The organism is Roseovarius sp. PS-C2 (genome assembly GCF_018862045.1).
Lineage (GTDB): Bacteria > Pseudomonadota > Alphaproteobacteria > Rhodobacterales > Rhodobacteraceae > Roseovarius.
In genome coordinates, this window is record NZ_JAHKSQ010000005.1 from 170,632 (window position 1) to 226,729 (window position 56,098).

A 56,098-nucleotide genomic window follows, 5' to 3' on the forward strand; every position below is an offset into this window, starting at 1 on the left:
TCATCCGTGGTGCTGTCGGGGTGGGCCTCGGCGATCACCTCGACAATGCCGACCACGGCCTTTTCCTTCTGGCTGTGATAGAAAAAGCCACGGTCGCCCACCTTCATCTCACGCATGAAATTGCGGGCCTGATAGTTGCGCACGCCGTCCCATTCCTCGCCCGTATCGCCCTTGGCGATCTGGTCGTCCCAGCCCCAGGTCGATGGTTCGGATTTGAACAGCCAGTATCGCATGTCTCAGATCACCTTTTTCCATTCGATCAGTTCGACAGCCCCGAACAGGCCCGCCTTGGCATATGGGTCATGGTCGGCCCAGTCCTGCGCCTGCTGCATCGTTTCGACATCGAGGATCACCAGCGATCCCGCCATGTTGCCGCTGTCGTCCAGCAAGGGACCTGCCTGCGCGACGACGCCGGTTTCCTTGATATAGGCAAGATGCGCATCGCGGTTGTCCAGACGGGTTTGCAGGGCGCCGGGTTTGTCGCGGGCGATAAGGGCTATCAGCATCGTTCTTCCTTCAGTGGTCGTGACAAAAGCATATCCATAGCCTGATCAACCTGCAATTCGCCACTGATCAGGGCGGTGATGGCGCGGCTGATGGGCATGTCGATCCCCATCTCTGCCGCTCGGTCACACACGGCGCGCGCGGTGGCCGCGCCTTCCACCGTAACCGAGCTGTCGAATACTTCATTTCGGCCCAAACTCAGCCCGAAACGGTAATTTCGGGACTGATCCGAGGTGCAGGTCAGCACCAGATCGCCAAAGCCCGACAGCCCCGACAGGGTTTCGGGCCGCGCGCCAAGTGCCGTTGCCATGCGCGCCATTTCCGCAAAGCCTCGCGTCATGAGGGCGGCGCGCGCGCTGTCGCCCAACCCGGCACCGATAACCGCGCCGCACCCGATCGCCATGACGTTTTTCAGCGCCCCGCCCAGTTCCGCCCCCGTCACATCCGTGGTGCGGTATATTCTCAGGTTCGGCGTGTTCAGCGCCTGTTGAAGTGCCTCGCCCGCAGTTTCGTCCGCGCAGGCCAGTGTCAGCGCGGTCGGCAATCCGCGCGCGATATCGGCGGCAAAGGACGGGCCGGTCAGGATGGCCGGGGTCGCTTTGGGCAGTTCGGCCCCGATGATCTGCGTCGGCCCCATTCCGGTGCTGAGCTCCATACCCTTGCAGCAGGCCACCAGCATCCCGTTGGACAGCGCGTCGGTGTAATCGTTCAGGACCGAGCGCAGGCGCTGCATCGGAACGGCCAGCAATGTCGGGTTCTGACCGGAAACAGGCTCTAAATCGGTTGAAATCGTGATGTTTTTGGGCAGATCGACACCCGGCAACCGCCGCTCGTTCCGGCGGGTTTTCTGCATTTCCGTGGCATGATCGGCATCCCGCGCCCACAGGCGCACCGGCCCCTTATGCGCCAGAGAGATCGCCAGTGCCGTCCCGAAGGCGCCCGCGCCCAGAATCGTGATCATGCCTTGGCCCCCTTCTTGCCACTGCCCAGCATGGCCGGACTTCTGCGATCCAACGGCCAGCGCGGCCGCGCGGCCAGGTCCAGCCCGTCGCGATGCCCGGCGCGGTACAGTTCGATTCCGGCATAGGCGATCATTGCCGCGTTGTCGGTGCACAGCGATAGCGGCGGCGCGACGAAACCAACACCGGTTTCGTACGAAACGGCCTCCAGTTTCGTACGAATCGTACGATTTGCCGCAACGCCCCCGGCCACGGCCAATGTCGGCGTTTCGGGGGCTTCGGCCATGTAGATGTCCAGCGCCCGGCGTGTTTTCTCCGCCAGCACGTCCGAGACGGCCTCTTGAAAGCCCGCGCATAAATCGGCTCTGTCCTGCCTTGAAAGGCCGCTTTTTTCCGAGATCAACGCATCGCGCGCCCGCAGCACGGCGGTTTTGAGCCCCGAAAACGACATGTCGCACCCCGGCCGGTCCAGCAACGGCCGCGGAAACCGAAACCGCGCCGCGTCCCCCTTTTCCGCCTCCCGCTCCACCCCCGGCCCCCCCGGTTGCGGTAAACCCAACAGGCGCGCGGTTTTATCAAACGCTTCGCCCGGCGCATCATCGATCGTGCCGCCAAGGCGGCTGAAATCATGGCAACCGCGCACGATCAGAAACTGGCAATGCCCCCCGGAAACCAGCAACATCAGGTAAGGATAGGCAATGTTATCGGTCAGTCGCGGCGTCAGCGCATGCCCTGCCAGATGATTCACGCCAATCAGCGGCAGCCCCGTCGCGGCGGCAATTCCCTTGGCACACATGACGCCCGACAGCACGCCGCCGATCAGGCCGGGGCCAGCCGTGACTGCGATGGCGTCGATATCGTTCAATGTCAGGTTCGCGATGGTCAGAGCCTGTTTCACGCAGGTATCCAGCTTTTCGGCGTGGGCCCGTGCGGCGATTTCCGGCACGACACCGCCAAAGGCGGCATGCAGGTCGGATTGACCGTAAACGACCGACGCCAGGATATCCGACGCCTCGTCGGTGGAGCGGACCACTGCCGCCGCCGTATCGTCACAGCTGCTTTCCAGCCCGAGGATGGTAAGAGAGGAGCGCATGGGGTCTGCCGTTGCGTGTTGCTTTACAGGCAGGTAACACCGGAAGGGCATGCAAACAACTCTGGACAGAGAATGGTGCCCACGATCCTGATTACGCGGCCAGATCCATCGGGTGCCGCCTTTGCCGATCAGGTGCGACGCCGGTTCGGGGACACGGTGCAGATCGTTCTGTCGCCCGTTCTGAAGATCGAACGATGCGGTTCGCTGCCTGATTTATCGCGCTTCCGAACACTGATTTTCACGTCACGTCATGGAGTCGAGGCTTTTGCCGCGTTGTCGGATCGCCGTGATCTTCCGGCATATGCAGTGGGCGATGCGACGGCCCGCAGTGCCCGCGAGGCCGGCATGAGCGTTGTTGCCTGTGGCGGGGATGCGCCGAGCCTTGTGGCGCGCATTCTGGCCGACGAGGTGCAGGGCCCGTATTTGCATATTCATGGTGAACATGCCGCCGGGAATATTTCCGGGGATCTGACTTTGGCAGGAATAGAGACACATGAAGCCATATTGTATCGTCAGGTTGCGGTTGATCTGAACGATATGGCCAAGGCGGCCCTGCAACGGGGAACGCCGGTGATCGTTCCCCTGTTTTCGCCGCGTTCGGCACGCGTATTCTGTCAGGGCCTTAAGGCGAGGGCACCTTTGTGGGCTGTCGCGATCAGCGAAAATGCGCGCGCCGAAATACCTGCGGGACTCGTCAGGGACGTGGTGATCGCACGGCACCCGTCCGCGCCCGCGATGCTGGATGCAATGCAGGGGCCAATAGACGCGGCCAAGCGGCTTGAGGGTGGAAACGCAGCAAAGTAAGGTCGTTTGGCGTGCGCCGGATTGGCTGGATTCGAAAGGGTGGTTCAAAGTGGCTGACAAGAAGACATCTGACAAAGGCGTTGGCGAAGAAACCCAAGCGCCAGCCGAGGATGTAAGAACCAGCCCGGACGAGGCTGACACTCCTGAAATCGATCAAGACAAGAAGGATGAGAAAGCCGAGACTGGCGAAGTCGACATGACGGATGACGCGCCAGAAGGCAGTAACGACGAGACAGCCGAGGATGAGACCGCTGCCGAAGACCCCGTTCAGGAAGATGACGATACCGGGGACCAGCCAGACGAGATAAGTGCGCCCCCTGCGCCCGTCACGACAGAACAGGTTGTGATCCGCAAGGGCGGGTTTTTTCCCTTGGTGTTGGGCGGTGTCGCTGCCGCGCTTGTCGGGTTTGGTGTGGCGCGCTATGTCTCGCCGGATTGGCCGTTTGCCAGCGATGACCGGGCCGGATTTCAACAGGATGTGGAACAACGTCTGCAAGATCAGTCGGCGGCCATTGACGGGATCGAAAGCAAGCTGAACGCGATGCCGGAAACGCTGGACGCCGCGGGAATCGAGACTGCGCAGGCTGAAATCATGTCCCGGTTGGACGGGGTGTCGGATCAGGTGTCGCAGGTAACGGCGCGACTGGACGACATTGATGCCCGGTTGACCGAAGTGGAAAAACGCCCGGTAGGCGAGGCCGCATCGGACGCCGCGGTGACCGCGTATGAGCGGGAACTCAAGGCATTGCAGGATTCGATGGCACAACAGCGTGCCGAGATCGAGGCGATGGCCCAAGACGCCCGCGCCATGGAGGAAAGCGCCGAGGAAACGGCCCAGGCCACCATGCGGCGTGCCGCCCTGACACGAATCCAGACAGCGTTGGATACGGGAACCGGGTTTGCCTCGGCAGTGGCCGATCTGGAGGCTGCAGGGGCATCGGTGCCCGATGCGCTGGCCGATGCGGCCAACAGTGGCGTTCCGACATTGAGCGAGTTGCAAAACAGCTTCCCCGATGCTGCGCGCCGCGCGCTGGCCGTGTCCCGCCAGTCGACCGGGGAGGGCGCTGGGGTTGGCGGGTTCCTGCGCGATCAGTTGGGCATACGGTCTTTGACGCCACGCGAAGGCGATGACCCCGATGCGGTTCTGTCGCGTGCCGAGGCGGCCACCCGCGATGGACGATTGCAGGATGCACTGGCCGAAATCGAAGCACTGCCCGAAGCCGGGCGTGCCGAATTGTCAGACTGGGCAGGACAGGTTGCGCTGCGGTTGCAGGCCGTGAGCGCGGCAGAAAACCTGGCCCAGGACATGAACTGAGAGCGAGGGGCACATTATGCTTTGGTCGATTATAAAGATTGTTGTTTTCATCGCTCTTGTTGCTGCTGCGGCGTTCGGCGCGGGACATTTGCTGGAGCTCGAAGGCGGCGTGCGCATCGTTTTCGCCGGGTTCGAGATCAACCTGACGCCGTTGAAGGCCGTAATCGCGTTGATCCTGCTGGTTCTCGCGATCTGGATTTTCCTCAAGCTGTTCACGTTGCTGGTCGCGATCCTGAAATTCATCAACGGGGATGAAACCGCGATTTCGCGCTATTTCGATCGCAGCCGGCAGGAAAAGGGATATCGGGCGCTGTCCGAGGGAATGATGGCATTGGCCTCGGGTGAGGGCGATCTGGCGATGTCCAAGGCCAACAAGGCCGAAAAGTATCTGCGCAAGCCGGAACTGACCAACCTGATTACGGCGCAGGCGGCAGAAATGTCGGGCGATCGCGATAAGGCCGAAAAGGTTTACAAGCGTCTTTTGAAGAATGACAAAACCCGATTTGTGGGCGTTCGTGGCCTGATGAAGCAGAAGCTGTTGGATGGGGATACGGAAACCGCACTGAAGCTGGCCGAAACCGCGTTCGCGCTGAAGCCCCGGCACGATGAAGTGCAGAATACGCTTTTGCAGCTTCAGGCGCAGTCATCGGATTGGAAGGGTGCGCGCAAGACACTGAACGCCAAGCTGAAATATGGCACTTTGCCCCGCGATGTGCACAAGCGGCGGGATGCCGTTCTGGCCCTGTCCGAGGCCCGCGATATTCTGGATGAGGGCAAGGATATCGAGGCGCGCGAGGCGGCGATTGAAGCCAATCGCTTGTCCCCGGATCTGATTCCCGCAGCCGTTCTCGCGGCGCGCAGCTATATCGAACAGGGGTCGAAAAGACACGCGGCCCGCGTCGTGCGCAAGGCGTGGGATGTGAAACCGCATCCCGACCTGGCCGCGGCCTTTGCCGAGATCGAGCCGGATGAAACGCCCGAGGAGCGACTCAAGCGGTTTGCGAAACTTCTGAAGGTGCATCCGGACCACCGTGAAACCCGGCTGCTGGATGCCGAACTGCATCTTGCAACCGAGGACTTTCCGGGTGCCCGCCGCGCGCTTGGCGACATGGTCGAGTCCGATCCGGACGCTCGCGCGCTGACCATCATGGCCGCGGTCGAACGCGGCGAGGGGGCATCGGATGCCGTCGTGAAGGGGTGGCTTGCGCGCGCATTGTCAGCGCCGCGCGGGCCTGCGTGGGTCTGTGACAACTGCCACCATATTCACGCTCAATGGGCGCCTGCCTGCGAAAACTGTCATGCCTTCGATACTCTGTCCTGGACGCCGCCGCCGATGGCCGCGATCACAACATCGACGGGCCTTGAGATGCTGCCCCTGATCGTGGGAAGCCTCGAGGACAAAACGGAAGTCGATGAAGACGAGCCGGACGAAGATGTCGTCGATGCGGAACTGGTCGATGAAAATACTGAACCGGAAGAGGCGGAAACAGCCGAAAAATAGGTCTTTCCCCCTTCGATTGGCGGTGCTATTAGCCGCTTCCACGGGGCCGCTGTAGCTCAGCTGGTAGAGCACGTCATTCGTAATGATGGGGTCGGGGGTTCGAGTCCCTTCAGCGGCACCACTTCAATTTGAAAATCAGATAGAGTCAGCGGGTTGTGCGCCGCTGATGGGTTTATCCGCATCCTTGCCTGTCTGGCGAATGTCGCGATCTGTGGCGAGTGTGTTTACCGTCTTTCGGCCTCATAGACGATCCGCCAGGAAGTCGGCGCGCGCCTCGATCAGACTGCTTTTGCCGGAGCCGGCGCGCCCGGATCAAGAGACCGGGCCAAACCACGGATCAGGGCGGGAACAACCGAAACGCTTTTATAAGACAGAGCGTATGGCAGGCCTATTCCATTCCCGTTCACGATAGGATCCGCATTGTTCATTTCGCCGCCTGCCGTCCCGGACGATTCTTTTCTTGGTGGTAAAACACTTGAGTAGTCGTATTGTGATTGTGCGCGAACAGAAGACGAGAAACCCAATGAGATCAGATGTATCTGCTGCGGCAGGGCGTTGTCCCGTTTTGTCTCGTGTTAGCCGGGTAAGGCGCGAAGAACTCGTTTCGCATGCCAGAATCGTTGAGTACGAAAGCGGGAGCTCACTCTATATACATGACGAACCAGCCGACAGGTGCTTTGTTCTGTTGGCGGGTTGGGTCAAGCTTTATCGTGTGCGACGCACGGGAGAAGAAGCCGTGATCCGGGTTCAGACGCAGGGCGAGGCGATGGGAATCAACGACGCCATGAGAAATGGGCGATACAGCCATCATGCGAGCGCCGTTACTCCGAGCCGTGCTATCGTGTTTCCGTCGCAAGTGGTTCGCAAGGCGCTGAGGGTAGACCCGAATTTCGGCAATGTACTGCTGCATCACTTCCTCGAGGTGAATGACCAGTTGCAGGACCATATCGAAACGCTCAAATCCATGAAGGCAATCGAGCGCCTGGCGAGTTTCCTGCAAATCCATGCAGAAGCGCAGCCGAACGAAACGGTCGTCACGCTGCCCTTCGATAAGACCACCCTGGCGCGCTATCTGGGCGTTCAGCCTGAAAGCCTGTCCCGCGCCTTGAAAAAGCTGTCCGAGTATGGTGTCCGGGCTGAGCGCAGCCACATCGAGATCACCGATATCGAAGCGCTCGATGGACTGACACAAAGAGGCAAAGACACGCTGGGGTGATATGCGCCGATCTCAGCCTGCCGCCTGTCGCGCGACCCTGGCAACGTCACGGCTGAGCGAAACCTCGTTTTCGATATCCGTCAGGGAAACCCATTTCGCATCCAAAGCGTCATCGGCGGCCACCGGTTCCCCTTCTTTCCAATGGCACTGAACCGCGATCAGGACGAAATGCCGACACAGTGCGCCGTCATCAGCATGGTCGAAGGCATCGATCGCATTGAATGCAAACTGCGCCTCGGCTTTGACGCCGGTTTCTTCGAACAATTCACGCTCTGCCGCGTGTAGCACATCTTCTCCGAACTCGATTTTTCCGCCGGGAAACCCCCACAGGCCTGCATCGGGTGAGTTGGCGCGCTGAACCAGCAGAACGGAACCGGCGCGGATCACGACGGCGAGGACGGCAACGATCGGTCGGGTTGCAGTGAGAGAAATATCGGCGGACATGGGCAATGCTTAGCCAACGCGGAAGGGTTCGGCGACAGGAAATTCGGGATATGCCGCACGACAGCCGTCCGGTATCGAACGCTGTCATTTTTTCGCGCACCGGGTGTCTGGTTCGCGAAGCCATGAAAAGTCTAAACGTTAAGTCGGTGCTAACGCCTTGTCTGCTAATCCTGAATTCGGGTGAGTTGAAAGGTGGTGAGAATGAGCGCGCCGGGCGGTAACGTCGCGCCAGTCATCATCAAGAAGAAAAAGGTCACGGGCGGTGACGGGCATCATGGCGGTGCCTGGAAGGTCGCTATGGAATGTTCCTTAGCCTGTGGTGCTTTGCACCGATTTCACTTTCCGGCCCCTCCGGGCCGGTCTCGGTGTCGTTCTGACATATGCAGCCTGCGGAGTGGTCCGTGGTTGCGCCATCCGTTTCGGGATGCCCGTTCAGCATCGGGGACAAGTGCTAATGGAATGCTAAGCCCGAAGGTTCGTCTTGCCAGCATTTGAAACAATTGCGTCAGGCTCGTTTCTCGACCTTGTGCAACACTTCGCCGTCTATGACCTGCCGGCGGCCGCTTTGATCGTAGGTTTCAAGGGACCGGCGAATCCGGCGCACCGCCGCCATGCGGGCCGCGACCCTGCGAATCCCCTGAAGTGCACCGTCCAGAAGGGCCTGATTGCGTGTGACCTTTTCATGCAGCTTTTCCAGGGCGCCCCGGTCGTTCGGTTGCATCCTGTTCAGGGCGTCGATCAGGGCCTCCTTCCGCGCCAGAAGCGAGGCGATGGTTTCGAGATTCCCGGCCAGAAGCGCGGTGCGTTCGGTTTCCAGAAGCTCGTCCAGCCGGTCGATCAGGGTTTGGGGCGTATCTTCAGTCATCGCTTGTCTCCATCATGGATTTACAGAACATCTCGGCCAGCCCGATCCCGCCGCTTTCCACCATTCGGTCGGCTATGGCCTGTCGGTGGAACGAGGCGAACTGATCTTCGCCGGCGCTGCCGGAAAAGCTGTTCCTTTGTTCCCCCAGTCCCGTCGATTTCAACATTTCCGCCAGAAAGCTGGCTTCCAGTTTCCTGGCGGTGGCCATCGCCGTGCTATCGCGCAGCTGTGTTGTGGTCTTGGGTCCGGGCGGGGGAATCGGTAAAAAATCAGTCACTGTTTTGCCTCGAATTGAAGGAACTGACCTCTATTTGAGCCTAAACCGGTAAAGAAGCAGTAACCGGAATCGGCCATGCTCAATTTGTTGAGGAAGAAATCCCGGAGCATGCGATGATCCTTTCCCTTGCTATGCCAAGCGATCCGTCAGCGGGGGACCGGGCCGATTCGCCCGCCCCCGGAACAGAGAAACGCCTTCTCACGGACCACCCGGACAGTTTCGGGACCGTGTTCGCAGCCGATGCAGGACAGATCGCGGGCGGCGATACCCCTGATCCGGACCAGTCTTCGCATGCGGGCGATAACGCCGGGGACAAGCCCGCAGAAGTGCAGGATGCGGAGCAGCCTCATGAAAATCCGATGCCGGATGCCCCGTTGGATTTCCTGCTCGTCGTCCCGGTGGGGCCGGGCGAACGGCCAGGTGCGGACCATGCATCGAATCTTGCCAATATCCCGTCGGCGCAGGCAGCGGCGCAAAAGGAACAACTTTCGACTGTGATGAGCCCAAGCGCCAATAAATCTGTCACTGATATGGCCCAAAAAACGGCAGACACGGCTGTGCCGCCGCACAGTATTTCTTCCGCGATGGCCCCGAATATTGAGTTGACCATGCCGGGCAAACGGTCCGTCCCGCTGGGCAAAGACATCCCTGTTCAGCAAGGCCTGCCCGCTTCCGTCCCGACCATTTCTGACAGCGAGAAAGGCGGGCAAACGCCGCCGCCGACAGGGGCGCTCAGCGCCGCGCAGGATGAGTCGCAGGCTCTGTCACGGCTCGCTCTTCAGCCAGAGTCCATGTCGGTGACGGAATTTCGCTCGGTTATGGCCGAAGGCCCCCATGCCCCCAGAACAGCGGCCCCCTCATCCGTCCCGGATCTGCCGCGCCACGTCGCCGCGCAACTGGCCGAGGCCGTTCAGCGCGGCGCAGGGCCGGGGCCGGAGCGTGCGGTGGAACTGATGCTCAACCCCGCCGAACTGGGGCGCGTCCGGATCAGCATGGCCCCCGGCGATGGCATGATTGTCGTGACCGTACTGGCCGAGTGTGGCGAAACGCTCGACCTGATGCGCCGCCACGCGGACATTCTGGCGCAGGAGTTCCATGATTTGGGCTATGGCACCGCTGAATTCACATTCGGCCAGGGCGATGACGGGGCCAGTCAGGGTGGCGAGACCGGGCAATCCACCCCCGACGCCCCCGCTGCGGCGCAGGACCTGCCCAAGCCACCGGACACCCCTAACACACCCCTGCACGTTTCTACCGAACACGTCGATATCAGACTCTGAACAGGCTCAAAATGACATCCATATCCCCAACAACGACACAAACCGCCTCCGCGACCCAGACAGCCACTCAATCCGCTGGCGTGGCCGACAAGCCGGCGCTCAGTTCGGATTTCGAAACCTTCCTCAAGATGCTGACCGCGCAAATGCGCAACCAGGACCCCCTGAACCCCGTCGCGTCAGAGGATTTTGCCGTCCAACTGGCCACCTTTTCCAATGTCGAACAGCAGGTGCGCACCAACCAGTTGCTCGAATCCCTTGGCGACAGGATGGGTGCGATCGGCATGGCGCAACTGTCCGGCTGGGTCGGGATGGAGGCCCGTGCCGAGGTTCCGGTGCAGTTCGATGGCTCTCCGCTCACCCTGACCCTTCAGCCCGACACGCTGGCGGATACCGCGCAGCTTGTCGTGACCGACAGTCGCGGGATCGTGGTGCAGCGCACCGATGTCCCGGCTCAGGCCGGGGCGGTTGACTGGGCCGGTATCGGGGCGGGCGGCATACCCCTCCCGCATGGGCGTTACGCGATCACGCTGGCCTCGTTCGCCAATGGCGAACACCTGTCGGACAGCCCGGTTCAGGTGCATGGCCGCATCGTCGAGGCGCGCAATTCCGACGGACAGATCACCCTTGTCATGGAGGGCGGGCAAGAGGTGGCCTCGGACAAGGTGCTCAGCCTGCGCGCGCCACAGGAGTGATGGCTATTGCCTGGGCCCGTCCCGTGCCTTAGCGTCCGGTGTCCCCGACACCGCGCAGGATACAGTGCCTTCGATGAGTACCCAGCCCGACCAAGCCATGATCGACAGCCTGCGCGCGGCGCTTGCATCGCATGGCAGCGTGGCGGTCGAAGGCCGTTGGCACCCGCTGTCGGGCGGACGTACGAACCGCCTGTGGCAGGTGACGGCGCCGGGCGGCGCCCCGGTGGTCGTCAAGCTCTATACCGGCGATCCCGGAAACCCGCTGTTTCCGAACGATCCGCAGGTCGAGCGCCATGTGCTGCACCACCTTCAGGGGCAGGGGATCGCCCCCCGGCTTCTGGATTTTGCCGAAACGCCCCTCGGCCCCTGCCTGATCTACGGCCATCTCGCGGGAACGAACTGGGCCGGGGGGGCCGCCATCGCGGCGCGGGCACTGCACCGAGTCCATACCGTGGCCCCTCCGGCGAATCTGCGCCGTTCCCCCGATGGCAGTGCCGCGCTTGCCGATCAGACCCGCAGCATCCTGCGGTTGTGTTCATCGCACGCGGCGCGGGCGGCGGCGGCACTGGAACCGTCCTGTCCTTCGGTCGCCCCATCGGGGCAGGCGGCCTTGCTGCACGGCGATCCGGTGCCCGGAAACATGGTCGTCTCGGGCAACTCGGCCTGCCTGATCGACTGGCAATGCCCGTCCATAGGCGACCCGTGCGAGGATCTGGCGGTATTCCTGTCGCCCGCGATGCAGCTTGCCTACCGGGGACACCCCCTGAAACCCGTTGAAAGGGCCGCGTTTCTGGCCAGTTACGCGTGGCCCGGCATGGCGGACCGGTATCGCGCGCTTGCTCCGTGGTATCACTGGCGGATGCTGGCCTATTGCCTCTGGCGTCACGAGCAAGGAGACACTCAGGCGCGTATCGCGGCGCAGGCCGAACAGCAGGCGCTGGCCACGCTGATGCAGGGATAAGCAGGGCTTGTTGCAAATATGCGCAAGGCCTCGCCGGTTACCCGTTTAAGGCGAATAAAGGTTGTTTTCCGGGACATGTATGCCATAGTGATCCCGACCCCCTCGGGGTGAAACTGTCGTCCAAATGGTTTGGAGAGTGTCATGAAAAAGTTTTCGACAATCGCAGCTGCTGCAGCCCTCGCTGTTACGGCCGCTGCTCCGGTTGCCGCTGAAGAAACAAACGCCAACGTGAACGCTGATCCGTTCGTGTCGTCGCAAGGAACCACGGGGTCCCTGGGCTTGGGCGTTGGGGCCGGCACCACGGCCGCCATCGTTGCGGGTGTCATTCTGGTTGGCGTGGTCGCCGCTTCGGGCAGCGATGATGCGCCTGTCGTCACCACCACCGGCGGCCGCTGAGCCGCGACTGCGCAAACTGCCGTTACGAATACAGAAACGGGCCCGCAAGGGCCCGTTTCTTGTTTGCCGCAATGTTCCCGGATCAGCGCAGGCGTTGCACCACACTGTGCCCCATCGTCGGCCCCGCCCAATGGCGCGATTGCACGATTTCACCGGCATCCGTCACCAGATAGCTGTTCGTCACGCGCCGTTCGTCCTGATCGCATTGCGCCATCATGCGCGTGACCCGTACCGTCCGGCCGGTTCCATCCGCGAACGCCTCCGATTCGCCGCGGGACACCGTACAATCCGACCTGATCGTGACAGTCTGGTTTTCACCATCCAGATAGCGCTGTTCGATAGATGCCGCGCCGGCCTGCCGGTGGCTGACCAGAGCCAGCAGAGAGTCGATGTCGGACGACATCAGATCATTGCCCAGCCCTCGCGTGGCCGTCAGAACGCCATTGCGGCTGCTGACGCTGCGGCGTTCGGAACTGCCATAGGATGCCCAAGTCCGATAGGCTCCGTTTCGGGCAATCGGCCTGATTATGGCAACCGCCTTGCGTTCTTCCAGACGATAGATCGCCAGCGGTCCGGTGCTGTGGGTCAGCGCATGCTGCGCCACGCGAGCCACTTCATCGGGATCGGGTTCGGCCGGTTTGTTCGCCGAAAGCTGGCCGATCACCGCCTTGCCGACGGTAAAGACATTCTGCCGGTTCTCCACGCTGGAACAGGCGGCCAGCGTCGCGACACAGCCAAACAGGCCAAGGCGGGTCAGGAAGGTCATGCTCATCTCCAGAACTTGCCCCAGCTGTCGGCAATATCGGTTTGTCGCGAGGGGCGCACCGTGTCGTACAACCGGCCCCTGACATTCAGCCGCTGGCCCCCGTCGCGGGTCAGCGACCGGATAACCGCCGTGGGCGATTGCCGCGTCGGCGTTCCAAGCAGCCACGATACCGGTGCGGTAATCCGAATCCCCTTGTCGAACGACCCTTCGCCGAAATCCTGTGCCGATACGTCGGTTTTCGTGGCAAAGGCCCCGACGCGCCAGCCATTCTCGAATTCACGGTCAAGCGAAATGGTCGCGCCCCAGTCTCCGGCCAGATAGCGGCCCGCATCCACCTGCCCGTGGAACCCGTTGCCGAAATCGTAATAGATCGAGGCATGGCCGTTGAATTCGGGGATGGTGCCGCTGACGGTGCGGCGGCTGCGCAGCCCGAATCCTCCGTCGAAATCGCGCGGCTGCACGTAATTCACCTCGCCGCCGATGGCCAGACGACTGTTCACCGGGCGCCACAATACTTCGGCCGAGGCCCCTGCATACATCTGTTCGAGATAGCCAACCGTGGCGCGGGCAAAGATATCGGGTGCAAGCCGGTGATATTTGCTCAGCGTCAGCCAATCCAGCCGCGGCCCATCCTCGCGCGCGTAAATCGCGGCATCCGACCGGACCCGTGGCAGGCGCGAGTTGCTGACCTGTGTGGTCTTGTCCAGATTCCCGAACAGTTTGACCGATGTGCCGCCATCCGCGACCCATCCCTTGCCGAGTTCGGCTTGCGCTTCGAACCGCAGCGCCACATCGGCACGCACCGGATTGTCGGGATCGAAAAGGCTGATACGGGTGAACGGTGCGATCGCCCAGTTGAACCGCGGGAACCGGTCGGCAACGGGCGCGGGCATCCCCCCATAGCGCAGGCTGTCATCGAAACGCGCCGCCGCCAGCGCCTGATCGGCAGGCGCATGTTCCAGCCGCTCCAGATCGCTGCGCCGCAAGGTGACGGTCGTTCCGGGCATTCCGCCCTTTTCGGAAAAGGTGATGCGGAACGTCTCGACCGAGGCGGGCAGCGCGCGCGTCATGATCCGTGCCGTGCGGCCAAGGGCCTGTGCCGGCTGGTCATACGTGGCATTGTTGATCGCCACATGCGCCGCCGTTCCGCTCAGCTCCAGCCCGACAAGGTCAAGCTGATCCTTGGCCAGCATATCCTGCAACTGTTCGGACAGGGCGTTGCGCGCCGTGGGTTGCGTGGCCCATCCAAGATTCCGTGCGCCCTCCGGGTCGCGCACGGCCACCGGCAGCGGTGCCTGCTCGATCCCGCCGGGAACAGGCATGTTCTTGGGATTCAGGCCAAAGGTCAGGCTCACGCCGACCTTTTCACCATACAGCGAATACACCCGCAGATTGGCGTCAGGCGTCAATTTGTAGGTCAGGCCGAAATTATAGGGAGACCCGCGCCGGAACACGCCCGCAGCCTGTTCGATATCGTACCCGTCCGACGAATACTCGGCCGCAAAGGTCAGCCTGTCCGTGATGTCATAGGTGAACCCGCCGAACACGCCGATATCGCCACGGAACCAGTTGGATGTATCTACATCGCCACCCGTGCCGACCCCGGCGAAACTGAACGGATCGCGCGTGCCGAACCCGTCGAAATTATTGCGCGACCCCAGCCGCCCCCAGCCGAATCCGCCCGACACCTTCAGGCGGTCGCCAAAGGATTTGCTGGCGACAAGGTATTCCGCCCCGAGCAGGCCCGTGCCCAGAAAATCCTGCAGGCCGATGGCCACGGCTGGCGTGTACGCGCCTTCCTTCACAAGGCGCAGTTTCAGGTCGAAACTGCGGTCGTAATAGGTGGAAAACTGCGGCGTTAAATCCCTGGTGCCCGAATAGCGAAAGCTGCCGCTCAGCCAAGGTGTGATCTGAAAGCTCAGCGTGCTGCGTCCGAACCCGTCGAAATAGAACGCTGTCGCCGACAGTTGCCCGTCGGGCGCCATCTCGGCCGTGGGCATATCTATCAGCCCGCCCGGTAACCCATAGCTGTTGGTCACGGTCGTCGTCAGATTGTCGGCACCCGCCGATATCGGGCATAGCGTTGCGGCGGCGGCCAGGGCGATGTTGGAAAAACGGGTCAAGCGACCACTCCACATTTGTCATTGCGGAGGAGTCTAACGGCGGGTTCGGAGGACAACAATTCGCTTTAAAGATGTTTTCCACGACATCTGATCGCCTGTCGCATTTTCGCGACTCCGCAGGCGAAAATCAGCCGATCCAGATTGCCGCCAGCGTCACGGCGGCTCCGGCGCCCGCCCCGCCCAGTGCCCATAAAAACGGCACGAACCGCCCGCCAGAGGGCTGGGTCACCGCGGGCATGGATTGCCGGATCAGCGCGTTTTCCACGATACCGGGCAGCCGCGGCCCATAGCGCGCCAGCACCGCCAGCGTCTTCTGCAGATCGCGCACAGCGGCATGCGGCCCGATATTCTTGCGGATATACGCCTCGACCACCGGCCGCGCGACCTGCCAGATGTTGATCTGCGGGCTCAGCGAGCGCGCCACGCCCTCGACCACCACCATCGTGCGTTGCAGCAGGATCAGTTCGGTGCGGGTTTCCATCCCGAACCGTTCCGTCACCTCGAACAGGTAGCTCAGCAGGTTACCCATCGAGATATGCGAGGCATCCATGCCGAAAATCGGCTCTCCCACGGCGCGCAGCGCACGGGCGAACTCGTCCACGTCACGGTCTGCGGGCACATACCCGGCCTCGAAATGCACCTCGGCCACGCGCTGGTAATCGCGCTTGATGAAGCCATAGAGAATCTCGGCGTAGACCTTGCGGGTGTATTCGTCGATATGCCCCATGATCCCGAAATCATAGGCGATGATCTCGCCCGAGGGCGCGACCTTCAGGTTCCCCTGATGCATGTCGGCATGGAAATACCCGTCGCGCAGCGCATGGCTCAGGAACAGTTGCAAGACCCGCTCGCCCAGCGCCACACGGTCATGCCCGGCAGCATCCAGCGCCGCATTGTCGCCCAGCGGCACGCCATCGGCCCAACCCATCGTCATCACCCGGCGCCCCGACAGCGCCCAGTTGATCTGCGGCAGGGCAAACCCGTCGTCATCGGATGTATTGGCCGCGAATTCGCTGGCCGAAGACGCCTCCAGCCGCAAATCCAGCTCGCCCATGACCACGCCCTCGAAATGCGCAATCACGTCCGTCGGGCGCAACCGGCGCGAGGCGGGCGACAGGAATTCGATCATCTTCGCCGCGAAATAGAACGCATCTATGTCCTTGCGGAACGCCTTTTCGATACCGGGGCGCAGCACCTTGACGGCCACCGCTTCGCCGGTTTCGCGCAGCGTGGCGCGATGCACCTGCGCGATGGAGGCCGCCGCCACCGGTGCGCTGAACTCGTCGAACACCGCTTCCACGGGCTGCCCCAACTGATCCTCGACCGACCGCTTGGCAACCTCCACAGGGAAGGGCGGCAGCTTGTCCTGCAACACGCGCAACTGCGTGGCCAGATCCTCGCCCACCAGATCGGGCCGCGTCGACAGGATCTGCCCGAACTTGATATAGGCCGGGCCCAGCGCCGTCAGCGCACGGGTGGCCGGCGGCATCTTGGGATCGCCGCGATAGCCCAGCCATTGAAACGGCCAGGCCAGGAACCGCATCGTGCCCCGCACCAGCGGCGGCGCGTCCATCGCATCCATCACCACACCCATCGCGCCCGTGCGTTCCAGCGTGGCGCCGGTGCGGATCAGGCGCAGAATGTTGTGAGGCCCGCGCATCCTAGATCTTCCAGCCCGAATGCAGGCAGGCAATGCCCATGCTCAGATTGCGATACTTCGCGTTCTCGAACCCGGCGCTGCGCACCATGCCAAGGAATGTCTCCTGATCGGGAAACTTGCGGATCGATTCGACCAGGTACTGATAACTGTCCCGGTCCCCGGCAATAACCTGCCCCATGCGCGGGATGATGTTGAACGAATACAGGTCATAGGCCCATTGCATCAGGTCGTTCGGAATCTGGCTGAACTCCAGCACCATCAGCCGCCCGCCGGGTTTCAGCACGCGAAACGCCTCGTTCAGCGCCTCTTGCGGGCGGGTAACGTTCCGAATGCCGAAACTGATCGTGTAAACGTCAAAGGTTTTGTCCTCGAACGGCAGCGCCATCGCGTCGCCCACCACCCAATCCAGACTGCCCGCCATCTGCTCGGCCTCGGCGCGCTTGCGCCCCTCGATCAGCATCGGCTCGGTCAGGTCCAGCACCGTGGCATGGCCGCGGCCCGCGCGATTCAGGAACCGGAAACTGATGTCGCCCGTGCCCCCGGCCACGTCCAGCAGCCGCTGGCCGGGTCTCGGCGCCAGCCAGTCCATCATCGCGTCTTTCCAGATGCGGTGAATGCCGAAACTCATGGCATCGTTCATCACGTCGTATTTCGACGCGACCGAGCCGAACACACCGCGCACGCGCCCTGCTTTCTCGCCCTCGGGCACTTCCTGAAATCCGAAATGGGTGGTTTTCTCGGTCATTGTCGCAGCGGGGCCTTGCCGTTCAGTGTCACCGCCCTTCTTATAGGGCGGTTGGGGGCGGTTACAATGCGCCCCATTTGCCACAGGACGCCCGAATGCCCGAATTGCCCGAGGTTGAGACAGTGCGCCGCGGCCTCGTCCCCGCGATGGAGGGTGCGGTGATCGCCAGCGCGCAGGTCAACCGCCCCGATCTGCGCTGGCCCTTCCCCGAAAACATGGCCGCCCGGCTGACCGGGCAGCGGGTAACGGCCCTGCGGCGGCGCTCAAAATACATTCTGGCCGACCTGTCCGGTGGGGAATCGCTTCTGATTCACCTCGGCATGTCGGGCCGCATGACCGTGTCGGGCGATCCGTTGGGGCAATTCCACCACGATCACCCCACACCGCAAAAACACGATCATGTGGTGTTCGACATGGACAATGGCGCGCGCATCACCTTCAACGATCCGCGCCGGTTCGGGGCGATGGACCTGATGGATACCGCCGCCGCCGACACGCACCCCCTTCTGGCCAAACTGGGGCCGGAACCCCTGGGCAATGCCTTTGACGAATCCTATCTGGCCGACGCCCTGAAAACCCGCAACACGCCGATCAAATCCGCCCTCCTGGATCAGCGAATCGTGGCCGGACTCGGCAATATATACGTGTGCGAAACGCTCTATCGCGCCGGAATCTCGCCAAAACGTCGCAGCCGCAACATCTCGCGCGCCCGCGCGGCGGCACTGGTGCCGATCATCCGCGACGTGCTGAACGATGCGATCCGCGCAGGCGGGTCGTCCTTGCGGGATTTTCGGCAGGCAGACGGGGAACTTGGCTATTTTCAACACAGTTTCGACGTCTACGACCGCGAGGGGCAGCCCTGCCGCACACCGGGCTGCACCAACACGATTCACCGCATCGTGCAGTCGGGGCGGTCCAGCTTCTATTGTCCCTCCTGCCAAAGATGAGGTTGATCAATGCGCAGACCGTGGTAAGGAATCCGTCCTGACAGAAACAAGCGAAAGCAGATTTCATGGCCTATGAGACGATCATCGTCGAAATAGAAGACCACGTCGCCCTTATCAAACTCAATCGCCCCGATGCCCTCAATGCCCTGAACGCCCAGCTCATGACCGAGCTGTGCAAGGCGCTGAAAGAGGCACAGGCGAATGACAAGGTGCGCTGTGTCATCCTGACCGGCTCGGAAAAGGCGTTCGCCGCCGGTGCCGACATCAAGATGATGAGCGAAAAGGGCTTCGTCGACGTCTTCTCCGAAGACCTCTTCGGCCCCGAGAGCGATGCCATCATGAGCATCCGCAAACCCATCGTCGCCGCCGTATCCGGCTATGCCTTGGGCGGTGGGTGCGAATTGGCGATGATGTGCGATTTCATCATCGCCTCGGACACCGCCAAATTCGGCCAGCCCGAAATCAATCTCGGCGTCATGGCCGGTTTGGGCGGCAGCCAGCGCCTGACCCGTTTCATCGGCAAGTCCAAGGCGATGGATATGAACCTGACCGGCCGCTTCATGGACGCGGACGAGGCCGAACGCTCCGGTCTGGTCAGCCGCGTGGTCCCCGTCAAGAAACTGATGGAAGAAGCCCGCAGCGTCGCGGAAAAGATTGCCGAGAAATCCATGATCTCCACGATGGCGATCAAGGAATCGGTCAATCGCTCCTATGAAACCACCCTGCGCGAAGGGCTGCTGTTCGAACGCCGCGTCTTCCACTCGCTTTTCGCGACCGAAGACCAGTCCGAAGGCATGTCTGCCTTCGTCGAAAAGCGCGAGCCGCAGTTCCGCGACAAGTAAGATCGCAGGCGTCTGGAACGACGGGGCGCGCCTGATCGGCGCGCCCTTTTCCGTTTCGTACGAAACGGGCATGTGTTTCGTACGTTTCGTACGATCCCGAAGGCCGTGCCGCCGTGGGACAAGGCGGGCAGATTCGGCTTTGCAAACCCGTAAAACTTCTCTATAGGGCGTCGTCATACATGCGCGTGCGGCCCGCTCTGGCCAGAATCAGCTACGGCAATCACGATGCCGGCCTGTGGGTTTGCGACGCGCTATTTAGACAACGCAAACCTGATAGAGGTCTGATTCAAATGGCAAATACGCCCCAGTCCAAGAAACGCGCTCGCCAGAACGAACGCCGTCTTGCCGTCAACAAAGCGCGCCGTTCGCGCATCCGTACCCACCTGCGCAAGGTCGAAGAGGCAATCGCCTCGGGCGACAAGGACGTAGCCCAGGCCGCCCTGCGCGCCGCCCAACCCGAACTGATGCGCGGCGTCACCAAAGGCGTCTTCCACAAGAATACCGCCTCGCGCAAAATGTCGCGCCTCGCGGCCCGTGTAAAAGCGCTCGGCTAAGGCTTCACGCTAAATCATTGATCCCAAAGGCGCCGGTCAAACCGGCGCTTTTTTCTTTTATGGCTCCCGGAAAAGCGCCAGGAGATTCTTTTCACGGAAACGTCATGTCAAGCGCGAAGATCAGTTGCCGCCTAGCATGGCAACTTGCTAGCTTCAGCTTGCGATTCACGCTTGGGGGGACAAGCGGCGGCCATGACCGGTACGGCCACGGACGCCAGTGGGCGCGTAGGCAACACAGTTGTCGTGCGCCCTGTCCACTAGACGTCATGTGACGTGCACAACGATGTCGCAGCCAGTGGGGAAAGGCTGCGGTATGTGCGCTGTCACGTTTATTGGGAATTTGGGCTCGGGACAGGGCTTGGCATCCGTTGCCTTTCGCGACGGCAGGTATCTTTTGTTCCAAATTCACCCTCGTGCAGAAACGCGACAACCCGTGCTCATTATGCGCGGGGCAAATATGAAGTGACAAAGCGCGGGACGGGAACGAATGACGCAGGAACAATGGGGTCAACTCAAGCAGGAACTTCTCAAGACAGTCGGCAAGAACAATTATACAAACTGGATCGAACCGCTCGAGCTGTTCGGAGTATCCGACGGGGTGGCCACTTTCAGCGTACCGACCAGCTTCCTGGGCAACTATGTCTCTCAGAATTTCGGAGATCTGATCCTGTATCAGATGAACACGGTCGCACCGCAAATCAGGCGCGTGAAATTCAGTGCCGCCGCCAATTCCGGTCACAGCCCTACCTCTGCTCCCGTGATCGCAAAGCCCCAGTCCGGTGAAAAGCACCCCAAAACGCCTGCACGGCCGGGGGCCGTCAGTTCGGATGATCGGCTGAACACCGCACCGTTGGATGAACGGTTCACCTTCGATACTTTCGTGGTTGGCAAGCCCAACGAGCTGGCGCATGCCGCTGCCAAACGCGTGGCCGAAGGCGGCCCGGTAACCTTCAATCCGCTCTTTTTGTACGGTGGTGTCGGGCTGGGGAAAACGCACCTCATGCACGCCATCGCGTGGGAGCTGAAATCCCGACGCCCTGACCTGAACATCCTGTATCTGTCAGCGGAACAGTTCATGTATCGTTTCGTTCAGGCGCTACGCGATCGCAAGATGATGGACTTCAAGGAACTGTTCCGATCGGTCGATGTTCTGATGGTGGATGATGTGCAGTTCATCGCCGGCAAGGACAGCACGCAAGAGGAATTTTTCCACACTTTCAACGCCTTGGTCGATCAGAACAAGCAGATCATCATCTCGGGCGACCGCGCGCCGGGTGAAATTGCCAACCTCGAAGAGCGGATCAAGTCACGCCTGCAATGCGGTCTTGTCGTCGATCTGCACCCGACGGATTACGAGCTGCGCCTCGGCATCCTGCAATCGAAGTCCGAACAATTCGCCAAAACCTATCCCGGCCTTGAAATGGCCGATGGTGTGCTGGAATTCCTCGCTCACCGCATCAGCACCAATGTCCGCGTTCTCGAAGGCGCGCTGACCCGACTTTTCGCCTTCGCCTCTCTGGTGGGGCACAAGATCACGCTCGAACTGACGCAGGATTGCCTGGCCGATGTGCTGCGCGCCTCCGAGCGCAAGATCAGCGTCGAGGAAATCCAGCGCCAGGTCGCCGACCATTACAACATCCGCCTGTCCGATATGATCGGTCCCAAACGCCTGCGCGCCTTTGCCCGCCCGCGTCAGGTGGCCATGTACCTGTGCAAGCAGATGACCAGCCGCTCGCTGCCCGAGATCGGCCGCCGCTTCGGGGGCCGGGATCACACCACCGTCATGCACGGGGTCAAGCGCATCGAGGAACTGCAAATCCAGGACGGTCAGATCGCCGAAGATCTGGAAATCCTGCGTCGCACGCTCGAAGGCTGAAGCGCCCAAACCGTGTTCACTGCGACAAGCGGCCTTGCCTCGATGCGGGGCCGCCCTTGACGCTCAGGCATTTAGCACTCAAAACACAATAAAAGGCTTGAGCCGCAAGGGGAAGTTGCTAACGTGCCCCTCCGGCGCGGGGCCGGCACCTATTCAGGTTCAGGGAGCAAGGGCATGAAACTCAGCATCGAACGCGGGACGCTGCTCAAGGCCGTGTCGCAGGCGCAATCTGTCGTCGAGCGGCGCAACACCATTCCGATCCTTGCCAACGTCCTGATCGAGGCCGAAGGCGATGCCGTGCATTTCCGCGCCACCGATCTGGATATCGAAGTGGTCGACAAGGCCCCGGCGCAGGTCGAACGCGCAGGCGCCACCACCGTCAGCGCCGTAACCCTGCATGAAATCGTGCGTAAACTGCCCGACGGCGCGCTCGTCACCCTGACCGACGACAGCGCCGCAGGCCGCCTGACGGTCGAGGCCGGGCGCTCGAACTTCAACCTCGCCACCTTGCCGAAAGAGGACTTTCCGGTAATGGCCTCGTCGGAATACAGCAGCAATTTCAGCGCCCCCGCGCCTGTTCTGCGCCGCCTGTTCGACAAGTCGAAGTTCGCCATTTCCACCGAGGAAACACGCTATTATCTGAACGGAGTCTATATGCACGTCGCCGATGCCGAAGGCGGCAAGGTGCTGCGTTGCGTGGCCACCGATGGCCACCGTCTGGCGCGTGTCGATGCCGACCTGCCCGAAGGGGCTGGCGACATGCCCGGCGTGATCGTGCCCCGTAAAACCGTGGGCGAGTTGCGTAAACTTCTGGACGATGACGATATGCAGATCGCCGTATCGGTCAGCGAAACCAAGGTGCGTTTCGCCACGCCCGACATTACCCTGACCTCCAAGGTGATCGACGGCACCTTCCCCGATTACACCCGCGTCATCCCGCAGGGCAACACCCGCAAGCTCGAGGTGGACGCCGCCGAATTCGCGCAAGCCGTGGATCGTGTGGCGACCGTCAGTTCCGAACGCTCGCGCGCGGTGAAGCTGACATTGGACGAAGACCGCCTGATCCTGTCCGTCAACGCCCCCGATAGCGGCGCCGCCGAAGAGGAACTGGCCGTCGCCTATGGTGACGAGCGGCTGGAAATCGGATTTAACGCCAAATACTTGCAGGAAATCGCCAGCCAGGTAGATCGTGAAAACGCCGTGTTCATGTTCAACTCGTCCGGCGATCCCACCCTGATGCGCGAAGGCAACGACACCAGCGCGGTTTACGTCGTCATGCCGATGCGGGTGTGAGGCTGAGCGGAATTTTCAAAATTCCGTGCCGCTTTCTTGCAGGAAAACGGGGCTAGCTGATGGGCGATCTCCACCTCTCCCACCTCACCCTGTCGCATTTCCGCTCGCACAAGGGCGCGCGGCTGACGTTCGATGCGCGGCCCGTGGCGATATTCGGCCCGAACGGCGCAGGCAAGACCAATATACTCGAAGCCGTGTCCCTGTTTTCGCCCGGACGCGGGCTGCGGCGCGCGGCGGCGCAGGACATGGCCCGCCGCCCCGAGGCCCTGGGGTGGAAGGTTACCGGACTCCTGCAATCCCTGCATCAGGTGCACGAGGTCGAAACGTGGTCCGAGGACGGCGCGGCGCGGCAGGTTCGGATCGACGGCAAGAGCGCTTCGCAAACCGCGCTAGGCCGGATCGCGCGGGTTCTGTGGCTGATCCCCTCGATGGACAGGCTGTGGATCGAAGGCACCGAAGGCCGCCGCCGGTTTCTGGATCGCATGACGCTCAGTTTCCGGCCCGATCACGCCGAGGCCACGCTGACCTATGAAAAGGCCATGCGCGAACGCAACCGGTTGCTCAAGGATCAGGTGCGCGATGCTCATTGGTATATCGCGCTTGAACGGCAGATGGCCGAAAGCGGCGCCGCGATCCACGCCAATCGCCTCTATGCGCTCGATCAGTTGCGTGCAGCGCAGGACAAGGCCGAAACCGCCTTTCCTGCCGCCGACCTCGAACTGACAACAACCGAGGGCGACATTCCCGACACCCCCGCCGATCTGGCCGATGCCCTCGCCGAAAGCCGGTTTCGCGATCTGGCGGCCAGGCGCACTCTGGTCGGGCCGCACCGGGCCGATCTCTATGGTGTCTATGCGGCCAAGGGCGTTCCGGCGCGGGATTGTTCGACGGGCGAGCAGAAGGCGCTTCTGGTGTCCCTGATCCTTGCCAATGCCCGCGCACTGGCCCGCGATTTCGGTGCGCCGCCGCTCTTGTTGCTGGATGAGGTCGCGGCCCATCTGGACGCCAGTCGCCGTGCCGCGTTGTACGACGAAATATGCGCTATTGGCGCGCAGGCATGGATGACGGGCACCGGCCCGGAATTGTTTGCCGAACTGGGTGATCGCGCGCAAAGTGTCGAGGTGACGGAAACCGACGGCATCAGCCAGATCAGCGAAAGGCCCCTGCAATGACACCGCAACGTGTGACCCTCATCACGCTTGGTGTGCGCGATCTGCCTCGTGCACGGGCGTTTTATGCCGCCCTTGGCTGGTCCCCGGCAGAGGAAGCGGATGGCATCAGCTTCTATCAGATGAACGGTTTGGTGCTGGGGCTGTTCGGGCTTCAGGCCCTTGCCGCCGATCAGGGCCGCCCCGATGCCAGCCTCGGCACGGGTGCGATGACACTCGCGCAGAACTTCAGCACCGAGGCCGAGGTGGATACCGCCTTTGAACTTGCGATGTCGGCAGGCGCCACGGCACTCAAGCGCCCGGAAAAGGTGTTCTGGGGCGGATATTCCGGCTATTACGCCGATCCCGATGGTCATGTTTGGGAGGTGGCGATGAACCCCTTCTGGCCTCTGGCCGATGATGGCTCTTTGACCCTGCCGGTGGGCGAATGACTCTCTCTCTTTCCGATCTCGCGCTTTATGCGGGCGCTTTGCTCGTGTTGTTCCTGACACCCGGCCCGGTGTGGCTCGCCATGCTGGCGCGCTCCATGTCGGGCGGGTTTAACGCCGCGTGGCCCTTGGCGCTTGGCGTGGTGGTGGGCGATGTGCTCTGGCCGTTCCTCGCCATTCTCGGCGTCACCTGGATCGTGTCGGTGTTTTCCGGCTTCATGCTGGCGCTGCGGATTGTGGCGGTCCTGATGTTCGTCGGCATGGGTATTTTACTGGTCCGTAATGCCGACCGCTCCATCGCTGCCGACAGCCGCCTGACCCGGCCCGGCACATGGGCGGGGTTCATGGCCGGTCTGGCGGCGATCCTTGGCAACCCCAAGGCGATCCTGTTCTACATGGGCGTCCTGCCGGGGTTCTTCGACCTGTCGCGCATCACGCCCCCGGACATTGCCGCGATCGTGTTCCTGTCGTTCCTGATCCCGCTGATCGGGAACCTTTCATTGGCCCTGTTCGTGGACCGCATTCGGCGGGTCATGAGCTCGCCCAACGCGATCCGGCGCACCAATGTGATCTCGGGCTGGCTGTTGATTGTCGTGGGTGTCGTCATCGCCCTGACCTGACGTTTCGCACCGACAAAATACCGACACGATACCGACGTTTTACCGATGCGGTTTCCGGCCCTTTTGGGCGATCCGCGCGGACCCACCGATCTGGGGGTCCGGCACCACTAAATATTGGGGTAAACGCGTGACATCCCCCCCAGAAAATCGTATAAAATGACAAAAGTGCGAAGGGACAAAAGAATGGCCGAAGCAGCACCGTCGCCCGATGATTATGGCGCGGATTCCATCAAGGTTCTCAAAGGGTTAGAGGCCGTCCGCAAACGTCCGGGCATGTATATCGGCGACACCGACGACGGCTCGGGCCTGCACCACATGGTTTACGAGGTCGTCGACAACGGCATCGACGAGGCTCTGGCCGGTCACGCCGACGCGGTGAACGTCACGATTCATGCCGATTCCAGCATTTCAGTCAGCGACAACGGCCGCGGTATTCCGGTCGAAATCCACGAAGAAGAAGGCGTTTCCGCCGCCGAGGTCATCATGACCCAACTCCACGCCGGCGGGAAGTTCGACCAGAACTCCTACAAGGTCTCGGGCGGGCTGCATGGCGTCGGTGTTTCGGTGGTCAACGCGCTGTCCGATTGGCTGGAACTGCGCATCTGGCGCAACGGCAAGGAACACTACGCCCGGTTCGAACGCGGCGAGACCGCCGAACACCTGCGCGAGGTCGGTCCCGCCGATGGCCGCAAGGGGACCGAGGTGCGTTTCATGGCCTCGACCGATACGTTCTCGAACCTCGACTACAGTTTCGAGACGCTGGAAAAGCGCCTGCGCGAACTGGCCTTTCTGAACTCCGGCGTGCGCATCATCCTGCGCGACGAACGCCCCGAAGAGGTACTTGAGGCCGATTTGCACTATGACGGTGGCGTCAGGGAATTCGTGAAGTATCTCGACCGTCACAAGACGGCGATGATCGAAGATCCGATTTTCATCACCGGCGAGCGGGACGATATCGGTGTCGAAGTGGCGATGTGGTGGAATGACAGCTATCACGAAACCGTTCTGCCCTTTACCAACAACATCCCACAGCGTGACGGCGGTACACATATGGCCGGCTTCCGCGGCGCGTTGACCCGCACCATTCAGAAATACGCACAGGAAAGCGGAATCGCGAAAAAGGAAAAGGTGAACTTTACCGGCGACGACGCGCGCGAGGGTCTGACCTGCGTGTTGTCGGTCAAGGTGCCCGATCCCAAGTTTTCCAGCCAGACCAAGGACAAGCTGGTCAGTTCCGAGGTGCGCCCGGCAGTCGAAGGTCTGGTCAACGAGAAACTGTCAGAGTGGTTCGAGGAAAACCCGAACGAAGCCAAGCAGATCGTCGGCAAGATCATCGAGGCCGCCCTTGCCCGTGAAGCAGCGCGAAAAGCCCGCGAACTGACTCGCCGTAAAACCGCGATGGATGTCAATTATCTGGCTGGCAAGCTCAAGGATTGCTCCGAAAAAGACCCCTCCAAGACGGAACTTTTCCTTGTCGAGGGTGACAGCGCCGGGGGCTCTGCCCAAACGGGCCGGGACCGGGGAACGCAGGCCGTTCTGCCGCTGCGCGGTAAGATCCTGAACGTCGAGCGCGCACGATTTGACCGGATGCTCGGCAGCCAGGAAATCGGCAATCTCGTAATGGCGCTTGGCACCGGGATCGGGCGGGACGAGTTCAATCTGTCGAAACTGCGCTACCACAAGATCGTCATCATGACCGATGCCGACGTGGACGGCGCGCATATTCGGACGCTGTTGTTGACGTTCTTCTATCGTCAGATGCCCGAACTGATCGAAAACGGGTATCTCTACATCGCGCAACCGCCGCTATACAAAGTGTCGCGCGGCAAGTCGGAAGTTTATCTGAAAGATGAACCGGCGCTCGAGGATTACCTGATCCAGCAAGGCACCGATGATGCGGTTTTGCGCCTTGGTTCGGGCGAAGAGATCATCGGGCAGGATCTGGTCCGCGTGGTCGAAGAGGCCCGTCAGACCAAACGTATCCTCGAAGCCTTTCCCACGCATTACCCGCGTCACATTCTGGAACAGGCCGCGATTGCCGAGGCGTTCCTGCCGGGACGTGTCGATTCCGATCTGCAAGGCGTGGCCGATACTGTGGCCGAACGGCTGGACCTGATCGCGCTGGAATACGAACGCGGCTGGCAAGGCCGCCCGACACAGGATCACGGCATCCGCCTGACCCGCATCGTGCGCGGGGTCGAGGAAATGCGCACGTTGGACGGCCCCGTCTTGCGCGGGGGCGAGGCGCGCCGCCTAGGGCAACTGACACAGGGGTTGCGCGATATCTATACGCATCCGGCGACATTGGTGCGCAAAGACAGGGTGCAGAATATCTATGGGCCGCTCGATCTGCTGGATGCCATCCTGAAAGAAGGCGAGAAGGGCCTGCAATTGCAGCGTTACAAGGGCTTGGGCGAAATGAATCCCGGTCAGTTGTGGGAAACCACGCTCGACCCCGAGGCGCGCACGTTGTTGCAGGTCAAGATCGACGATGTGGCCGAGGCCGACGATCTGTTCACCAAACTGATGGGTGACGTGGTCGAGCCGCGCCGCGAATTCATTCAGCAAAATGCCCTGAACGTGGAAAACTTGGACTTCTGAACAAGCTATTCGGATGCGACAGCGGGCAGGGTGATCAGAAAAACACTGCCCGCGCCGGGTTCGGATTGTACGCCAAGTGTGCCGCCGGCGCGGGTTACCAGTTTCTGGCTGATCGACAGGCCCAGCCCGGTGCCTTCGGCCTGTTTCGTTGTGTAGAAGGGATCGAAGATACGTTTCAGGACATCGGCAGGAATGCCGTGGCCTGTGTCCTGCACATCTATCGCCACATTGCCCTGCGCATCGCGGACGCGGATGGTCAGCGTTCCGCCCTGCGGCATCGCCTGAATCCCGTTCAGAATGAGATTGACCAGAACTTGCTGCAATTCTGTCCGCGATATGCGTACCTGTAGATCGCTGTCCAGATGCGTGACGATGGATACCCCTGCCGCCTCGATCTGGTGACGGGTCAGCACCAGACAATCCTTGACCACATCGGCGGGTGAAATGACGTTGGTCGCCCCCGAGAACTCCTCGGGTTTGGCGAATTGCAGAAGCTTCGAAACGATGGCGCTGATCCTGTAGACCTGATCGTCGATCAGCCGGAACTCGGTTGAAACCTTTTCGGCTTCTTCATTCAGCAGGCCTCGGGCAACTTCCAGATTGCCCTGAATCACCGCAATGGGATTGTTGATCTCATGTGCGACGCTGGCCGTGATCTCGCCCACGGCGGCCAGCTTTTCGGACATGATCAGTTGCTCGGTCGTTTCTTCCAGCTTGCGGTTGGCTTCGCTCAGGTCGCGGGTGCGCTCGTCGACCTTTTGTTCAAGGCTTTCCGCCCATTCCCGAAGCTGGCGATCCCGTTCCTGGATTCGGTCCAGAAGCGTGTCGAGATGGCTGGCGACTTGTGCGATCTCGCCGCTGTCTCCGGCGGGCAGGTTTCGCGCGTTCATATCGCCGGCCTCGACCTTGGCAATGGTCTGCGTCATCTTTTCGAGCGGCCGGAAAATATGGCCTGCCCATCGCAGGAAGAGAGGAACCGAAAGGATGGTGATCAGCAGAAACAGCAAGGTGATGGTCAGAACAGAATTGACCTTCGCTGCCCGGAATGGTGCTTCGAGAAACCCGACATAGAGCATTCCCACCCGTGCGCCGTGGCTGTCGACAATCGGCTCATATGCCGAAATGTACCAGTCGTTGACGACGAAAGCTCGGTCCAGCCAAACCTGCCCGTCTCCCAGAACCCGTTTGCGCACCGCGGCAGACACGCGGGTGCCGAGCGCGCGGACGTTTTCGAAAAGCCGCACATTGGTCGAAACCCGCACGTCATCGAGAAACAGCGTTGCCGTCCCCTGGCTGCCGTCCGGCAAGCTTTGTTCACGATAAACCAGGGCATTGATCGTATCGATGAAATCGAGGTTCCGGTTTAGCAAACGCCCGCCGACCAATGCGCCGGTCTGCCCATCAGACAGACGGATCGGCGCGGCGGAGTGGATGATCATGCCGCGATCTTCAACGGTGCGATCCGTTGGTACTGCTGCGCGTGTGTCGACCAATGTGATCGCGGCTTTCTCGGACAGGCCGGGCGCAAGTAACTCCAGTTCGGCAGGACGCAGGATGTCGACCGCACTGCGCCAGCGTCCATCAAGCGCCGTTGCGATCACGGGCCAGTTCGCGGGCGAGAAACCTTTGGGGCTATCCTTGCCGTCTGTAACGTAAAGAAAATCCAGCTCCAGCTTCTCGCGCTGCTCGTCCAACAGGGCCTCTCGGGCGCTGTCGTTCTCCATCGCGTCACGCAACGCCACGGAGTTTGCAAACCCGGCAAGACGCTCGCCCGAGTTTTCAAGCAACCTCTGCAAGTATTGATCGGCAATCGTCAGGTCGCCGTTTACTTTGGTAATCAGTATCTCGTCGATCTTACCGGCCCACCGCAACATCGACCCGCCCAGCAAAAGCGGAAGCAGCACAAGCATGGGCAGGAGGGCAATCACAAGAAGGCGAATGCGCACCGAGGATAACAGGGTTCTGAAAACGGACACCCGTCAGATCCCTGCGGCCAGGATGTTCCGGCCGGATTCGACCTCATGTAATCGCGCATTCGACATCGCTAAGGAATACTGTGCCGACATGCCCGGATGCAAGCCGGCCTGGCGTCGCCAAGACGGAACTGCAGCGTGCAAATTCAGAGAGCGCGCCCTAACCTTGACAAAATACCGCTCTGCCACACAACCAATCGAAACAGCTGTCGCAAGGTAGCAAAGGATCACCTATTCTGGCATTCACTTTGTTTCAGGCGCTTCGCTTTTCTGCAAAGATGCAGCGAGCGATTTTACAGGGTTTCGACCGAGGGCGTCGCGTGAGCACTGGTTGGAGCGGCGGAATAGATCCGGAGGCACATGAAACGACCTCAGTCAGATAGCGACCCCCAGCATGCCGGGCTTGATCTGGATCGTCTGATTGCCTGTCCCGGTTGCGATGCGGTCTATACTGCCCCACGGGTCGAGCCGCACGAGCGGGCGTATTGCGCGCGTTGTCACCATGTCCTGATCGCGCCGCGCCGCAAGGCGGGAAAGCAACTGATCGCCCTCGCGCTGACCGTGCTGATCCTGATCGTCGCGGCCTCGGTCTTTCCGTTTCTGGCAATAGACGCGGGCGGTTTGCATCATGGTGCATCTATCCTGCAAACGGCCTTTGCCTTTACCGGGGCGCTGTCGGTTCTGTCTGTCGCCGTCCTGATGTTCATCGTGATCATTCCGATGCTGCGGCTGGTTCTGTTGATCTATGTTCTGGCGCCAATCATTCGTGACCGGCCACCGGCTCGTTGGGCACGCCCGGCCTTCAGGCTGTCCGAGGCATTGCTGCCGTGGTCGATGGCCGAAATCTTCGCGCTTGGCTGTGCGGTGGCGCTGGTCAAGATCGGGGATATGGCACATGTCGTGTTCGGCCCGGCGGCATGGATGTTCGCGGTTCTCGTCGTCATCGTGGTGGTCACCGACAATCTGATGTGCAGGTATTCGATATGGAAGTCGTTGGAGAATTGAAAACCGCGCGCGAAATGGGCCTCGTGGGCTGTACCCGCTGCTCACGGGTTTCGCCCGTGGGCACGCAATATTGTCCGCGTTGCGGCAGCGCCTTGCAGTCACGCGACAGGCTGTCATTGCAAAAGGTCTGGGCGTGGTGGCTGGTCGGACTGATGTGCTATATCCCGGCCAATCTCTATCCGATGCTGGAAACCCGCACACTGGTGAGCACCCAAAGCAATACGATTGTCGGCGGTGCGGTGGAACTGGCGCTACATGGCAGTTGGGGCGTGGCGCTTATTATCCTGACGGCAAGTGTCCTGATTCCGGTGACAAAGTTCATCCTGATCGCAGGGCTGGCCATTGGCGTTTGGCGTGGTCCTCAGGTTTCCGGCCAGCGGCGGCATTTTCTCTATGAGGTGGTCGAATATATCGGCCGCTGGTCGATGATCGACGTCTTTGTCGTTGCGATTCTGTCAGCGCTGGTTCAACTTCAGGCGCTGGCTTCGATCACTCCCGGACGGGCCAGCCTGTTTTTCGCGCTGTCGGTCATCTTCACGATGCTGTCGGCGCAGAGTTTCGACAGCCGGCTGATATGGGATACACAGCGGCGCAGCGATGCGCCCGACCATAGCTCGGCATCCGGCGATGTCAGAAAGGAAAGTTCCGCGTGACGAGTGTTGATCCAACCCCTCCTGAACCCCCGGTGAAAGAGGCAGGTCAAAGCCTGTTCCAACGGTTCACGTTCGTGTGGATTGTGCCCATCATCGCGTTGCTGACGGTTTTTGGAATTGCAATCCAGAATTATCTGGACCGCGGGCCGTTGATCGAAATCAGTTTCGAAAATGCCTCGGGCGTCAAACCGGGCACGACCGAAGTCCGGTTCCGCGATGTCGTTGTCGGTCTGGTCGAGGATGTCGGCTTTACCGACGGGCTTGGGCGCGTTCTGGTGTCTGCGCGTCTGGACAAGGAAGTTGCGCCCTATGTCGATTCCGGTGCCCAGTTCTGGGTGGTGCGCCCGCAGGTCAGCACGCAGGGCGTTTCAGGCCTGAATACGGTGCTGTCGGGTGTTTATATCGAAGGTGTTTGGGACGATCGCCCAGAAGGCATGCGGCCCCGGTTCGAGGGTTTGCCGGACGCGCCGCTGGAAAGTCTGGGCGAGGATGGGCTGCGGCTGACGCTTCGGGCTGCGGGCAAGACGACGCTGACACCGAACGCACCGATTCTTTATCGGGGCATCACCGTGGGGCGGCTTGGTAGAACCCGAATATCCCCCGACGGTGTCGCCGCCGAGGCCGAGGCTCTGATTTTCAAACCGCATGACCGCCTGGTAAGTTCCGCGACGCGGTTCTGGGATACATCGGGTTTTTCCTTCTCGCTCGGGCCGAACGGCGCGGCGCTGGATTTTTCCTCGCTCGCATCGCTGCTATCGGGCGGGGTGACGTTTGAAACGATGGTCTCGGGCGGCACTCCCGTAGAGCCCGACACCAGTTTTGTCGTCCACCCCGACGAGGGAACCGCGCGCTCCAGTATCTTTGCCGCCGATGACGGCGAGCGTGTTACCCTGTCCGCAGTGTTTGACGAGAATGTTTCCGGCCTGACCGTCGATGCACCGGTCGAACTGAACGGATTGCGGATCGGAAAGGTGACTGCGCTTAGCGGCCTGGTCGATCCCGATGTGTTTGGCGACAATCGGGTGCGCTTGGTGGTGACCCTGTCCATACGTCCCGGCCGTCTGGGTCTTGAGGGTGAAGAAGGGGCCGATACCGCCCTGGATTTCATCCGCCAACGCGTGAGCGACGGTTTGCGCGCCCGGTTGGCCACGGCCTCGATCCTGACAGGGGGGCTCAAGGTCGAACTGGTTGACGTGCCCGGCGCCCCGCCTGCCCGGTTGGAAAGTGGTGAGGCCGATGTTCTGTATATCCCGACCACCGAAAGCGATATCGCGGATGTGTCGGCCACGGCGCAGGGTGTGTTTGAACGGATCAACGCCTTGCCGGTCGAGGAGGTCATGGAACAGGCGATCACGCTGATGGAAAACGCCAATAACCTGATCACAAGCGATGACATTCGGGCCGTGCCGGAGAACCTGAACGGGCTCTTGGGCGATGCGCGCGGAATAGTGAACTCTGACGATATTCAGGCCCTGCCCGAGCGGTTGAACGCGGTGATCACCGAGCTTCAGGCAACCGTCACCCGCCTGAACGAGCAGGATACGGTTACGCGCCTGACCGCCGCCGTGGATAGCGCCACCGAGGCCGCCGAGGGCGTAAGCAGTGCCGTTGCCGGGGTCCCTGATCTGGTCGAACGGCTGAACGCGGTCGCAGCCAAGGCCGAAACGGTCGAGATCGACACGCTGGCGGCAGAGTTTACCGACCTTCTGCAAACCACCGAAAGCCTGTTGGCGAGCGATGCCGCCAGGCAATTGCCGGAAAAGCTGAACGGAGCGCTGACGGAACTCGGTGCGGTACTGGAACAGTTGCGCGAAGGCGGTGTTGTTGAAAATGCCACCTCGGCACTGGCTTCGGCCAGTGAGGCTGCCGATACCGTTGCCGACGCAGGCCGTGAACTACCCGACCTGATCGCGCAGGCCAAGGGCGTTCTGGCCCGCGCGAATGCCACATTGGAAGGCTACGAGGCCAGCAATGGTATCGGGCGTGATGCGCGCGCTGCCCTGATCGAGGTTCAAAAGGCGGCCAAGGCCGTTGCATCCCTAGCCCGCGCCATTGAACGCAATCCCAATTCCCTACTGACAGGACGTTGAGTATTATGCCCAAAATCGGTTTTGCCCCTTTCCTGTTGACAGCTGTCATCGTGTCCGCTTGCAGCGGCGCGCCTGACCAACGCATTGCAGTTCCCAAAGCGGGCATCGGCGCGACTCAGACCATCGCCTATCGCTCGGTTGCGTTGCGCGAGGTTTCCTTGCCCAGCTATGCGGCGTCCGAGGAAATTTATGTTGCTGATGAGACGGGACTACTGAACAGCACCGAGGGTCTGATATGGGCCGACGATCCCAGCCGGGCGGTGACACTGGAACTGTCGCGCTACCTGTCGCAGATCACCCGCGCGCGGATCGCGTCGGAGCCATGGCCGTTCGCGGGATATCCCGAGGCCGAGGTCGAATTGCGGATCGAGGATATGCTGGCCCATGCAGATGGCACGTTTCGCCTGAGCGGGCAGTATTTCGTTTCGTCGGAAACGGGCCGTGATCGGGCGCGTCTGTTTGACCTGACTGTCCCGATCGAGGGCGATGCCACGGCGGCGGATATTGCCGCCGCGCGTGGTCAGGCGGTGCGTGATCTGGCTGTTGCAATCGCGCGCGACGGCTTGCGCTGAGCGGTCGCCCTAGTTGATCGAACTGGTCAGCCCCTCGGGTTTGCCGACCACCACGAAGGTCAGTTTCGACGGGTCCAGCAATTCGCGCGCGACACGGTTCACATCGTCCAGCGTCACGGCGTTCACCATGTCGTTTCGATTGGCGATGTAGTCCGTATCCAGCCCTTCCATCTGCATGTTGACGGCGATGTTCGCAATCGGCGCGTTTCCGTCGAACCGCAGCGGATAAGCCCCTGTCAGATAGGTCTTGGCATCGGCCAACTCTTCTTCGGTGACTCCTTCGTCGCGTATGCGTTCCCACTCGGCGCGGATGACGTTGATCGCCTCGGCAACCCGGTTATTGGCGGATGCGACGGAGCCCAGCCAAAGCTGTGCGTTTTCCTTGTCCACGAGATAGGAATAGACGCCATAGGTCAGCCCGCGCTTTTCGCGTACTTCATTCATCAGGCGGCTTTCGAACGATCCGCCGCCGAGGATGTGGTTCAGCAGGTAGGCGGCAAAGAAATCCGGATCGTCCCGGTCGATCCCCGGCTGGCCGAACATGACAACCGATTGCGGGGTGTCGTAATCGACGATCTCGACCCCGCCGGGCAGGTTGATGTCTGCCGCGCCGGGCAAGTCGGGGCCAGCTTCGGGCAGGTCCAGCAACAGCTTGTCCAACAGCGTTGCAAGTTCATCTTCGGTAATGTCGCCCACCGCGCTGACATACAGTCGCTCACGGGTCAGGGCGGTCTTGTGGGCCGCGACGATATCGTCGCGGGTCAGGTTCGCGACACTTTCCAGTGTGCCGAATTCGGGACGGCCATAAGGATGATCGCCATACACCAGCTTGGCAAAAGCGTCGCCTGCGATGTCACGCGGGTCTTTCTGGTTCGAGCGAATGATCGAATTGACCTGTCCGCGCACCCGGTCGATTGCGGATTGCTCGAAGGTCGGATTGATCAGGCTTTCCCGTAGGAGCGCCACGGCCTGATCCCGGTTTTCGCTCAGGAAGCGGGCCGAGATGCCCACCGTATCGTCCGAAGCATCGTAATTGAACGAGGCGGCGAGCGCTTCGGCCTCGCGGGCAAAGCTGCGCGCATCCATGTCGCCAGCACCTTCTTCCAGCAGGCCGACCATCAGGCTTGTCAGCCCTTCCTTGCCGTCCGGGTCCAGCGACGTGCCGCCCTGAAACCGCAGTTCAAGCGCGACGAAGGGTATCGAATGTTCCTCGACCAGCCACGCGTTGATGCCGCCGGGGGTGGTCATTTCCTTGATATTGACCTCGGCCCATGCGGGCAAAGCCGCAAGCAGGGTCACGAACGACAGAACGAAACGCATCATTGGGTCACCTCCGGTGCGGCCAGCCAGCCTGTTACGGCCTTGTCTCGGTCAAGAACCTCGCGCGCGGCGGTCATGATATCCTCGGCTGTCACCGCTTGCAGGATATCGGGCCACGCTTGCACGTCCTCTACGGTCAGGCCCTGCGTCAGAGCGCGGCCATAGCGATTGGCCAGCCGCCCGACGTCGTCCTGCCCATAGATTTGCGAGGCGCGCATCTGCATCTTGATCCGGTCCAGTTGCTCGGGATCGACGCCGGTTTCCAGAAAGCCCGCGATCACGTCATCCATCGCGTCTTCGGCTTGTTGCAGGGTGACGCCGGGCGCGGGCATGACCACCAGATCGAAGGTCGAGTCATCCAGCGATGTGTTCCCGTAATAGGCAGCGGTGTTCACCGCCTGACGGGTTTCAAACTGCAGCGCTTCGGCTAGTACCGACGTCGATCCACCCCCAAGGATTTCAGCCAGCAACGTCAAAGCCGCTGCCTTCTCTTGTGATCCGCTGTCGCGTTCGGGGGCAAGATACGAGCGCGTGACATAAGGCTGCGCCACGCGTGCGTCCCTGAACACCATCCGCCGCTCGGCCATCTGGCGCGGTTCCTGCGGGCGGGCGCGTTCGGGCAAGTCAGGATTCGCCGGCAACTTGCCATAGTGTTTCTGCGCCATGTCGCGCACGCTGTCCGGGGTCACATCGCCGGCAACGATCAGGATGGCGTTATTGGGCGCGTAATAGGTCTGATAATACTCCAGCGCATCCTCCAGCCCCAGTTGGCGCATCTCGTTCGGCCAGCCGATGATCGGAATGCCGTAGGGATGATTGAGATACTGCGCCGCGTTCATTTGTTCGCGAAACAGCGCGCCGGGGTTGTTTTCGACCCTCTGGTTGCGTTCTTCGATGATTACGTCGCGTTCGGTCAGGATGTCGTCTTCGCCCAGTTGCAGATTGACCATCCGGTCGCTTTCCATCTGCATCATCAAATCCAGACGATCCGCCGCGACACGTTGAAAATAGGCGGTGTAGTCATAGCTGGTGAACGCATTGTCGCTACCGCCGTTGCGCGCCACCGTGGCCGAAAACTCGCCCGGCTCCAACGTTTCGGTGCCTTTGAACAGTAAATGCTCCAGAAAGTGCGCCACGCCCGAGACGCCGGGTTTTTCGTCTGCCGCGCCCGCGCGATACCAGACCATGTGAACGACGACGGGCGCGCGATGATCTTCGATCACGACCACGTCCATTCCGTTATCCAGAGTAAAGGATGAAACCTGTTCCTTGGCGACGGCGGGCAGGGCTGTGGCAAGGCAGAACATGGCGCTTGCGATAAGTCGGCGCATTGAACACTCCGTTTGACGGCGAATGGCTGTGGGTAAGATACGGTGCGGTCAGCACGTTTCAAGCGCAATGACAGTGTTGTGAGCGCCCGCCCCGTATCAGTCCTCGGGCGGAGGCGCGCTTGGCGTCTCGATCCCGCGCTGACGCATTCTGCGCTCTTCGCGCGACGCTTCCAGCCACTGGCGTTTGTAGGCGTCGGTATAATCGTCCGCGTTGCCGATCCGGATCAGGTGGACACGGCCATGGCGGCGTCGGGTTTCGATATCCTCGCGGCGCGTTTGCTGGCGAATGCCGGGCTGTGTGCCATATCGGCTGGCATGCCGCACAAGACCACTGTCCGAGGCGGCGGGCGTGGTGCCCTGCATCACTGCGGGGTTCCCGCCAAGGGCGGCGGCACCCTCTTCCTTGGGTCTGGGATCGACCAGATTTACGGCACCCGGTGTCGGGGCGGGCAGGCTGGCGTAGTCCTCGGGCGCTTGCAGCGGTTTGGTCGGCAGAATCGTGAACTCGTTGGGCCCGTTGCCCTTGTCCTTGATCCGCTTGAGCACGATGTCGTCATCCCGGCTGCTGCACGCGGCAAGCCCGAGAACAAGGATCATCAGTGTGATACGCGGCAAACCCATCGCCCGTCTCCTGCAATTTCGCGACCAGATGTAACGCATCCTGCGCCCGAGGTCACGAGGCCTTTTTACCATCGTGGCTGAACAGCACCATGCCCAATGCCCCTGCAAAAACCGCGATATCGGCGACGTTGAACGCATAGGGGTTGTTCAGCCCGCAACAGGACATGTTCAGAAAGTCCGCAACCGCGCCGTAAATCAGCCGGTCGATCACGTTTCCAAGCGCGCCACCAACCAGCAGGCCCGCAGAAATCTTCTGCCAGCGACCGGCAGGGTCGCGGTATACCCACCACAGAACGGCGCCGGAAATCACCAGGGCAACCGCGATCAACACCCAACGGGTCAGCGGGCTGTCCTGGGCCATCAGGCCGAAATTGATGCCGTAATTCCACGCCATGCGCAGGTTCAGGTAGGGCGGAAACAGATTGATCGAGCCGATCAGTGCAAGGTTCATCCCGTGCACGACCCAGTATTTGGTCACCTGATCTATCAGGAACGTGCACAGCCCTACCCAGAACACCAAACGCATTGCCTGTTCCTCAGTGCCGGAAGTGGCGCATGCCGGTCATGACCATGGCCAGCCCGGCCTCGTCAGCGGCGGCGATCACCTCGTCGTCGCGCATCGACCCACCTGGCTGAATGACCGCCGTTGCGCCCGCCTCGGCAGCGGTCAGCAGGCCATCGGCAAAGGGAAAGAACGCGTCCGACGCGACGACGCTGCCTTGCGTCAGGGGTGCGTCAAGGCCAAGCGCCTCGGCCATGTCCTGCGACTTGCGGGCGGCGATACGGCAGCTGTCAACGCGGCTCATCTGGCCCGCGCCGACGCCCACGGTGGCCCCGTCCTTGACATAGACGATGGCGTTCGACTTCACGTGCTTGGCCACGCGCCAGGCAAACAGCATATCGGCCAGTTCCAGATCGGTTGGGGCGCGTTTCGTCACCACCTTGAGGTCCGACGGGTCCAGCCGCCCGTTATCCTTGTCCTGCACCAGATAGCCGCCCGAAACCTGACGCAGCATCAGCCCGGATTCGGCGGGGTTGGCGAGACCCGGCGTAGTCAGCAGGCGCAGGTTTTTCTTTTTGGCGAAAATGTCCTTGGCGTCCTGATGTGCGCCGGGGGCGATCACCACCTCGGTGAAGATGTTGCAGATTTCCTCGGCGGTTTCCGCATCGAGCGTCGAGTTCAGTGCGATGATCCCGCCAAAGGCCGACGTGCGGTCGCAATCGAACGCACGTGAATAGGCCTCTTTCAGGGTTGCACCACGGGCCACGCCGCAGGGGTTGGCGTGTTTGATGATGGCGCAGGCCGGGCCGTCTTTGGGCAGGAATTCACTGACCAGTTCAAAGGCGGCATCGGTATCGTTGATGTTGTTGTAACTCAGTTCCTTGCCCTGATGCTGGGTGGCGGTGGCCACGCCGGGGCGGTCGCTGCCATCGACATAGAACGCCGCGTTCTGATGCGGATTTTCGCCATAGCGCAGGGTTTGCGCCAGCTTGCCGGCGACGGCGCGGCGGCGCGGGGCCTGTTCATCCAAGGCACCTGCCATCCAGGACGAAACGGCGGCATCATAGGCCCCGGTGCGGGCATAGGCCGTCAACGCCAGACGCTGGCGGAAGGCATAGGTGGTCTGCCCGTCATTGGCGGCAAGTTCGTCCAGCAGCGGTTGATAATCCTCGACATCCACCACCACGTTGACAAAGGCATGGTTCTTGGCCGCCGCGCGGATCATCGCCGGGCCGCCGATGTCGATATTCTCGATGCAGGTGTCATAGTCAGCACCCTTGGCGACGGTTTCCTCGAATGGGTAAAGGTTCACTACCAGCAGGTCGATGGGCTTGATTCCATGCGCTGTCATCGCTGCCATGTGCTGATCGTTGTCGCGCAGGCCCAAGAGGCCGCCATGCACGGCAGGGTGCAGGGTTTTTACGCGGCCATCCATCATTTCGGGGAATCCGGTGACATCGGCAACATCCCTGACCGTCAGCCCGGCGTCGCGCAGGGCCCTGGCGCTGCCGCCTGTCGACAGAAGCTCGACACCCCGGTCGGCCAGGGCCTGACCCAGTTCGACCAGTCCGGTCTTGTCGGAAACGGAAAGAAGCGCGCGTTGCACGGGGGCGAGATCGGTCATTGGCAGCAGATCCTCGGGTTGGCTTGTGTTCTTTTCAATCGTCTTCGGTGACTGGCTCGAGCGCGTCTTGCGTCAGGTCGCGGATGCCGATGGGCGTTTCCTGCGCTTTGGCCAGTGACCACCTTGTGCGGGTCGCATACTCCATCATGCGGCCGGATAGAACGATTTGTTTGGTCGCACGCGGTTTGAGGCGTGTTTTTTCCAGATAGACACTGGGTTCAAGCGATAATTTGACCCGCCCATCGGTGCGGAACACCCAGATTTCGCCGCTTTTGAGCGCCATCGACACCGCCGCCCCCCCCATGTCGAGGCTGGCGTCGACATCCGGGTGCAGATGAAACCGGATCGCATAGGGAATGCCTTGCAGGCCGACCGCATCCATCGCCTTGTCAAAACGGCGCTTGTCGGCGTCTGCCAGGGTCAGAAGCATGTCCTCGCCCGCGATGCCCCGGCCATCGAAGGTCAGGTCGATGCTGCGGGTGTGGGTGAGGCCGTGGGTCTTCAGGTATCCGTCATGCGCGCCTTCGAAGCGCAGGCCATCGGGGGCCTGGCTGACCGTGATCGGCACCTTGCGGGGGGCTTCGGTCAGCCAGTTCTGCCGTTGCGGTCCGCGTCCGAGGCGGGAACTGGACTGTCGGGCGACGACCAGAGTCGAATGCGAAGGTGTGGCGCGGCCGGCGCGTTGCCATTGCGCGCCGAACTGTGCGCCCGAGCCGCAGTTCACGATCAGCGGGCGGCGGCCCGAGGTCAGTTCGAAGGCGAGGGTCGAGGCATGGGCGTTGATCGACGCGCGTCCCTCGGGCGGGGGAGCGGCATCGATGATGACGCTGGTCCGACCCGCGCTGAGGCGGGCGTAACCCATTGATAATCCATCGGGTTGCCGGGTCTTGACCCCGCTGTTGGCCAGCGCGTGATCCAGCCGCCCTTCGAGCCCGCGCCCGCCGCCGTGGAACCGGGCCAGTGCGCCGTCGGAGTGGCGCAGGGTGCGCAGGGTGGGGGCGATGCGCTCGATCGCGTCCCAATGCGCCTTGCTGAGGGTCAGCCCCGACTCGGACAATGCGACCGAGGCCCAGGTCAGCAGGGTGAAAACATCCAGCAATTCCTCGGGGTTACGGGTGGGAATGCCGCCTGCCACGTCGATCTGGGACTCGCATTCGCGGGCCAGCGCACGCACCGCCGGATCGACATGGCTTTCCATTCCCTCAAGAGACAGCCCGGCATAGATAAGTCCTGTCAACGCTTCGAACCGGGGCAGGCCGGGGCGCGACGCCTTCCACCGGCGCCCAAGGAAAATTGTCTGTTGTGCCAATGACTTGTAAAAGGCTGCCGAGTCGTTTCCCTCGTGCCCGTTGAGCAGAAACAGCGCATGGTTGATCCAGCGGATCAGCCGCCGGCCTGTCAGGTCGGGGGTCCAGCCCGGCCCCTTGCCGCCGCCGTAGCGGTCGATCCAGGTCCAGACCCAATCCTGAGCGCAGGCGCGTGCCGGAAGATCGCCTGCGGCGGCGAGATCGTCGAGCCAGCCGAAGCCGTGCAGGTCCTCGGCGAAGGATGAATCGGGCGCCTCCAGATCCCACATATTGGTTTCGGGGCATTGCAAAAGATGGCCGGAAAACAGGAAGTTACCCGATGAAATCTGCCGCCCTCGGGCAAAGCTGCCGATGGTGCGCGGTTCGGGTTGCGACACGAAAGCGGTGGCCGGGCGCGTCCAGGCCGCGCGGCGCGCGGCAAGGCGGTTCATCAGGCGCGAAAGATGCGCCGACAGGGTTTCGGAATGCGACATATACCTGACCTCTGAACGCTCTTACCGGCGTTGTTGGCCGCACTATAGACCGGCCCGCCCGCCAAGTCACCGGAAGATTCCGGCCCGTGGCGTCGGGTTTTGTACGAAACGTACGAAGTGTACGCGGGTTTTGTACGAAAATCGGGGCGATTGGCGAAAGTCGTGTCCATGATGGACGCAATGCGGCCCGATCAGACGCGCAGGCAGGCGATGTAGAACCCGTCCATCCCGCCCAGATCGGGCCAGTAATCGGGGCGCAGGCGCAAGCCGCCCTCTTCGGTGATCCATGCCGGATCGACGCCCGGCAATTCGGCCACGGCGGCGCGGTCCACGCGCAGGCCGGGGTGACGTGCGAGCGCCTCGTCAACCTGACATTCACCTTCGTCCGGCAAAAGCGAGCAGGTGCAGAACACCAGCCGCCCGCCGGGTTTGAGGAGAGACAGCGCATGATCCAGCATCGCCGATTGCAATTCGATCAGAGCCCCGAATTCCGAGCCGTCCTTGGCATAGGGCAGGTCGGGGTGGCGGCGAATCGTGCCGGTGGCCGAACAGGGGGCATCCAGCAGGATCGCGTCATAGGGGCCGCCGGAATGCTCCAGCGCATCGCCGGTAACGCAGGTCGCGGACAACCCGCAGCGGGCGAGGTTTTCGCGCACCCGCTCCATCCGCCGCTCGGAGAGGTCGAGCGCGGTGACATCCGCCCCGGCGGCGGCCAGTTGCAAGGTCTTGCCGCCCGGCGCGGCGCACATATCCAGCACCATCTCGCCCGGCTGCGCGGCCAGCACCCGCGCGGGCATGGCGGCGGCGGCGTCCTGCACCCACCAGTCGCCCGCGTCATAGCCGGGCAGCGCCGAAACCTGCCCGGCATCGGACAGCCGCACAGACCCTGTGGGCAGGAGCGTGCCACCAAGCCGCGCGGCCAGTTCCGCAGGGTCGCCTTTGGCCGTCAGGTCGAGCGGGGCACCGGCGAAATGCGCCTTTTCCATCGCGCCCACGGCCCCGCCGCCCCAGGCCTGCACCAGCGGATCGCGCAGCCATTTCCGCAGCCGGGGAAGGCGCAGGTCGTTCCACGAGCGGCCCGCGCCATCGGCCATGTTGCGCAGCACGGCGTTGATCAACCCCTTGAGATTGCCATAGCGTTTGTGCCGCCCGATCAGGCTCACCAGATCGTTGACCACGCCATGCGCGTCGCCGCCGTTGCACAGTTCGACCGTGCCGAGGCGCAGGATGTTGAACACATGCAGCGGCGGGGGCTTTCGCAAATGACGTTTGAGCAGGCGGTCGGCGCGGTCCATGCCGCGCAGGGTATCGTTGGCCAACCGCTGTGCGCGGGCGCGATCCGCCGGGTCCAGACGATCCAGCGCGCCGGAGGCGACCAGATCGGACATCAGGCGGCCCTCGCCCAGAACCTGATCGAGAAGATAGACCGCGCTGCGGCGGGCAGAGGGCTGGGGCGGGCGCTGCGACATCGGATTTCCTTGGCCTTGGGCTGAAGCGGGCATATATCAGGGGCATCGGATCAAAGGAAGCCTGACCATGAGCGAGGAAAAACGCGACCTGCCGCCCGAGGCGCTGCGCGCGCTGGCCGAGGCCGAGGAACGCCGCCGCAAGGCGCAGGAGATGGACCTGCCCAAAGAGCTGGGAGGCCGCCGCGAGGGGCTGGAACCCGTGCGCTATGGCGACTGGGAGAAAAAGGGCCTGGCGGTCGATTTTTGACGGGTGGCCGGGTTTCTTCCGGCTGGCGGAACAGACGTTTGGCGTTTGGGGGCAGAGCCGCGCATCGCAGGGCCGCGGTGCGGCGAACCGCCGTTTTATCAATGGCATTTTATGGTTGCCAAATCCTTAGAAGGTCAGATCGTTACGCTGACCTTAGCCAAATCGCCGTGCCGGGGGGCGGCCCGGCGATGCGCGGCGGCCTTCGGCCTTGATTCCGCATGAGAGAAACGATCGCTCGGTCTGTGTAGTCTTATTCCCGGTGCAGATGGCAAACCGCCCTTTTCTACAGAATCGGGTAAAGTCCTTGCGCGAAATAGCGCCGCAGGCGCCGCGCATCGCCAGACCGCCCCCCGGGCTGGCGATTGGCTGACGTTTGCAGTCCGCTTAAATCCATTTCGGATTTGGCAGGTATAAAGTGCCAGCGCGCAAACGCTGGGCCGCCATCCCGCGGTCTGGCGCTGCCCGGCTTGTCAAAGGCCGTCGCGCGACCACGCCGCCTTGTCACCCGTCGCCAAGCCCCAGCACGTCCAGCATGTCGTATTCGCCGGGTTTGCGCCCCTGACCCCAGAGCGCGGCCTTGAGCGCGCCGCGTGCGAATACCGCCCGGTCGGTGGCGACGTGGCGCAGGATCACCCGTTCGCCCGCGGCGGCGAACATCACGTCATGTTCGCCCACGATGTCCCCGCCCCGGATGGCGGAAAACCCGATATGGCCGCGTTCGCGCTTGCCGGTGATTCCGTCGCGGCCCCGGTCCGACATCGCATCGAGCGACACGCCGCGCCCGTCGGCGGCGGCCTGACCCAGCATCAGGGCGGTGCCCGAGGGGGCATCGACCTTCTGGTTGTGGTGGGCCTCGATCACTTCGATGTCGTAATCCTCGTCCAGGGCGGCGGCGACCTTTTTGGTCAGTTGCACCAGAAGGTTGACCCCGAGGCTCATGTTTCCGGCACGCACGACGATGGCGTGGCGCGCGGCGGCGGCGATCTTTTTCAGGTCGTCCTCGCCCATGCCGGTGGTGCCGATCACATGCACGCAACGCGCCTGCGCCGCGATGCCCGCGAATTCGACCGTCGCGGCGGGTGCGGTAAAGTCGATCACGGCATGGGCGCGCGCGAAGGCCTCAAGCGGATCGTCGGTGACGCGCACACCGATGGCCGCGCCGCCCATCGCCTGCCCCACGTCCTGACCGACCCAGTCATGCCCGCGACGTTCCAGCGCGCCGACAAGCCGAGCGCGGTCGCTGTCCAGAACGGTGCGGATCAGCATCTGGCCCATGCGCCCCGAGGCGCCGGTGACAACGATTCCGGGCAGGTCTGTCATGGTCGGGTCTCCGTTTCAGTGTTGGCGGTTGTGTAGCGCGGGCCGGGGGGCGCGCACAATGGGCAAGCGTCCGGCGCGTGGGGCGGGCGGCGGAATTTGAGCATTCGTGCCGGGAAGAAGAGCCGGGGGCGCCGCATTCATCTTGGCAAAGAGGCGCGGAGCGACTAGATGCGGGACATGGCTAAGAACAAGTTTCATGACGGGCCCGGCCCCTCGCAACGGCAGCTTCGCGTGGGCGAGTTGATCCGCCGGACCCTGTCCGAGGTGCTGATGCGCGGCGATATCCACGACCCCGACCTGAACCGCATGTCGGTAACGGTGGGCGAGGTGCGCGTGTCGCCCGATCTCAAGATCGCGACGGCCTATGTTCTGCCGCTGGGCGGCGAGGGGCAGGAGGATGTCGTGCCCCTGCTGGCCCGCAACAAGGGCGAATTGCGCCGGGTGATCGGCAAGAAGCTGGGGCTGAAATTCTCGCCCGACCTGCGGTTTCGCATCGACACCACGTTCGACCAGATGGACGAAACCCGCCGTCTGTTCGAGCAGGACAAGGTGCGCCGGGATGTCGAAGGGTAGCGTGCTGCGCTGGCTGTTTGCGCTGGCCGCGCTGGCCGGTCCCGCCGCGGCGGTGGAGTGCCGGGGCGTGGAGCATGCCGGGCAGGCGTTCACCGTCTGCGAGGTCGATGCCGGGCGCGAAGATCTGCGCCTGTTCCTGACGGACGCGCAAACCGGCAAGCCGCTGGCCAGTTTCGGCAATGTCGACGCGGCGCTGGCGGCCGGGGGCGAGCGGCTGGATTTCGCGATGAATGGCGGCATGTATCACACCGACCGCCGCCCCGTGGGGCTGTATGTGGAGCAAGGGCAGGCGCGCGCGCCGCTGGTCACCTCGGCGGGGCCGGGGAATTTCGGCATGTTGCCCAACGGGGTGTTCTGCATCCGGCAGGGGCGGGCCGACGTGATCGAAACGCTGCGCTATGAGCGTGAGGCGCCGGAGTGCCGGGACGCCACGCAATCGGGGCCGATGCTGGTGATCGACGGGGCGCTGCATCCGCGATTCCTGCCCGACAGTGACAGCCGCTATGTGCGCAACGGGGTGGGCACCTCGGGCGACGGGCGGCGCGCGGTCTTCGCCATTTCCGAGGGGCCGGTCACGTTTCACGAGTTCGGCACGCTGTTTCGCGATGTGCTGAAGGTGCCGCAGGCGCTCTATTTCGACGGCAATATCTCGCGGCTTTATGCGCCGGGGATCGGGCGGCACGATGGCGGCTTTCCCATGGGGCCGATCGTGGGCGTGGTGGGGACTGTGCCGAATTGACAGCGCGCGGGGCTTGGGCTAGGCCCGCGCCTTCATCGGACAAGGGGGCGACACATGGCACGCAAACGCAAGGGGCGCGATATTTCCGGCTGGCTGGTCGTGGACAAGCCTGCGGGGATGACCTCGACTGCGGTGGTCAACAAGGTGCGCTGGGCCCTGCAGGCGAAAAAGGCAGGCCATGCGGGCACGCTCGACCCCGAGGCGACGGGGGTTCTGGCGGTGGCGCTGGGTGAGGCGACGAAAACCGTGCCCTATATCACTGACGCGCTGAAAGCCTATGAATTCACCGTGCGGCTGGGGCAGGCCACCAATACAGACGATGCCGAGGGCGAGGTGATCGCGCAAAGCGACGCGCGCCCGGACGACGATACCATCAAAGAGGCGCTCAATGCCTTCATCGGTGAGATCATGCAGGTGCCGCCCAAATATTCCGCCGTCAAGATCGACGGGCAGCGCGCCTACAAGCTGGCGCGCGACGGTGAGGACTTCGAGGTCGCAGCCCGCCCGCTCTGGGTGGAGGAACTGTTGATGACCGACCGGCCCGATGCCGACCATGTCACGCTGGAAATGACCTGCGGCAAGGGCGGGTATGTGCGCGCCATCGCCCGCGATCTGGGCGAGGCGCTGGGCTGTTACGGCCATGTCACGCGGCTGCGGCGCATCTGGTCGGGGCCGTTCCGGGCCGAGGACGGGCTGACCATCGAACAGATCGACGAAATGGCGAAAACGCCCGAGCTCGATGAGCATATCCGCCCGCTCGAGGAAGGGCTGGACGACCTGCCACAGGTAAGCTGCACCGATGCGGGGCTGGCGCGGCTCAGGAACGGCAACCCCGGCATGGTGATCGCCCATGATATCGAATACGGCGAGGAATGCTGGGCCTCCTACGACGGCAAGGCCGTGGCTGTGGGCCGGTTCAAGGCCGGGGAGTTGCACCCCAGCCGGGTGTTCAACCAATGAGCGGCGGCGCGGCGGCGCACGATCCGGGCGGCAAGGTGCGCCTGAAACTGCCCGACGGAGTGATCGGCGGCGCCACGTTTTCCGACTGTGGCCGCTACCGGCAGGCACTAACCCGTGACTGGACGCCAGAGGGACAGACGCCGCGCGCGGTGCTGTTCGTGGGCATGAACCCGTCGGTCGCTGCCGCCGACGTATCGGACCCGACCTGTCACCGCGAGTTGATGTTCGCGCGCGACTGGGGCTTTACCCGTTACCTGAAGGGTAACGTGCTGGACTGGCGGGCGACCTCGCCCAAAGATATTCCCGCCGATCCCGCCCTGGCCGGGAGCCCGGCCAATATTCCGGCGCTGGTCGAAATGGCCGATGACTCGGACCTGATCGTCATGGCCTATGGCAAGCTGCACAAACGGTTTCAGCCCGTGGTGCAGGAGGTGCTGCGCGCCATGGCCGCCACGGGCAGGCCGTTGCAATGCCTGGGGCTGAACAAGGACGGTTCGGCCAAGCATCCGCTCTACCTGCGCAAGGACACCCCGTTGATGGATTTCCCTCTGCCGGAATGAGCGCGGGCAAGCCCGCGCCCCACTTTTCTTCTTGCTGAAAATATCCTGGGGGTGAGGGGCGTCCCGGAAACGATCCGGGGGATCGTTTCAGCCCCGAACGGGCGGAGCCCCGGACAGGCCGCGTAGCGCGCGACGGGGGCAGAGCCCCCAAACAGCGGGGCGGCATGAAAAAAGGGCGCCCCGGAAGGCGCCCTTTCTCTTTCAGTCTCCGGCAGACTCACTCGTCGCTGTCGATGGGCAGCGCCACGAAGCGCGGTTCCCCGGCGCGGCGGACCAAGAGCAGGATCGAGGTGCGCCCGGCCTCGCGCGAGTCGGCGATACGGTCTTCGAGATCGGTGATCGAGGTGACCTTTTGCTGGCCCGCCTCGGTGATCAGGTCGCCCGCGCGGACGCCTTTTTCAAACGCGTCCGAGAGGTTGTCGACATCGGTGACCACAAGCCCGGCGGCGTCGTCATCCAATTCGAGCTGGCCGCGCAACTCGTCGTCGAGCGGGCTGAGGGTGAGGCCCAGCATTTCGGTGCTGGACGGCTCGTCCGCGTCGCCGCCCGGCTGGGCGACGGGCACCGCGCCTTCGGCGACTTCGCGGCGGCCGAGGGTGACCTTGAGGTTCTGGGTCTTGCCCTGGCGGAAGACCATGACGCGCACGGTTTTGCCGACTTCGGTGTTGCCCACCTGGCGCACGAGGCTGCGGGTGTCTTCGACCGCCTTGCCGTCGAACGACAGGATCACGTCGCCGGCTTTCATCCCGGCTTCGGCGGCGGGGCCTTCGGGCACGTCGGTGACAAGGGCGCCGCGCACCTCGTCCAGTTCCATGGCTTCGGCCACGTCATCGGTCACGTCCTGGATGCGCACGCCCAGCCAGCCGCGGCGGGTTTCGCCGTATTGCTTGAGCTGGTCGACCACGCGGGTAACGACGTTCGAGGCCATCGAGAAGCCGATACCGATGGAGCCGCCGTTGGGCGACAGGATCGCGGTGTTCACGCCGATCACCTGGGCGTCCATGTTGAACAGCGGGCCGCCCGAGTTGCCGCGGTTGATGGCGGCGTCGGTCTGGATGTAGTCGTCATAGGTGCCCGACAGCGCGCGGTTGCGGGCCGATACGATCCCGGCGGAGACCGAGAAGCCCTGGCCGAGCGGGTTGCCCATGGCCATCACCCAGTCGCCCACGCGGGCGGTGTCGCTGTCGCCGAAGCTGACGAAGGGCAGCGCGGTGTCGGTTTCCACCTTGAGCAGCGCGATGTCGGTCTTGGGGTCGGTGCCGATCACCTCGGCGGGCAGTTCTTCGCCCGAGAAGAATTCGATGATGATTTCGTCGGCGGATTCGATGACGTGGTTGTTGGTGACCACGAACCCGTCTTCGGAAATCACGAAGCCCGATCCGAGCGCCGATGTGCGACGGGGGCGATCACCCTGACCGCTGCGGTCACGGAATTCGCGGAAGAAATCCTCGAACGGGGAGCCTTCGGGCACGATGGGCGAGGGGCCGGTGCCCTGCGCGACCACCGTGGAGGTGGTGATGTTGACGACCGCCGCGCTGACCTTGTCGGCCAGATCGGCAAAGCTGTCGGGGCGGGCCTGTGCGCTGAGGGCCTGCGCAATGACCAGGGCCATGGTCAGCGCGGTCAGCCACAGCGCGCGCAGCGTCCCTTGGCCGGGATGTGGAACGGAAACGGATTGGGCTGTCACGATACTCTCTCCTTGCCTTTGTCCGGATGGGCACCGGGGCCGGGCCGGTGCGCGTTCTCGGGTCTGTTACCTATTTAGGCAACGTTGGGGTGAACGCAAAGAACACAACATCCTGTCACGCCCATGTGAAGACCAAGTGAACCGGAAATCAAGCGCCAAGCTGTTTCGCGGCCCAGACCATCACGAGCCCCACCGCCAGCGAGGCCAGCCCCAGGAGCCGCCTTTGATCCGGCGGCAGTTGCGCCAGTGCGGCCAGTATCTGCTCTAAAAGAGAAGGGGCCAGCGCATAGACCAGCCCCTCCACGATCAGCACCAGCCCGAGGGCCAGAAGCAGTGTTTCGATCAATTGGTCGCCTCCGCGCCGTCCTGTTGGGCGTCTTCCTCTTCCAGACGCTGGCGTTCGGATTCAGGCAGGTCGGGCGAGATTTGCAGCTCGGGCGCCATTTCGCGCAGGCGGTCGATGTCGATATCGTCGATGGCGACTTCGCGCAGACCGTCGGCGCGCACCGAACTGAACAGCTCGGACAGGAATTCGCTGTCGGGCGAGAACACTAGCGTCGAGTTTTCCCCCTGCAACGAGCGTTCCAGTGCCGAGAGCGACCGGTAGAAGGCGAAGAATTCGGGGTTGTTCCCGAAGGCTTCGGCATAGATCCGGTTACGTTCGGCGTCGGCCTCGCCTCGGGTGATCTCGGCCTCGCGCTCGGCCTTGGACACGGTTTCGACCACGGTCCGGTCGGCGGCGGCGCGCACGCGCTGCGCGGCCTCGTTACCGCGGGCGATTTCGTCGGCGGCCTCGCGTTCGCGTTCGGCGCGCATCCGGGCGAAGGTGGCGTCGAGGTTCTGCTGGGGCAGGTTGGTCTGCTTCAGCCGCACGTCGACGATCTCCAGCCCCAGGCTTTCGGCGCTGGCGCGGGCCTGTGCGCGGATGCGGCGGGCCAGTTCGCCCCGCTGCGGCGACAGGATCGTGTCGGAGGTCACCTGATCGGCACCCAGGACCTCACGGATCTGGGCGTTCAGGATCGACGACAGGCGATCTTCGGCGGCGCGGATGCCGCCGACGCCCACGGCCTGACGGAACTGCACCACGTCCGAGATGCGGTACCGTGCGAAGGCGTCGACCACGAGGCGGCGGTCATCCGAAGGCGTGACCTCGATCGTGTCGGTGTCGAAGGACAGGATACGGTCGTCATAGGTCACGACCTCCTGGATGATCGGGATCTTGAAGCCAAGGCCCGGTTCCTCGACCACCTGACGGATCTGGCCGAATTGCAGGACAAGCGCCTTTTCACGCTCGTCCACGATGAAGATCGAGGAGAGAACGCCGATGACGGCGACCACCGCGACCGGCAGGAGAAGTGCGGATTTACGCATCAGTTCGAGCCCCCGTTGCTGGTGTTGGAGGACGCACCGCCGCTGCGGCGCAGTTCATTTAGGGGCAGGTAGGGCACGACGCCCTGACCGCCCTGTGCGGCGCCGCTGCTTTCGTCGATCAGAACCTTGTCGAGCTGGCCAAGCGTGCGTTCGATGGTTTCCAGGTACAGGCGTCGCTGCGTGACCTCGGGGGCGCGGTTGAATTCCTGCGCCACCGCCACAAAGCGGCTTGCCTCACCGATGGCTTCGTTGACCACGCGGGCGCGGTAGGCCTCGGAGTCTTCGATCACCTGCGCGGCTTCACCACGGGCTTCGGCCAGAACGCGGTTGGCATAGGCATCGGCCTGGCGTTGCAGGCGGTCGCGTTCCTGTTCGGCGGCCTGCACCTCGCGGAAGGCGTCGATCACCTCACGCGGGGGGTCGGCGGTATCGAGGTTCACCCGCACGATGTTGATGCCGCTTTCATAGTCGTCCAGCGTCGCCTGGATGTTTTCGCGGGCGGTATCGGCGATGATGCCACGATCACGGTTCAGGATCGGGGCCAGATTGGTGGCGGCGATGATTTCGCGCATCACCGATTCGGACACGGCGCGCACCGTCAGCTGCGGATCGCGGATGTTGAACAGCAGTTTGGACGGATCGTTGATGTTCCACACCACCTGAAAGTCGATATCGACGATATTGGCGTCGGTGGTCAGCATCAGGCCGTCACCGCCCCGGCTGACGCCGATATCCTCGGTGCGTTCCGAGGTGACGTTGATCACGTCATAGGTGACGAACGGCCAGGGCGCGAAGTTCAGGCCCGGATTGCCGGTCGAGGAATATTCACCAAGGAACAGTTCAACCGACTGTTCTTCGGGTTTGACGGTATAGAAGCTGGCCGCAGCCCACAGAACAAGGGCGATCACGATACCCAGCAGGATGCTGCCGCGCCCGAAAGCCGGGCCGCCGCCACCGCCGCCGGGGCCGCCATCGCCGCCGCCACGACCGCCCATGAGCACGCGCAGCTGATCCTGCCCCTTGCGCATGAGTTCGTCGATTTCGGGGATCTGCGGCCCGCCTTCGGGGGGGCGTCGCCCGCCCCGGTTGCCGCCGCGGTTGTCATCCCCGCCGCCGCCTGAATTTCCGCCGCCGCCCCACGGGCCGCCAGACTGTCCAGCCATGAATATCGTTCCCTCTACCTACCGTTGGCCCCGCGCGGTTCGCGGGACGTTGTTTCTAAACTGTGTAACATGTGCGAAAAATCAAGCGCTGCGCACCGGTTCGCGCATGGTCACCAATTCCTCGGACATGGTGGGATGGACCGCCACGGTGCGGTCGAAATCCTCTTTCGTGGCGCCCATTTTCACCGCGATCCCGGCCAGCTGGATCATCTCGCCCGCGCCGGGCGCGACGATATGACAGCCCAGAACCTTGCGGGTTTCCTTGCTGACGATCAGCTTCATCAGCACCCGGTCGGCCCGGCCCGCAAAGGATTGCTGCATCGGCTTGAAGGACGTGGCGTAGATATCCACCGGCTCCTGGTCGCGGGCCTCTTCCTCGGACAGGCCGATGGTGCCGAATTCGGGCTGCGTGAAGATCGCGGTGGGGATCAGCGCGTGATCGACCGGCGTGGGATTGCCGTTGAACACCGTATCCACAAAGGCCATGCCTTCGCGGATCGCCACCGGCGTCAGGTTGACCCGGTCGGTCACGTCGCCGATGGCATAGATCGACGGCACGCTGGTCTGGCTGTAATCGTCCACCACGATTTCGCCGTTGCGGCCCAGTTTGACACCCGCCTCTTCCAGTCCCAGACCGGCGGTATTGGGGGTGCGCCCGGTGGCGAACATCACCTGATCGAACATGCGGTCATCGCCATTGGTGGCCTTGACCCGGAACCCGCCGTCGCGTTTTTCCATCTCGACGATATTGCAGCCGAGGTGCAGATCGACGCCGTTCTGCATCATCTCGTCGGCGATCAGGCCGCGCGCCTCTTCGTCGAAACCGCGCAGGATTTGCGCGCCGCGGTAATATTGCGTCACCTGCACGCCCAGACCGTTCAGGATGCAGGCGAATTCGCTGGCGATATAGCCGCCGCCGATGATCAGGATCGAACGGGGCAGGTCTTCGAGGTGGAAAATCTCGTTGCTGGTCAGGGCCTCTTCGGCCCCCGGAAGATCGGGTTTGACCGGCCAGCCGCCTGTGGCGACAAGGATATGCTTGGCGGTGAAATGCTCGCCGGTGGACAGCGCCACGGTATGCGCATCGGCCACGGTGGCGCGGGCGTCATAGGTTTGCACCCCGGCATTGCCGAGGATGTTGCGATAGACGCCTTCCAGCCGGTCCAGTTCGGCGTGCAGCTTGCCCCGGAACGCCGGCCAGTCGAAGCCGCCGGCATGAACCGTCCAGCCAAAGGCCTGCGCGTCTTCCATGTGGCCGGGATATTCGCTGGCGAACACCATCAGTTTCTTGGGCACGCATCCGCGCTGAACGCAGGTGCCGCCATAGCGGTCCTCTTCGGCCAGGGCCACCTTGGCCCCGCCCTGTGCCGCGACGCGCGCCGCGCGCACCCCGCCCGAGCCGCCGCCGATGACGAAAAGATCATAATCGAAGGTCATGTCTGCCCCTTTGCCTGCGTGTTCTGCGATGCTCAGTCTTGCAGATCGGTGAACAGGTTGTCGGATTCAAGGAAATCCAGCCGGTCCTCTTCCACCGTGCCCTCGTTGATGTCGCGGGTTTCCACGCGCCCGTCGCCATAGCCGAGGATCACCACGTCGCAGATGTCGATGAACAGCCCGTTTTCCACCACGCCCGGCATCTGGTTCAGCACCATCGCCAGCTGGTTGGCCTTGCCGATGCGGCCAAGGTGAAGATCGAGGATATAATTCCCCTCGTCGGTCACGAAGGGCCGCTCGCCGTTCATCCGCAGCGAGGCGTCACGCCCCAGAACGTCCATCGAGATCAGCATTTCCTCGATCAGCGATTTGGTGGTCTGCCAGCCGAACGGGATCACCTCGACGGGCAGGGGAAAGGCGCCGAGGGTTTCGACCTCCTTGCCGATATCGGCGATCACGATCATCTGGTCGCTGGCCGTGGCGACGATCTTTTCCTGCAACAGAGCACCGCCGCCGCCCTTGATCAGGTTCAGGTTGGCGTCGAACTCGTCGGCGCCGTCGATGGTCAGGTCCAGCCAGCGGGCCTCGTCGAGGCTGATCACGTCGATCCCGACCTCGCGCGCCAGATCCGCGGTGCGGGTCGAGGTGGGCACGCCCTTGATGTTCAGCCCCTGATCGCGGACCAGTTCGCCAAGGCAGCGCACCATCCACGCGGCGGTCGAGCCGGTCCCGAGACCGACGCGCATTCCGTCCTCGACATAGTCGACAGATCGCTTGGCGGCGACGAATTTGGCTTTGTCGATGGGCGACAATTCTCCGGACATGGCAGCGACTCCCCGAATGTTTCGGCCCCGGTTATAGGCAAGTTGCCCGCCGGGTGCGAGAGGCAAAGGGCATCGCGGGGGCGCATGTGTCGTTTTCAGGCTGGCACGCGGTGTGTCACCGGGTAGGCTGCGGTCATGGATACGCCTTATCGCCTGCATTACGCGCCCGACAACGCCTCGCTGATCGTCCGTCTCGCGCTGGAGGAACTGGGGCAGCCTTACGCGACCGTTCTGGTCAACCGCGCCACCCGCGAACAGGACAGCGCCGCCTATCGTGCGCTCAACCCCGCCGGGCTGATCCCGGTTCTGGAAACCCCCGATGGCGCGGTGTTCGAGACCGGGGCGATCCTGCTGTGGCTGGCTGACCGGCACGGCGCGCTGGCCCCCGCACCGGACGATCCGGCGCGCGGCGACATGCTGAAATGGCTGTTTTTCGTCTCGAACACACTGCATCCGGCCCTGCGGATCAGTTTCTATCCCGATCGCTATATCGGCTCTGACACGGCGGCGCAGGCGCGGCTGCGGGCCCATATGCAGGGCGAGATCGCGCGCCACCTGGACACGCTGGAAAGTACCGCGGGCGATCTGCCCGCGCTGTTCGACGAGGCCGCGCCGACGGTTATCGGTCTCTATCTCGGGCCGGTTCTGCGCTGGCTGGCGCTCTATCCCGAGGCCGAGACCGGCTGGTTCGACCTGAACCGCTGGCCGCGCCTGCACTCGCTGGCCGCCGCGCTGGAAACCCGCGCCAGCACCGCCGCCGCGATCGCCGCCGAGGGGCTGGGCCCCGCGCCCTTCACCGCGCCGCAACCGCCCGATCCGCCCGAAGGCAGCGCCACCTGACGCAACAACCGTTGAATCGGCGGCTCATAACCCCGACATTGACTCTATTGGCGCAGATTTGGACGAGTCGGTCGCTTTTGCGCGGGGAAATCCCGGATCGCGCGGGCATACAGGCAAAAAGGCCCGCGTATCGCGTGGGCCAAATAACAGGAAGGATCGCATGTTTCTGTCCGTCTTCGAAATGTTCAAGGTCGGGATCGGCCCGTCCTCGTCCCATACGATGGGGCCGATGGTGGCCGCCGCGCGGTTTCTGGACAAGATGCGCGCCGCCCCGTTCGAACCGCATGGCGTGCGCGGGTCGCTGCACGGCAGCCTTGCCTTTACCGGCGTGGGCCATGCCACCGACCGGGCAACAATCCTTGGTCTGGCCGGGTTCAAACCCGACGATTACGACCACGACAAGGCCGAAGAAACGCTGGACCAGATCCGCGAAACCCATACCGTGCGCCCGCCGGACCTGCCCGAGCTGCGCTTTCACCCGAAAGAGGACCTGCTGTTCGATTTCGGTCCCAACCTGCCGGGCCACGCCAACGGGATGATCCTGATGGCCACCGACGCACAGGGCGACGTGATCCTGCAGGAGACCTATTATTCCATCGGCGGCGGCTTTGTGATGACCGAGGCGGAACTGGCGCAGGGCCGCAACACCGACGAGGGCGATCCTGTGCCCTATCCGTTCAAATCGGCGGTCGAGATGCTGGAAATGGCCGAAACCAGCGGCAAGTCCATTGCGCAGATGAAGAAAGCCAACGAGATTTCACGCGGCGGGCCGGAAAACCTGCGCTCGGGCGTGGCGCGGATCTGGCAGGTGATGGACGACTGCATCGAGCGCGGCATGCACACCGACGGGGAACTGCCCGGCGGGCTGATGGTGCGCCGCCGCGCCAAGGGCATCCGCGACGCCCTGCTGGAAGAGCGCGGCACCAACCTTCAGGCGCCGCACAAGATCAATGACTGGATCAGTCTCTATGCAATGGCGGTGAACGAGGAAAACGCCGCCGGCGGGCAGGTGGTGACCGCCCCCACCAACGGCGCGGCGGGGGTCGTTCCGGCGGTGATCAAATACTGGCTCGAACATGTTCCGGGGGCGTCCGAAGCGAAGATCGAGGATTTCCTGCTGACGGCCTCGGCCATTGGCGGCCTAGTGAAATACAACGCCTCGATTTCCGGGGCCGAAGCGGGCTGTCAGGCCGAGGTGGGCAGCGCCTCGGCGATGGGGGCGGCGGGGCTGGCCGCCGTTCTGGGCGGCACGCCCGCGCAGATCGAAAACGCCGCCGAAATCGCGCTGGAGCATCACCTTGGCATGACCTGCGATCCGGTCAAGGGGCTGGTGCAGGTGCCCTGCATCGAACGCAACGGCCTTGGCGCGATCAAGGCCGTGTCGGCGGCCTCGCTGGCGCTGCGCGGTGACGGAACGCACCTTGTGCCGCTGGATGCCTGCATCGAAACCATGCGCCAGACGGGCGAGGACATGAGCGAGAAATACAAGGAAACCTCGCTGGGCGGTCT

54 protein-coding genes, 1 tRNA gene and 1 pseudogene (2 of these 56 running past the window's edge) are annotated in these 56,098 nt (G+C 62.7%); 30 read left to right on the forward strand and 26 right to left on the reverse strand.

Features of this window, described 5'->3' with window-relative positions:
* The 4 genes in view from KPG71_RS11085 to tsaD are tightly spaced (at most 3 nt apart) and all read right to left on the reverse strand, a layout consistent with a single transcriptional unit that may run on beyond the window.
* Window positions 1-233, reverse strand: the 5' portion of a protein-coding gene (locus KPG71_RS11085; RefSeq protein ID WP_216338139.1) for an EVE domain-containing protein. The gene continues 187 nt to the left of window position 1, outside the view; 233 of the gene's 420 nt are visible here — the first part of the coding sequence; the start codon lies at window positions 231-233; its stop codon lies beyond the left edge, outside the window.
* A gap of 3 nt (window positions 234-236) precedes the next feature.
* Window positions 237-506, reverse strand: a complete 270-nt coding sequence (locus KPG71_RS11090) for a YciI family protein (protein WP_216338140.1) — start codon at window positions 504-506, stop codon at window positions 237-239.
* Window positions 500-1,465: an NAD(P)H-dependent glycerol-3-phosphate dehydrogenase gene (locus tag KPG71_RS11095; RefSeq protein WP_216338141.1), complete on the reverse strand. Its 966-nt coding sequence runs from the start codon at window positions 1,463-1,465 to the stop codon at window positions 500-502. Before KPG71_RS11095 ends, KPG71_RS11090 begins: the two co-directional genes overlap by 7 nt.
* Window positions 1,462-2,556, reverse strand: coding sequence for a tRNA (adenosine(37)-N6)-threonylcarbamoyltransferase complex transferase subunit TsaD (gene tsaD / locus KPG71_RS11100; RefSeq protein ID WP_216338142.1), 1,095 nt, complete (start codon window positions 2,554-2,556; stop codon window positions 1,462-1,464). The genes KPG71_RS11095 and tsaD overlap by 4 nt, the downstream gene beginning before the upstream one ends.
* Before the next feature lie 72 nt (window positions 2,557-2,628).
* On the opposite strand from tsaD, the gene KPG71_RS11105 reads away from it, so the two are divergent.
* From KPG71_RS11105 to KPG71_RS11125, 5 genes are all read left to right on the forward strand, one after another.
* Window positions 2,629-3,360 carry a uroporphyrinogen-III synthase gene (locus KPG71_RS11105; protein WP_216338143.1) on the forward strand — a complete coding sequence of 244 codons (732 nt, stop codon included), beginning with the start codon at window positions 2,629-2,631 and terminating at the stop codon, window positions 3,358-3,360.
* A 49-nt stretch (window positions 3,361-3,409) separates the two neighbouring features.
* Complete coding sequence (locus KPG71_RS11110) at window positions 3,410-4,675, forward strand: COG4223 family protein (protein WP_216338144.1); 1,266 nt, start codon at window positions 3,410-3,412, stop codon at window positions 4,673-4,675.
* A gap of 16 nt (window positions 4,676-4,691) precedes the next feature.
* Window positions 4,692-6,176 (forward strand): heme biosynthesis protein HemY, encoded by a 1,485-nt coding sequence (locus tag KPG71_RS11115; protein WP_216338145.1) that lies wholly within the window; start codon window positions 4,692-4,694, stop codon window positions 6,174-6,176.
* A 45-nt stretch (window positions 6,177-6,221) separates the two neighbouring features.
* Window positions 6,222-6,297, forward strand: a tRNA-Thr gene (locus tag KPG71_RS11120).
* A 402-nt stretch (window positions 6,298-6,699) separates the two neighbouring features.
* Complete coding sequence (locus KPG71_RS11125) at window positions 6,700-7,392, forward strand: Crp/Fnr family transcriptional regulator (protein ID WP_216338146.1); 693 nt, start codon at window positions 6,700-6,702, stop codon at window positions 7,390-7,392.
* Window positions 7,393-7,404: 12 nt separating this feature from the next.
* Here KPG71_RS11125 and KPG71_RS11130 read toward each other — a convergent pair whose 3' ends face one another.
* Window positions 7,405-7,836 carry an NUDIX hydrolase gene (locus KPG71_RS11130; protein WP_216338147.1) on the reverse strand — a complete coding sequence of 144 codons (432 nt, stop codon included), beginning with the start codon at window positions 7,834-7,836 and terminating at the stop codon, window positions 7,405-7,407.
* Window positions 7,837-8,037: 201 nt separating this feature from the next.
* On the opposite strand from KPG71_RS11130, the pseudogene KPG71_RS19630 reads away from it, so the two are divergent.
* A pseudogene (locus KPG71_RS19630) lies at window positions 8,038-8,133 on the forward strand (chemotaxis protein MotB); the annotation flags it as partial.
* A 208-nt stretch (window positions 8,134-8,341) separates the two neighbouring features.
* Here the strand turns inward: KPG71_RS19630 and KPG71_RS11135 are convergent.
* A complete protein-coding gene (locus KPG71_RS11135) occupies window positions 8,342-8,701 on the reverse strand; it encodes a flagellar protein FlgN (protein WP_216338148.1) in 360 nt (119 codons plus the stop codon).
* The gene (locus tag KPG71_RS11140; protein WP_367397345.1) at window positions 8,694-8,978 is read right to left on the reverse strand and encodes a rod-binding protein; all 285 of its coding nucleotides are present in this window, start codon (window positions 8,976-8,978) and stop codon (window positions 8,694-8,696) included. The genes KPG71_RS11135 and KPG71_RS11140 overlap by 8 nt, the downstream gene beginning before the upstream one ends.
* Window positions 8,979-9,562: 584 nt before the next feature.
* Here KPG71_RS11140 and KPG71_RS11145 point away from each other — a divergent pair.
* From KPG71_RS11145 to KPG71_RS11160, 4 genes are all read left to right on the forward strand, one after another.
* Window positions 9,563-10,258, forward strand: coding sequence for a flagellar hook-length control protein FliK (locus tag KPG71_RS11145; RefSeq protein ID WP_216338149.1), 696 nt, complete (start codon window positions 9,563-9,565; stop codon window positions 10,256-10,258).
* An 11-nt stretch (window positions 10,259-10,269) separates the two neighbouring features.
* Entirely contained in the window at window positions 10,270-10,950 is a 681-nt protein-coding gene (locus KPG71_RS11150) for a flagellar hook capping FlgD N-terminal domain-containing protein (protein ID WP_216338150.1), read from the forward strand.
* A gap of 73 nt (window positions 10,951-11,023) precedes the next feature.
* Complete coding sequence (locus tag KPG71_RS11155; protein ID WP_216338151.1) at window positions 11,024-11,911, forward strand: phosphotransferase family protein; 888 nt, start codon at window positions 11,024-11,026, stop codon at window positions 11,909-11,911.
* 141 nt (window positions 11,912-12,052) lie between these two features.
* Window positions 12,053-12,307, forward strand: a complete 255-nt coding sequence (locus KPG71_RS11160) for a hypothetical protein (RefSeq protein ID WP_216338152.1) — start codon at window positions 12,053-12,055, stop codon at window positions 12,305-12,307.
* 82 nt (window positions 12,308-12,389) lie between these two features.
* Here the strand turns inward: KPG71_RS11160 and KPG71_RS11165 are convergent, their stop codons facing one another.
* From KPG71_RS11165 to ubiE, 4 genes are all read right to left on the reverse strand, one after another.
* The gene (locus tag KPG71_RS11165) at window positions 12,390-13,079 is read right to left on the reverse strand and encodes a YjbF family lipoprotein (RefSeq protein WP_253196203.1); all 690 of its coding nucleotides are present in this window, start codon (window positions 13,077-13,079) and stop codon (window positions 12,390-12,392) included.
* On the reverse strand, window positions 13,076-15,196 hold the full coding sequence (locus KPG71_RS11170; RefSeq protein WP_367397346.1) for a YjbH domain-containing protein: 2,121 nt from the start codon (window positions 15,194-15,196) through the stop codon (window positions 13,076-13,078). The genes KPG71_RS11165 and KPG71_RS11170 overlap by 4 nt, the downstream gene beginning before the upstream one ends.
* Window positions 15,197-15,323: 127 nt before the next feature.
* The gene (gene ubiB, locus KPG71_RS11175) at window positions 15,324-16,856 is read right to left on the reverse strand and encodes a 2-polyprenylphenol 6-hydroxylase (protein ID WP_216338154.1); all 1,533 of its coding nucleotides are present in this window, start codon (window positions 16,854-16,856) and stop codon (window positions 15,324-15,326) included.
* 1 nt (window position 16,857) lies between these two features.
* The gene (gene ubiE / locus KPG71_RS11180) at window positions 16,858-17,601 is read right to left on the reverse strand and encodes a bifunctional demethylmenaquinone methyltransferase/2-methoxy-6-polyprenyl-1,4-benzoquinol methylase UbiE (protein WP_216338155.1); all 744 of its coding nucleotides are present in this window, start codon (window positions 17,599-17,601) and stop codon (window positions 16,858-16,860) included.
* A gap of 95 nt (window positions 17,602-17,696) precedes the next feature.
* Between ubiE and mutM the strand changes: the two genes are divergently transcribed.
* From mutM to gyrB, 9 genes are all read left to right on the forward strand, one after another.
* Window positions 17,697-18,548, forward strand: a complete 852-nt coding sequence (mutM, locus tag KPG71_RS11185) for a bifunctional DNA-formamidopyrimidine glycosylase/DNA-(apurinic or apyrimidinic site) lyase (protein WP_216338156.1) — start codon at window positions 17,697-17,699, stop codon at window positions 18,546-18,548.
* Between the two features lie 65 nt (window positions 18,549-18,613).
* A complete protein-coding gene (locus KPG71_RS11190; RefSeq protein ID WP_216338157.1) occupies window positions 18,614-19,390 on the forward strand; it encodes an enoyl-CoA hydratase in 777 nt (258 codons plus the stop codon).
* A 290-nt stretch (window positions 19,391-19,680) separates the two neighbouring features.
* Window positions 19,681-19,944, forward strand: coding sequence for a 30S ribosomal protein S20 (rpsT, locus tag KPG71_RS11195; protein WP_216338349.1), 264 nt, complete (start codon window positions 19,681-19,683; stop codon window positions 19,942-19,944).
* A 487-nt stretch (window positions 19,945-20,431) separates the two neighbouring features.
* The gene (dnaA, locus tag KPG71_RS11200) at window positions 20,432-21,820 is read left to right on the forward strand and encodes a chromosomal replication initiator protein DnaA (protein ID WP_216338158.1); all 1,389 of its coding nucleotides are present in this window, start codon (window positions 20,432-20,434) and stop codon (window positions 21,818-21,820) included.
* A 174-nt stretch (window positions 21,821-21,994) separates the two neighbouring features.
* Window positions 21,995-23,113: a DNA polymerase III subunit beta gene (dnaN, locus tag KPG71_RS11205; protein ID WP_216338159.1), complete on the forward strand. Its 1,119-nt coding sequence runs from the start codon at window positions 21,995-21,997 to the stop codon at window positions 23,111-23,113.
* 59 nt (window positions 23,114-23,172) lie between these two features.
* Complete coding sequence (recF, locus tag KPG71_RS11210; RefSeq protein WP_216338160.1) at window positions 23,173-24,285, forward strand: DNA replication/repair protein RecF; 1,113 nt, start codon at window positions 23,173-23,175, stop codon at window positions 24,283-24,285.
* Entirely contained in the window at window positions 24,282-24,713 is a 432-nt protein-coding gene (locus KPG71_RS11215; protein WP_216338161.1) for a VOC family protein, read from the forward strand. The genes recF and KPG71_RS11215 overlap by 4 nt, the downstream gene beginning before the upstream one ends.
* Entirely contained in the window at window positions 24,710-25,330 is a 621-nt protein-coding gene (locus KPG71_RS11220; protein ID WP_216338162.1) for a LysE family translocator, read from the forward strand. The genes KPG71_RS11215 and KPG71_RS11220 overlap by 4 nt, the downstream gene beginning before the upstream one ends.
* A gap of 183 nt (window positions 25,331-25,513) precedes the next feature.
* On the forward strand, window positions 25,514-27,931 hold the full coding sequence (gyrB, locus tag KPG71_RS11225; RefSeq protein ID WP_216338163.1) for a DNA topoisomerase (ATP-hydrolyzing) subunit B: 2,418 nt from the start codon (window positions 25,514-25,516) through the stop codon (window positions 27,929-27,931).
* A 5-nt stretch (window positions 27,932-27,936) separates the two neighbouring features.
* On the opposite strand, the gene KPG71_RS11230 is transcribed toward gyrB, so the two are convergent.
* Window positions 27,937-29,841, reverse strand: coding sequence for a cache domain-containing protein (locus tag KPG71_RS11230; RefSeq protein ID WP_216338164.1), 1,905 nt, complete (start codon window positions 29,839-29,841; stop codon window positions 27,937-27,939).
* 423 nt (window positions 29,842-30,264) lie between these two features.
* Here KPG71_RS11230 and KPG71_RS11235 point away from each other — a divergent pair, with 423 nt between their 5' ends.
* From KPG71_RS11235 to KPG71_RS11250, 4 genes are read left to right on the forward strand one after another with little or no spacing between them, the layout of a single operon-like run.
* On the forward strand, window positions 30,265-30,909 hold the full coding sequence (locus KPG71_RS11235) for a paraquat-inducible protein A (protein WP_216338165.1): 645 nt from the start codon (window positions 30,265-30,267) through the stop codon (window positions 30,907-30,909).
* Window positions 30,910-30,923: 14 nt separating this feature from the next.
* Complete coding sequence (locus tag KPG71_RS11240; RefSeq protein WP_216338350.1) at window positions 30,924-31,562, forward strand: paraquat-inducible protein A; 639 nt, start codon at window positions 30,924-30,926, stop codon at window positions 31,560-31,562.
* Window positions 31,559-33,652 carry an MlaD family protein gene (locus KPG71_RS11245; RefSeq protein WP_216338166.1) on the forward strand — a complete coding sequence of 698 codons (2,094 nt, stop codon included), beginning with the start codon at window positions 31,559-31,561 and terminating at the stop codon, window positions 33,650-33,652. The genes KPG71_RS11240 and KPG71_RS11245 overlap by 4 nt, the downstream gene beginning before the upstream one ends.
* A 50-nt stretch (window positions 33,653-33,702) precedes the next feature.
* Entirely contained in the window at window positions 33,703-34,224 is a 522-nt protein-coding gene (locus KPG71_RS11250) for a membrane integrity-associated transporter subunit PqiC (RefSeq protein ID WP_367397347.1), read from the forward strand.
* A gap of 9 nt (window positions 34,225-34,233) precedes the next feature.
* Here KPG71_RS11250 and KPG71_RS11255 read toward each other — a convergent pair whose 3' ends face one another.
* From KPG71_RS11255 to KPG71_RS11285, 7 genes are all read right to left on the reverse strand, one after another.
* Window positions 34,234-35,547: a pitrilysin family protein gene (locus tag KPG71_RS11255; protein WP_216338168.1), complete on the reverse strand. Its 1,314-nt coding sequence runs from the start codon at window positions 35,545-35,547 to the stop codon at window positions 34,234-34,236.
* Entirely contained in the window at window positions 35,544-36,851 is a 1,308-nt protein-coding gene (locus tag KPG71_RS11260) for a pitrilysin family protein (protein ID WP_253196222.1), read from the reverse strand. Before KPG71_RS11260 ends, KPG71_RS11255 begins: the two co-directional genes overlap by 4 nt.
* Before the next feature lie 120 nt (window positions 36,852-36,971).
* Window positions 36,972-37,496, reverse strand: coding sequence for a DUF3035 domain-containing protein (locus KPG71_RS11265; protein ID WP_216338170.1), 525 nt, complete (start codon window positions 37,494-37,496; stop codon window positions 36,972-36,974).
* 52 nt (window positions 37,497-37,548) lie between these two features.
* Window positions 37,549-38,022, reverse strand: a complete 474-nt coding sequence (gene lspA, locus KPG71_RS11270) for a signal peptidase II (protein WP_216338171.1) — start codon at window positions 38,020-38,022, stop codon at window positions 37,549-37,551.
* Window positions 38,023-38,032: 10 nt separating this feature from the next.
* Window positions 38,033-39,622 carry a bifunctional phosphoribosylaminoimidazolecarboxamide formyltransferase/IMP cyclohydrolase gene (gene purH / locus KPG71_RS11275; protein WP_216338172.1) on the reverse strand — a complete coding sequence of 530 codons (1,590 nt, stop codon included), beginning with the start codon at window positions 39,620-39,622 and terminating at the stop codon, window positions 38,033-38,035.
* Between the two features lie 34 nt (window positions 39,623-39,656).
* Window positions 39,657-41,402 carry a heparinase II/III family protein gene (locus tag KPG71_RS11280; RefSeq protein ID WP_253196204.1) on the reverse strand — a complete coding sequence of 582 codons (1,746 nt, stop codon included), beginning with the start codon at window positions 41,400-41,402 and terminating at the stop codon, window positions 39,657-39,659.
* Window positions 41,403-41,593: 191 nt separating this feature from the next.
* Window positions 41,594-42,871, reverse strand: a complete 1,278-nt coding sequence (locus KPG71_RS11285; protein ID WP_216338173.1) for an RsmB/NOP family class I SAM-dependent RNA methyltransferase — start codon at window positions 42,869-42,871, stop codon at window positions 41,594-41,596.
* Window positions 42,872-42,938: 67 nt separating this feature from the next.
* On the opposite strand from KPG71_RS11285, the gene KPG71_RS11290 reads away from it, so the two are divergent.
* Window positions 42,939-43,118, forward strand: coding sequence for a DUF1674 domain-containing protein (locus KPG71_RS11290; RefSeq protein ID WP_073036687.1), 180 nt, complete (start codon window positions 42,939-42,941; stop codon window positions 43,116-43,118).
* 501 nt (window positions 43,119-43,619) lie between these two features.
* On the opposite strand, the gene dapB is transcribed toward KPG71_RS11290, so the two are convergent.
* Complete coding sequence (dapB, locus tag KPG71_RS11295) at window positions 43,620-44,438, reverse strand: 4-hydroxy-tetrahydrodipicolinate reductase (RefSeq protein ID WP_216338174.1); 819 nt, start codon at window positions 44,436-44,438, stop codon at window positions 43,620-43,622.
* 177 nt (window positions 44,439-44,615) lie between these two features.
* Between dapB and rbfA the strand changes: the two genes are divergently transcribed.
* From rbfA to KPG71_RS11315, 4 genes are read left to right on the forward strand one after another with little or no spacing between them, the layout of a single operon-like run.
* Entirely contained in the window at window positions 44,616-45,011 is a 396-nt protein-coding gene (rbfA, locus tag KPG71_RS11300) for a 30S ribosome-binding factor RbfA (protein WP_216338175.1), read from the forward strand.
* Window positions 44,998-45,750 (forward strand): phosphodiester glycosidase family protein, encoded by a 753-nt coding sequence (locus KPG71_RS11305; RefSeq protein ID WP_216338176.1) that lies wholly within the window; start codon window positions 44,998-45,000, stop codon window positions 45,748-45,750. Before rbfA ends, KPG71_RS11305 begins: the two co-directional genes overlap by 14 nt.
* 54 nt (window positions 45,751-45,804) lie before the next feature.
* Window positions 45,805-46,710, forward strand: coding sequence for a tRNA pseudouridine(55) synthase TruB (gene truB, locus KPG71_RS11310; RefSeq protein WP_216338177.1), 906 nt, complete (start codon window positions 45,805-45,807; stop codon window positions 46,708-46,710).
* Entirely contained in the window at window positions 46,707-47,270 is a 564-nt protein-coding gene (locus KPG71_RS11315) for a DUF1643 domain-containing protein (RefSeq protein ID WP_216338178.1), read from the forward strand. The genes truB and KPG71_RS11315 overlap by 4 nt, the downstream gene beginning before the upstream one ends.
* Window positions 47,271-47,487: 217 nt before the next feature.
* Here the strand turns inward: KPG71_RS11315 and KPG71_RS11320 are convergent, their stop codons facing one another.
* The 6 genes from KPG71_RS11320 to rpiA all read right to left on the reverse strand — a co-directional run bounded on the left by KPG71_RS11320 (window position 47,488) and on the right by rpiA (window position 53,749).
* Window positions 47,488-48,882 (reverse strand): Do family serine endopeptidase, encoded by a 1,395-nt coding sequence (locus KPG71_RS11320; protein WP_216338352.1) that lies wholly within the window; start codon window positions 48,880-48,882, stop codon window positions 47,488-47,490.
* 223 nt (window positions 48,883-49,105) lie between these two features.
* A complete protein-coding gene (locus KPG71_RS11325; RefSeq protein ID WP_073036824.1) occupies window positions 49,106-49,300 on the reverse strand; it encodes a DUF2065 domain-containing protein in 195 nt (64 codons plus the stop codon).
* Complete coding sequence (gene hflC, locus KPG71_RS11330; protein ID WP_216338179.1) at window positions 49,300-50,328, reverse strand: protease modulator HflC; 1,029 nt, start codon at window positions 50,326-50,328, stop codon at window positions 49,300-49,302. The genes KPG71_RS11325 and hflC overlap by 1 nt, the downstream gene beginning before the upstream one ends.
* Window positions 50,328-51,491, reverse strand: coding sequence for an FtsH protease activity modulator HflK (hflK, locus tag KPG71_RS11335; protein WP_216338180.1), 1,164 nt, complete (start codon window positions 51,489-51,491; stop codon window positions 50,328-50,330). The genes hflC and hflK overlap by 1 nt, the downstream gene beginning before the upstream one ends.
* 81 nt (window positions 51,492-51,572) lie before the next feature.
* A complete protein-coding gene (gene gor / locus KPG71_RS11340; protein WP_216338181.1) occupies window positions 51,573-52,928 on the reverse strand; it encodes a glutathione-disulfide reductase in 1,356 nt (451 codons plus the stop codon).
* A gap of 32 nt (window positions 52,929-52,960) precedes the next feature.
* Window positions 52,961-53,749 carry a ribose-5-phosphate isomerase RpiA gene (rpiA, locus tag KPG71_RS11345; protein WP_073036703.1) on the reverse strand — a complete coding sequence of 263 codons (789 nt, stop codon included), beginning with the start codon at window positions 53,747-53,749 and terminating at the stop codon, window positions 52,961-52,963.
* A gap of 135 nt (window positions 53,750-53,884) precedes the next feature.
* Here rpiA and KPG71_RS11350 point away from each other — a divergent pair, with 135 nt between their 5' ends.
* Entirely contained in the window at window positions 53,885-54,589 is a 705-nt protein-coding gene (locus KPG71_RS11350; protein WP_216338182.1) for a glutathione S-transferase family protein, read from the forward strand.
* Window positions 54,590-54,749: 160 nt separating this feature from the next.
* Window positions 54,750-56,098 carry the 5' portion of an L-serine ammonia-lyase gene (locus KPG71_RS11355; RefSeq protein WP_216338183.1) on the forward strand. 25 nt of this gene lie beyond the right edge of the window, so 1,349 of the gene's 1,374 nt are visible here — the first part of the coding sequence; it begins with the start codon at window positions 54,750-54,752; its stop codon lies beyond the right edge, outside the window.

Bases quoted from the DNA above. Each gene is read 5' to 3' on its own strand.
- KPG71_RS11215 (WP_216338161.1), top strand. From the start codon at position 24,282: ATGACACCGCAACGTGTGACCCTCATCACGCTTGGTGTGCGCGATCTG.
- KPG71_RS11320 (WP_216338352.1), bottom strand. From the start codon at position 48,882: ATGGCCCTGGTCATTGCGCAGGCCCTCAGCGCACAGGCCCGCCCCGAC.
- KPG71_RS11240 (WP_216338350.1), top strand. From the start codon at position 30,924: ATGGGCCTCGTGGGCTGTACCCGCTGCTCACGGGTTTCGCCCGTGGGC.
- mutM (WP_216338156.1), top strand. From the start codon at position 17,697: ATGCCCGAATTGCCCGAGGTTGAGACAGTGCGCCGCGGCCTCGTCCCC.
- KPG71_RS11265 (WP_216338170.1), bottom strand. From the start codon at position 37,496: ATGGGTTTGCCGCGTATCACACTGATGATCCTTGTTCTCGGGCTTGCC.
- rpiA (WP_073036703.1), bottom strand. From the start codon at position 53,749: ATGTCCGGAGAATTGTCGCCCATCGACAAAGCCAAATTCGTCGCCGCC.
- hflC (WP_216338179.1), bottom strand. From the start codon at position 50,328: ATGCGTAAATCCGCACTTCTCCTGCCGGTCGCGGTGGTCGCCGTCATC.
- dnaA (WP_216338158.1), top strand. From the start codon at position 20,432: ATGACGCAGGAACAATGGGGTCAACTCAAGCAGGAACTTCTCAAGACA.
- KPG71_RS11145 (WP_216338149.1), top strand. From the start codon at position 9,563: ATGGCCCCGAATATTGAGTTGACCATGCCGGGCAAACGGTCCGTCCCG.
- recF (WP_216338160.1), top strand. From the start codon at position 23,173: ATGGGCGATCTCCACCTCTCCCACCTCACCCTGTCGCATTTCCGCTCG.
- KPG71_RS11160 (WP_216338152.1), top strand. From the start codon at position 12,053: ATGAAAAAGTTTTCGACAATCGCAGCTGCTGCAGCCCTCGCTGTTACG.
- purH (WP_216338172.1), bottom strand. From the start codon at position 39,622: ATGACCGATCTCGCCCCCGTGCAACGCGCGCTTCTTTCCGTTTCCGAC.
- KPG71_RS11150 (WP_216338150.1), top strand. From the start codon at position 10,270: ATGACATCCATATCCCCAACAACGACACAAACCGCCTCCGCGACCCAG.
- gyrB (WP_216338163.1), top strand. From the start codon at position 25,514: ATGGCCGAAGCAGCACCGTCGCCCGATGATTATGGCGCGGATTCCATC.
- KPG71_RS11350 (WP_216338182.1), top strand. From the start codon at position 53,885: ATGGATACGCCTTATCGCCTGCATTACGCGCCCGACAACGCCTCGCTG.
- KPG71_RS11235 (WP_216338165.1), top strand. From the start codon at position 30,265: ATGAAACGACCTCAGTCAGATAGCGACCCCCAGCATGCCGGGCTTGAT.
- KPG71_RS11260 (WP_253196222.1), bottom strand. From the start codon at position 36,851: ATGTTCTGCCTTGCCACAGCCCTGCCCGCCGTCGCCAAGGAACAGGTT.
- KPG71_RS11095 (WP_216338141.1), bottom strand. From the start codon at position 1,465: ATGATCACGATTCTGGGCGCGGGCGCCTTCGGGACGGCACTGGCGATC.
- KPG71_RS11125 (WP_216338146.1), top strand. From the start codon at position 6,700: ATGAGATCAGATGTATCTGCTGCGGCAGGGCGTTGTCCCGTTTTGTCT.
- ubiB (WP_216338154.1), bottom strand. From the start codon at position 16,856: ATGCGCGGGCCTCACAACATTCTGCGCCTGATCCGCACCGGCGCCACG.
- KPG71_RS11165 (WP_253196203.1), bottom strand. From the start codon at position 13,079: ATGAGCATGACCTTCCTGACCCGCCTTGGCCTGTTTGGCTGTGTCGCG.
- KPG71_RS11280 (WP_253196204.1), bottom strand. From the start codon at position 41,402: ATGTCGCATTCCGAAACCCTGTCGGCGCATCTTTCGCGCCTGATGAAC.
- KPG71_RS11115 (WP_216338145.1), top strand. From the start codon at position 4,692: ATGCTTTGGTCGATTATAAAGATTGTTGTTTTCATCGCTCTTGTTGCT.
- ubiE (WP_216338155.1), bottom strand. From the start codon at position 17,601: ATGACCGAGAAAACCACCCATTTCGGATTTCAGGAAGTGCCCGAGGGC.
- KPG71_RS11190 (WP_216338157.1), top strand. From the start codon at position 18,614: ATGGCCTATGAGACGATCATCGTCGAAATAGAAGACCACGTCGCCCTT.
- rpsT (WP_216338349.1), top strand. From the start codon at position 19,681: ATGGCAAATACGCCCCAGTCCAAGAAACGCGCTCGCCAGAACGAACGC.
- KPG71_RS11135 (WP_216338148.1), bottom strand. From the start codon at position 8,701: ATGACTGAAGATACGCCCCAAACCCTGATCGACCGGCTGGACGAGCTT.
- rbfA (WP_216338175.1), top strand. From the start codon at position 44,616: ATGGCTAAGAACAAGTTTCATGACGGGCCCGGCCCCTCGCAACGGCAG.
- KPG71_RS11285 (WP_216338173.1), bottom strand. From the start codon at position 42,871: ATGTCGCAGCGCCCGCCCCAGCCCTCTGCCCGCCGCAGCGCGGTCTAT.
- KPG71_RS11090 (WP_216338140.1), bottom strand. From the start codon at position 506: ATGCTGATAGCCCTTATCGCCCGCGACAAACCCGGCGCCCTGCAAACC.
- KPG71_RS11230 (WP_216338164.1), bottom strand. From the start codon at position 29,841: ATGCTTGTGCTGCTTCCGCTTTTGCTGGGCGGGTCGATGTTGCGGTGG.
- truB (WP_216338177.1), top strand. From the start codon at position 45,805: ATGGCACGCAAACGCAAGGGGCGCGATATTTCCGGCTGGCTGGTCGTG.
- KPG71_RS11155 (WP_216338151.1), top strand. From the start codon at position 11,024: ATGAGTACCCAGCCCGACCAAGCCATGATCGACAGCCTGCGCGCGGCG.
- KPG71_RS11220 (WP_216338162.1), top strand. From the start codon at position 24,710: ATGACTCTCTCTCTTTCCGATCTCGCGCTTTATGCGGGCGCTTTGCTC.
- gor (WP_216338181.1), bottom strand. From the start codon at position 52,928: ATGACCTTCGATTATGATCTTTTCGTCATCGGCGGCGGCTCGGGCGGG.
- KPG71_RS11290 (WP_073036687.1), top strand. From the start codon at position 42,939: ATGAGCGAGGAAAAACGCGACCTGCCGCCCGAGGCGCTGCGCGCGCTG.
- KPG71_RS11305 (WP_216338176.1), top strand. From the start codon at position 44,998: ATGTCGAAGGGTAGCGTGCTGCGCTGGCTGTTTGCGCTGGCCGCGCTG.
- KPG71_RS11255 (WP_216338168.1), bottom strand. From the start codon at position 35,547: ATGATGCGTTTCGTTCTGTCGTTCGTGACCCTGCTTGCGGCTTTGCCC.
- dnaN (WP_216338159.1), top strand. From the start codon at position 21,995: ATGAAACTCAGCATCGAACGCGGGACGCTGCTCAAGGCCGTGTCGCAG.
- hflK (WP_216338180.1), bottom strand. From the start codon at position 51,491: ATGGCTGGACAGTCTGGCGGCCCGTGGGGCGGCGGCGGAAATTCAGGC.
- lspA (WP_216338171.1), bottom strand. From the start codon at position 38,022: ATGCGTTTGGTGTTCTGGGTAGGGCTGTGCACGTTCCTGATAGATCAG.
- tsaD (WP_216338142.1), bottom strand. From the start codon at position 2,556: ATGCGCTCCTCTCTTACCATCCTCGGGCTGGAAAGCAGCTGTGACGAT.
- dapB (WP_216338174.1), bottom strand. From the start codon at position 44,438: ATGACAGACCTGCCCGGAATCGTTGTCACCGGCGCCTCGGGGCGCATG.
- KPG71_RS11315 (WP_216338178.1), top strand. From the start codon at position 46,707: ATGAGCGGCGGCGCGGCGGCGCACGATCCGGGCGGCAAGGTGCGCCTG.
- KPG71_RS11130 (WP_216338147.1), bottom strand. From the start codon at position 7,836: ATGTCCGCCGATATTTCTCTCACTGCAACCCGACCGATCGTTGCCGTC.
- KPG71_RS11105 (WP_216338143.1), top strand. From the start codon at position 2,629: ATGGTGCCCACGATCCTGATTACGCGGCCAGATCCATCGGGTGCCGCC.